Origin of the sequence: Specibacter sp. NPDC078692 (assembly GCF_040686835.1) — a bacterium.
GTDB lineage: Bacteria > Actinomycetota > Actinomycetes > Actinomycetales > Micrococcaceae > Specibacter.
This window is the reverse complement of sequence record NZ_JBFBLV010000034.1, coordinates 1-42600: the sequence shown is the minus strand read 5'-3', so window position 1 is coordinate 42600 and position 42600 is coordinate 1. Positions and strand designations below refer to the sequence as shown.

General features: G+C 62.5%; 33 protein-coding genes and 1 pseudogene. 12 read left to right on the top strand and 22 right to left on the bottom strand.

All coding sequences use genetic code 11. The features are described from left to right. Positions 1 to 404 precede the first annotated feature (404 nt). The 3 genes from tyrS to AB0O97_RS17675 all read right to left on the bottom strand — a co-directional run bounded on the left by tyrS (position 405) and on the right by AB0O97_RS17675 (position 4704). Positions 405 to 1715, bottom strand: a complete 1311-nt coding sequence (tyrS, locus tag AB0O97_RS17685) for a tyrosine--tRNA ligase (RefSeq protein ID WP_363884422.1) — start codon at positions 1713 to 1715, stop codon at positions 405 to 407. A gap of 104 nt (positions 1716 to 1819) precedes the next feature. After that, positions 1820 to 4060, bottom strand: a complete 2241-nt coding sequence (locus AB0O97_RS17680) for a UvrD-helicase domain-containing protein (RefSeq protein ID WP_363884420.1) — start codon at positions 4058 to 4060, stop codon at positions 1820 to 1822. Between the two features lie 119 nt (positions 4061 to 4179). Further along, entirely contained in the window at positions 4180 to 4704 is a 525-nt protein-coding gene (locus AB0O97_RS17675; RefSeq protein ID WP_363838071.1) for an adenine phosphoribosyltransferase, read from the bottom strand. A gap of 126 nt (positions 4705 to 4830) precedes the next feature. Here AB0O97_RS17675 and AB0O97_RS17670 point away from each other — a divergent pair, with 126 nt between their 5' ends. Further along, on the top strand, positions 4831 to 5490 hold the full coding sequence (locus AB0O97_RS17670; protein WP_363884418.1) for a GNAT family protein: 660 nt from the start codon (positions 4831 to 4833) through the stop codon (positions 5488 to 5490). On the opposite strand, the gene AB0O97_RS17665 is transcribed toward AB0O97_RS17670, so the two are convergent. Then, positions 5429 to 6094 carry a DNA-3-methyladenine glycosylase gene (locus AB0O97_RS17665; protein WP_363884417.1) on the bottom strand — a complete coding sequence of 222 codons (666 nt, stop codon included), beginning with the start codon at positions 6092 to 6094 and terminating at the stop codon, positions 5429 to 5431. The two genes, AB0O97_RS17670 and AB0O97_RS17665, sit on opposite strands and share 62 nt — an antisense overlap. 74 nt (positions 6095 to 6168) lie before the next feature. On the opposite strand from AB0O97_RS17665, the gene AB0O97_RS17660 reads away from it, so the two are divergent. From AB0O97_RS17660 to AB0O97_RS17650, 3 genes are all read left to right on the top strand, one after another. Next, complete coding sequence (locus AB0O97_RS17660) at positions 6169 to 7173, top strand: NADPH:quinone reductase (protein WP_363884416.1); 1005 nt, start codon at positions 6169 to 6171, stop codon at positions 7171 to 7173. A gap of 82 nt (positions 7174 to 7255) precedes the next feature. Continuing rightward, positions 7256 to 8188 carry an AlkA N-terminal domain-containing protein gene (locus AB0O97_RS17655; RefSeq protein WP_363884414.1) on the top strand — a complete coding sequence of 311 codons (933 nt, stop codon included), beginning with the start codon at positions 7256 to 7258 and terminating at the stop codon, positions 8186 to 8188. A gap of 283 nt (positions 8189 to 8471) precedes the next feature. Further along, positions 8472 to 8702, top strand: coding sequence for a hypothetical protein (locus tag AB0O97_RS17650; RefSeq protein WP_363884412.1), 231 nt, complete (start codon positions 8472 to 8474; stop codon positions 8700 to 8702). A gap of 77 nt (positions 8703 to 8779) precedes the next feature. Here the strand turns inward: AB0O97_RS17650 and AB0O97_RS17645 are convergent, their stop codons facing one another. Further along, positions 8780 to 11341, bottom strand: a complete 2562-nt coding sequence (locus AB0O97_RS17645) for an HNH endonuclease (protein WP_363884410.1) — start codon at positions 11339 to 11341, stop codon at positions 8780 to 8782. 336 nt (positions 11342 to 11677) lie between these two features. Between AB0O97_RS17645 and AB0O97_RS17640 the strand changes: the two genes are divergently transcribed. Then, on the top strand, positions 11678 to 11890 hold the full coding sequence (locus AB0O97_RS17640; protein ID WP_363884409.1) for a GrpB family protein: 213 nt from the start codon (positions 11678 to 11680) through the stop codon (positions 11888 to 11890). A gap of 238 nt (positions 11891 to 12128) precedes the next feature. Here AB0O97_RS17640 and AB0O97_RS17635 read toward each other — a convergent pair whose 3' ends face one another. The 9 genes from AB0O97_RS17635 to argC form a co-directional block, all read right to left on the bottom strand. Beyond that, entirely contained in the window at positions 12129 to 12863 is a 735-nt protein-coding gene (locus AB0O97_RS17635) for a maleylpyruvate isomerase family mycothiol-dependent enzyme (protein ID WP_363836366.1), read from the bottom strand. Positions 12864 to 12947: 84 nt separating this feature from the next. Next, the gene (gene argH, locus AB0O97_RS17630) at positions 12948 to 14372 is read right to left on the bottom strand and encodes an argininosuccinate lyase (protein WP_363884407.1); all 1425 of its coding nucleotides are present in this window, start codon (positions 14370 to 14372) and stop codon (positions 12948 to 12950) included. Positions 14373 to 14374: 2 nt separating this feature from the next. Next, positions 14375 to 15580: an argininosuccinate synthase gene (locus AB0O97_RS17625; protein ID WP_363884405.1), complete on the bottom strand. Its 1206-nt coding sequence runs from the start codon at positions 15578 to 15580 to the stop codon at positions 14375 to 14377. 143 nt (positions 15581 to 15723) lie between these two features. Next, complete coding sequence (locus tag AB0O97_RS17620) at positions 15724 to 16257, bottom strand: arginine repressor (RefSeq protein ID WP_363884403.1); 534 nt, start codon at positions 16255 to 16257, stop codon at positions 15724 to 15726. A 2-nt stretch (positions 16258 to 16259) separates the two neighbouring features. Continuing rightward, a complete protein-coding gene (gene argF, locus AB0O97_RS17615) occupies positions 16260 to 17225 on the bottom strand; it encodes an ornithine carbamoyltransferase (RefSeq protein ID WP_363884401.1) in 966 nt (321 codons plus the stop codon). Beyond that, on the bottom strand, positions 17225 to 18511 hold the full coding sequence (locus AB0O97_RS17610) for an acetylornithine transaminase (protein WP_363884400.1): 1287 nt from the start codon (positions 18509 to 18511) through the stop codon (positions 17225 to 17227). Before AB0O97_RS17610 ends, argF begins: the two co-directional genes overlap by 1 nt. Next, complete coding sequence (gene argB, locus AB0O97_RS17605; RefSeq protein ID WP_363884425.1) at positions 18512 to 19408, bottom strand: acetylglutamate kinase; 897 nt, start codon at positions 19406 to 19408, stop codon at positions 18512 to 18514. A 207-nt stretch (positions 19409 to 19615) separates the two neighbouring features. Continuing rightward, a complete protein-coding gene (gene argJ / locus AB0O97_RS17600; RefSeq protein ID WP_363884398.1) occupies positions 19616 to 20785 on the bottom strand; it encodes a bifunctional glutamate N-acetyltransferase/amino-acid acetyltransferase ArgJ in 1170 nt (389 codons plus the stop codon). Continuing rightward, on the bottom strand, positions 20782 to 21828 hold the full coding sequence (gene argC, locus AB0O97_RS17595) for an N-acetyl-gamma-glutamyl-phosphate reductase (protein ID WP_363884397.1): 1047 nt from the start codon (positions 21826 to 21828) through the stop codon (positions 20782 to 20784). Before argC ends, argJ begins: the two co-directional genes overlap by 4 nt. Before the next feature lie 141 nt (positions 21829 to 21969). On the opposite strand from argC, the gene AB0O97_RS17590 reads away from it, so the two are divergent. Next, positions 21970 to 22944, top strand: a complete 975-nt coding sequence (locus tag AB0O97_RS17590; protein WP_363884396.1) for a quinone oxidoreductase — start codon at positions 21970 to 21972, stop codon at positions 22942 to 22944. A 135-nt stretch (positions 22945 to 23079) separates the two neighbouring features. Here AB0O97_RS17590 and pulA read toward each other — a convergent pair whose 3' ends face one another. Together pulA and soxR are read right to left on the bottom strand one after the other, a co-directional pair. Beyond that, positions 23080 to 29136 (bottom strand): pullulanase-type alpha-1,6-glucosidase, encoded by a 6057-nt coding sequence (gene pulA / locus AB0O97_RS17585; RefSeq protein WP_363884394.1) that lies wholly within the window; start codon positions 29134 to 29136, stop codon positions 23080 to 23082. 682 nt (positions 29137 to 29818) lie between these two features. Further along, positions 29819 to 30304 (bottom strand): redox-sensitive transcriptional activator SoxR, encoded by a 486-nt coding sequence (gene soxR, locus AB0O97_RS17580; RefSeq protein WP_363884393.1) that lies wholly within the window; start codon positions 30302 to 30304, stop codon positions 29819 to 29821. An 87-nt stretch (positions 30305 to 30391) separates the two neighbouring features. On the opposite strand from soxR, the gene AB0O97_RS17575 reads away from it, so the two are divergent. From AB0O97_RS17575 to AB0O97_RS17560, 4 genes are all read left to right on the top strand, one after another. Beyond that, positions 30392 to 30622, top strand: a complete 231-nt coding sequence (locus AB0O97_RS17575; protein ID WP_363836387.1) for a hypothetical protein — start codon at positions 30392 to 30394, stop codon at positions 30620 to 30622. Positions 30623 to 30658: 36 nt separating this feature from the next. Beyond that, complete coding sequence (locus AB0O97_RS17570; protein WP_363836388.1) at positions 30659 to 31357, top strand: hypothetical protein; 699 nt, start codon at positions 30659 to 30661, stop codon at positions 31355 to 31357. Positions 31358 to 31541: 184 nt separating this feature from the next. Next, positions 31542 to 35426 (top strand): Pls/PosA family non-ribosomal peptide synthetase, encoded by a 3885-nt coding sequence (locus tag AB0O97_RS17565; protein ID WP_363884424.1) that lies wholly within the window; start codon positions 31542 to 31544, stop codon positions 35424 to 35426. Continuing rightward, positions 35419 to 36834 (top strand): M1 family metallopeptidase, encoded by a 1416-nt coding sequence (locus AB0O97_RS17560; protein ID WP_363884391.1) that lies wholly within the window; start codon positions 35419 to 35421, stop codon positions 36832 to 36834. Before AB0O97_RS17565 ends, AB0O97_RS17560 begins: the two co-directional genes overlap by 8 nt. On the opposite strand, the gene AB0O97_RS17555 is transcribed toward AB0O97_RS17560, so the two are convergent. Further along, complete coding sequence (locus AB0O97_RS17555; RefSeq protein WP_363836392.1) at positions 36831 to 37538, bottom strand: 4'-phosphopantetheinyl transferase superfamily protein; 708 nt, start codon at positions 37536 to 37538, stop codon at positions 36831 to 36833. The genes AB0O97_RS17560 and AB0O97_RS17555 overlap by 4 nt on opposite strands. A gap of 55 nt (positions 37539 to 37593) precedes the next feature. Between AB0O97_RS17555 and ppk2 the strand changes: the two genes are divergently transcribed. Both ppk2 and AB0O97_RS17545 read left to right on the top strand, forming a co-directional pair. Beyond that, entirely contained in the window at positions 37594 to 38478 is an 885-nt protein-coding gene (gene ppk2 / locus AB0O97_RS17550) for a polyphosphate kinase 2 (RefSeq protein ID WP_363884389.1), read from the top strand. A 126-nt stretch (positions 38479 to 38604) separates the two neighbouring features. Next, positions 38605 to 39069: a hypothetical protein gene (locus AB0O97_RS17545; protein ID WP_363884387.1), complete on the top strand. Its 465-nt coding sequence runs from the start codon at positions 38605 to 38607 to the stop codon at positions 39067 to 39069. 75 nt (positions 39070 to 39144) lie between these two features. On the opposite strand, the gene AB0O97_RS17540 is transcribed toward AB0O97_RS17545, so the two are convergent. From AB0O97_RS17540 to AB0O97_RS17520, 5 genes and pseudogenes are all read right to left on the bottom strand, one after another. Continuing rightward, positions 39145 to 40152 carry a DUF1648 domain-containing protein gene (locus tag AB0O97_RS17540; protein WP_363884385.1) on the bottom strand — a complete coding sequence of 336 codons (1008 nt, stop codon included), beginning with the start codon at positions 40150 to 40152 and terminating at the stop codon, positions 39145 to 39147. Next, entirely contained in the window at positions 40149 to 40505 is a 357-nt protein-coding gene (locus AB0O97_RS17535) for a GntR family transcriptional regulator (protein ID WP_363836398.1), read from the bottom strand. The genes AB0O97_RS17540 and AB0O97_RS17535 overlap by 4 nt, the downstream gene beginning before the upstream one ends. Positions 40506 to 40635: 130 nt before the next feature. Further along, the gene (locus AB0O97_RS17530; RefSeq protein WP_363884384.1) at positions 40636 to 41604 is read right to left on the bottom strand and encodes an alpha/beta fold hydrolase; all 969 of its coding nucleotides are present in this window, start codon (positions 41602 to 41604) and stop codon (positions 40636 to 40638) included. Between the two features lie 9 nt (positions 41605 to 41613). After that, positions 41614 to 42177, bottom strand: a complete 564-nt coding sequence (locus AB0O97_RS17525) for a CGNR zinc finger domain-containing protein (protein ID WP_363836401.1) — start codon at positions 42175 to 42177, stop codon at positions 41614 to 41616. Between the two features lie 324 nt (positions 42178 to 42501). Continuing rightward, positions 42502 to 42600 (bottom strand): annotated as a pseudogene (locus tag AB0O97_RS17520) (site-2 protease family protein); the annotation flags it as partial.

Below are 42600 nucleotides of genomic sequence, written 5' to 3'. Positions count from 1 at the left end.
CACAGGGGCGGCAACACACAACCAAATAACCAATTCAATATAAATAAATTGGTATCAATAAAACTTGGCACACTATTGAGTTCTCAAACAACAACTGCATTCGAGTAATTACTAATCAATATTTCATCATTAGTTTTCATCGACGCGATGTTAATACTTTATTTCATTTGCATTCATTTTGTCCACTCCGCAGCATGTGCGGCTGGTCACTCCATGAATTACTCAAATCAATAGTTCAATTCAGAAATATCAGATTTGGTTGACTACGAGATGGGAGCCTTGCTTCGTTCGAAGCGGCTCAACCTTGCGTAAGCAACAGATAGAACAATACACAGAGACCTGCCCCCACGCAAATCGGGGGGCGGGTCTCTAGGCAAACTCTCAGCTTGGGCGGACAGTTGTGATCAGCCGTTCAGTTCAACCATCGACAGTGTTCGCTTGCCGCGGCGCACCAAGAGGTATTTGCCGTGCAATGCCTGGTCTGTGCCGAGAACTGCGTCGAGATCGGTGACCTTCTCGTTGTTCACATACGCGCCACCCTCCCCCACTGTGCGGCGAGCTTCTGAATTTGTCTTGGACAATCCTGAAGCGACCAGCAGTTCCACAATGCTCAAGCCAGCGGCAGGTGCAGACGAGCGAGGCAGTTCGCGGGTTGCTGATTCCAAGGTGGGCTGGTCCAGTTCGGCAAGATCGCCCTGACCAAAGAGTGCAGCTGAGGCGGCAATAACCTTGAGCGTGGCATCCACACCGTGGACCAGTGAGGTTACCTGGAATGCCAAAGTCCGTTGGCCTTCGCGCGCCTGCGGCTTTTCGGCAACCGACGCTCCGATGGCGGCAATCTCTTCACGAGATAGGAAGGTAAACACCTTCAAGCGGTCCACCACATCAGCATCAGCGGTGTTGAGCCAGAACTGGTACATGTCAAAGGGGCTGCACATGGAAGGGTCCAGCCAAATGGCATTACCCTCGCTCTTACCGAACTTGGTGCCGTCGGAGTTGGTGATCAACGGGGTGCCCAAGGCGTGCACCGAGGTACCTTCAACCTTACGGATCAGATCGGTGCCGCTGGTCAGGTTGCCCCACTGATCGGAACCACCCTGCTGCAGCACGCAACCGTACTGGCGGTACAGTTCCAAGAAGTCCATGCCCTGCAGGATCTGGTAGCTGAATTCGGCGTAGCTGATGCCTTCATCCGAGTTCAGACGTGAGGCAACAATATCCTTCTTGATCATGGTGCCGACCCGGAAGTACTTGCCAATGTCGCGCAGGAAATCGATGGCGCTCATGGGCGCCGTCCAATCCAGGTTGTTGACCATGCGCGCGGCATTCTCACCCTCGAAGGACAGGAAACGCTGGACTTGTCCCTGCAGGTAACCTACCCACTCGGTGACTGTTTCCTTGGAGTTCATGGTGCGCTCCGCCGTCGGACGCGGGTCCCCCACAAGGCCGGTTGAGCCGCCTACCAAGCCCAGCGGCTTATGGCCGGCGAGCTGCATACGGCGCATGGTCAGCAGCTGGACGAGGTTACCCAGGTGCAGGCTTGGGGCGGTGGGGTCGAAGCCGCAATAGTACGTGATCGGTTCGCCGGCGAGCAGTTCCTCAAGGGCTGCTTCATCGGTGGAGACCTGGACCAGGCCTCTCCACTTGAGCTCCTGCCAAACATTGGCGAAGCTGGAGTCGTTCTCGGGGGCGCGGAGTTCAGTTTGCAAAGACACACCACAAAATTACCAGCACGACGGCGTTTTTGCGCCATCGTGCCCCTCGGCGCCTTGTGCTGTGACCGCCTCTTGGACGGCCACAGCAAAAAACCCGAGAACCTTTACTTTTCGATCCCCGCCGGAAGCGGTTCCGAGGTGATCAGGCGCAGCCGCTGAGTGGGGCGGGTCATGGCCACGTACAGATCACCAACACGGCCATGGGCACCCGCCAGCAGCGCCGCCGGTTCCACAATGATCACGCCATCGAACTCCAGGCCCTTGGCCTCGTGTGGGTCAATCACCACAATGTCCTGATCCAGCGAACCGGCCCCGTGTCCGATCCTTGAACCGTAGACGGCACGCAAGGCGGCCGTGGTTTCGGCCACCATGGATGGCGGAGCAATAACGGCCACCAGTCCCCCTCCCACAGCGGCAGTCTCCTCCGGCATGACGGCGACTACTTGGGCTACCACCTCGGCAGCGGCGACGTGGTCAACAAGGGGTTCCCATTCGCCGTCGCGCACTGCCTTGGGAGCAGAGACCACCTGACCGGCAGCATTGGCCATGCGTACGGCAGCCTCAGCGATTTGCATGGGCGTGCGGTAATTGACCGTCAGCTCCTCAACATTCCAGCGTTCCCCCAAGAACGGGGTCAGTGCCTGCTGCCAGGACGTGGCACCGGAGACGGAGCTGGTCTGGGCAATATCACCCACGATCGTGAAAGATTTCACCGGGCAGCGGCGGATCAGCACGCGCCACTGCATCGGGGACAGCTCCTGCGCCTCGTCGATCACCACGTGCCCGTAGGCCCAAGTGCGGTCCGTCAGAGCGCGCTCGGCGCTGGTCTGGGATGCGGCCTGAACTTCGTTATAGTCCGCAAGTTGCTCAGCCGTCAACATGCCATCAACGCCGGAGTCCTCCAGCAGCTGGTTCACGTTGGAGATGGCCTTCTCAGCATTGACCAAATTCCGTTTCCGCTGGGATTCGGCTGTGGCCTGGGCACGGCCGCCGGTGGCGTCCATTTCACCCAAGAGCTCGGCGGCTTCATCCAGCAGCGGCACATCCGATTCGCTCCAAGGCGAGCCGGGGCTGCGCAGGAGCAGGCTGCGCTCAGCCTCGCTGAGGTTGGGCGTGACAGCGCGCAAGATTTCCTGCTTGCTGAACATGTCATCAATGAGTTGTTCGGCTGTCATGGGCATCCAGCACAGGTTGAGCATGACGCGCACATCGCGTGATGAACGGACGTCCTCGGCCAGATAGGACCGGTCGGCGTTGTTGCCAGCACCAGCGGACTCAATGTGCTCGCGCAACTGCTCGGTGAGCTCACGCAGCAGAGTTTTGACGAAGCCAACGCGCGCCTCATTGTGCGGCAGCCCGGTAGCCTGTGCCCGTTCCCTGGCGCGACGCACCTGGCGGACGGTAAGAATCAAACGGGTGCCTTCGACGTCGAGCCTGACATCTCCTTGCGGGAGACGCTGCCGGTTGGCTACAGCGTTCGCCACCACGCGGGCCATGTCGATCCGGCCCTTGAGCTCAGCTGCTTCAGCCGATTCCGGAGCCATGGCCTGCACGCCCGGGAACAAGTTCCCCACGCTGGCCATGACCACACCGGTCTCGCCGAGGGAAGGCAGCACGCGCTCAATGTATTTCATGAAGGCGTTGGAGGGGCCCACCAACAGCACGCCGGAGGACTGCAGGCGTTCGCGATGTGTGTAGAGCAGGTATGCGGCGCGGTGCAGGGCAACGGCGGTCTTTCCCGTTCCGGGCCCACCCTGGACCACCAGCGCACCGCTGAGAGGTGAGCGGATAATCCTGTCCTGCTCGGCCTGGATGGTGCCGACAATGTCATTCATGCGGCCCGTGCGCTTGGAATTCAGCGCTGCTAGCAGGGCCCCTTCACCCTGGACATGTTCGCCGTGCACCAGCATGGTGTGATCCAGGACGTCGTCTTCGATGGCTTTGACGTTGCGCCCCTTCAACAGCAAATGACGACGGCGGCGCACCCCCATACGCTCAAAGGCGGTGGCCTGATAGAAGGTGCCCGCCTCGGGGGCACGCCAATCGATTAGCAGCTGGCGCAGGTCTTCAGAGAGCAGGCCGATCCGGCCAATGTACCGGGCCTGGCCGTCGTCAAGGTCGAGCCGGCCAAACACCAACCTGTCGTCGACCGCGTTCAGCTGCGCCAGTCGGTTCTCGTAGAGCGTGGCAAAGGCGTCACGTTCGGACCGGTTCTGGTGCGTACCCATGGACTTCGCCCGGCGCACCTGCGCTAGCTGCTCAACCTTTTCGGCGCGGAGTTCATCTAGGCGTCCGTAAAGCCCATCAACATAGTTGCGTTCGTGGGCCAACTCGTCGTCATACATGCAAGGCTCCTGATAACTAAGGCATCCCGCCAAAAGGCGGACCGTCTATTCTATCCCGCCTGCGGGGCGGGCGCTTCCAGGCTTAATCTCGGCCTGAAATTCAGCCTTATATTTCAGCCCTAAACGTGGAGCAGTGACACCACGTCGTAGGGAGCCAGATTGGCCCGACCCGGCAAAGCATCAATTTCAAGGACAACTCCGACGCCGGCCACCACGGCTCCCGTGCGCTCCAGCAGTGCCGCTGCGGCACCCAGCGTCCCTCCCGTGGCGAGCACATCATCAAGAATTAACACACGCGTGCCAACTGGGACGTCTTCTTGGTGCAGTTCCAGGGTCGCCTCGCCATACTCCAGCGCGTAGCTCTCGGCGTACACCTCGCGGGGCAATTTTCCGGCCTTGCGGATGGTGATCACACCGGTTCCCGTGGCGTATGCAGCAGCCGCAGCCAAGAGGAAGCCGCGCGCCTCAACTCCGGCAACGGCGTCGAACTTTCCGGCGAAGGAAGTCACGATCGCATCGACCACCTGTTTCAGGGCGGGCCCATCAGCAAATACCGGGGTTAAATCTTTGAAAACAATGCCCGGCGAGGGGTAGTTGGGAACTGTGGCACACAACTGCTCAATGACCGCGGAAACATGCGGAATTTCGCTGACTTCGGGGATGCTCAAATGGGGCACTTCGGGGGCGCTTAATGTCTCGTTCACCCTTCAACGGTACAGGCACTTGTGAGTGGGCTTTTCGGATGGCCAAAAAGGTGCTTATATATTCCCGTGCAACACAACATTTCACTTCCCGGACATGGCGTCCGGCTTGTGCCGCTCAGGCGTCGTCACGCGGCAGATTTGTTCCCCTATATCGATGCAGATATGTGGGCGGGCATGGCCTCGGAAATGCCCACCTCCAAGCGTGCGTTGGAGCGGCTTTTGGCGACCCGAATCGCCGATCCCGCTGTCATCGCCTTCGCCGTTATCGACGAGGACACCGGCACCGTCGCCGGGACCACCAGCTTGTACGACTACGTGCCGGAGCAGTCACGGGTAGAACTCGGCATGACGTTTTTTGGCCGCAACTATTGGGGCCGCAACGTCAATGCCTCTTCGAAGTTGGCGCTGCTGGCCTTCGCCTTTGAGGTCCTTGCCGTGCAGCGCGTGACTCTACGCTGCGATGTCCGCAACACCCGCAGCGCCGCCGCCATTGTCAAGCTCGGCGCCACCTTGGAAGGGGTGCTGCGCAGCTACCGCCGCGGTCACGACGGCTTGCGCGTTGACAGCAGCGTCTACTCGCTATTGGCCCATGAATGGCCGCAATCGCGCTCCGGTCTGGTGCACCGCCTGACCCCCGCGGATCTGCAGCCGGAGGTGGCAGAGCTTATTGAATTCTCGGAGCAGCTGACCCGGGCCGACGCGGAGCACGCACCACTCCCGGCCTGAACTTCGACACGGTGGGCTCGCCGTTGAGCCAGAAACGCCACGGGTACGCCGCCGTGCCGCCGGGTCCGCTGATGCCAACCCGCGGCCCCGACTTGATGTTGTTGGCCGGGGTCTCAGGCAGCATCACGGTGACGGGTCCGGCGAGGGCGAATAGGCCGTTGTGCTCCCCCTTGAACCCCATGGCTTTGGCCAGTCGAGCAGGACCTTGCGCCAGCTCGGCGTCGCGCTTAGCAGTGGGACGGCGCGAACGGGCCAGCTCCAGCCCTTCCACAATCTCCCCGGCGCGCAGCAGGCACCCAGAGGAGAACCCTTCCGGGCGGCACACCAGATTCGCACTGAAATGCATTCCGTAACTGAAGTACACGTAGAGGTGCCCGGGCGGACCAAACATGGTGGCATTGCGCTCGGTCCGGCCGCCGTAACTGTGCGATCCTGGGTCCGGATCCTCTGACAACCGCGGCCCCAAGTAGGCCTCCACCTCCGTCAGACGTACGACGACGGCACCTTCCGGACTCTCGTGCCTCACCAAGGCGCCCAACAAGTAGGGCGCAACCTCGGGGGCAGGGTTCTCCAGCAGCTCCAGGATGTTAGTGGGCGCGTTCATCTTTCCAATTTAGCAGGGCGCCTGTTCCGCCCTTGCCCAGCCCTGCGGGCCTCCGTTGGGAGTAGACTCCACCCATGAGGCCACCATTCATGAAGGCCGCGTATTTCACCGAACTGGGCGGCCCCGGCGTCATCCACTATGGTGACCAGCCGCTGCCCGGGCCTGCGCCCGGCACCGTCCTGGTCCGGGTGGCCGCCTCCGCGGTCAACCATGTCGACACTTTTGTCCGCAGCGGTGCGTACGCCACGGAGCTGCACTTCCCGCAAATAATTGGCCGGGACCTGGTGGGGACCGCGGAACTCATTGGCCCGGGCGCGGCCGGGCGTTTCTCCCCCGGCGACGCAGTGTGGTCGAATTCGATGGGCTTTGGCGGGCGGCCGGGTGCTGCTGCACAATTCATTGCCGTTCCGGCCGAGCGGCTCTACGTTTTGCCGGCCGGCGTGGACCCTGTTCAAGCGGCGGCTGTGCTCCACTCCGGCGCCACCGCCTATTTGGCGCTGCACCGGCACGGGCAAGTGCAGCCGGGGGAAACCGTGTTCATCGGCGGTGCGGGTGGAGGTGTCGGCTCTGCCGCCGTCAGCCAAGCAGTCAGTGCAGGTGCCTTGGTCGTCGCCTCCTCCAGCGCAGCCGATCTCGACTACTGCCGCGGGCTGGGCGCCAGCGCCGTGCTTGACTTCCGCTCTCCGGACTTCGCAGATGAACTACGTGACACCGTGGGCCGGGTCTCCGGCGGTCGTGGCGTGGACGTCCACCCGGAGACGTCCGGACGGCACCAGCTTGATCTCGCCGTGGACGTGTTGGGGCTGCGCGGACGAATCGTCCTCATGTCGGGCATGTCGGCGACAGCAACCATCCGGCTGGGCAGACTGTACCCGCACGATATAAGCATCCGTGGATTCGCGATCAGCAACGCAACGGTAACCGACCTTGCGGAGGCCGCGGCAACGGTGAACAAGCTCCTCGCTGACGAGGCACTCGCGGCACGCAGCATCACCACCCTGCCCCTGCAGGATGCGGCCCGTGCACACTCCGCGATGGAGGCAGGCACCGTCCACGGCAAGATTGTGTTGCTGCCCTGACTCTGGTGCTGCCAGCTTCCGGCTGCGGTCAGCACGCTTGGCTGTGCTGCGCGGAGCGCAGGCCCCGTGGAAGAATGCAGGCATGGCCGTAGACCTTGAATTCCATCCCCCCTTTGAGCCCGGCATCTTCGATTTTTTGGCGGCTCGTGCGGTGCCCGGTGTTGAAGACGCCACTGCCACCAGTTATGCGCGGACGCTGCAACTTTCCGCCGGGCACGGCTGGTTCAGCCTTGAGTGGGATGGCGGCTCTCTCGCACTCACCCACCGCGTCGAGGACGCTGCCGACGCCGACGAGCTCGTCGCCAAGGTGCGCCATCTGTTCAATCTGGACCATGATCCCAGCCCAGCCGATGCCGCACTGGGCGCGCTGCCGCTGCTATCGGATCGTGTTGCCGAGCTGCCGGGCATCCGGCTGCCGGGCTCCGTCGATCCGGCGGAGATCCTGATCCGGGCCATGGTGGGACAACAAATAACCGTGGCCGCCGCCCGCACGGCACTGACCCAGCTTCTGGTGCTGTGCACCCCCTCACGGCTGCCGCACGGTTCCCTGGCCCACATCTTTCCCCAACCTGCCGAAATCGCCGCCGGTGGACGGGACATCCTGCGGGGGCCGCAGCGGCGCATTGATGCCATCGTGTCCGTCGCCGGCATGCTGGCCGATGGTTCCCTGCGCATCAGTGCCGCGGATACGTACCAGTCGCTGGCCGAGAAGCTGCTGCCCATTCCCGGGATCGGCCCCTGGACAGTGGGCTATGTTGCCATGCGGGTACTGGGTGACCGCGACATCTTCTTGCCGGGCGATGCCGCCGTCCGAAATGGCTACGGGCTGCTCCGCGGCGACACCTTGGCCCAGGCCCGGGCCATCAAGGCACCGGAGTTAGGCCGCATGGCGGAAACCTTGAGCCCCTGGCGGTCATACGCCACCTTGCATCTATGGCGTGTTGCAGGGGAAAAACCACTGCCCGCTGCCGGACACGGCGTCCGTTCAAAAGCCTCTTCTAAGTTCAAACCATGACGCTCACGTTTACGGCCATGAATGGCGCAGACCATGACGATCTGGTGTCCTTTCTGCAGATCAACACCTTTCCATAACATTCCGGCTCCGCCAGCCATGTGGAATCCATGCGCCGCAGAGTGCGCTCGGGCCGGTTTCGGAACGATGAGTCACAGGCTTTCTGGATTAATGACGGCGACAGTCGGCGGGGCCTGGTCGTTTTGGAAGATTTCCACGACGATGCCAGGCATCCTGCGCTATGCGGGCCAACCTTTGAGGGCCAAACCAGGGGGACAACTTTGCCGTGCGCAAGATCTTCCTCCATGCGGGTTCACCCTTCCTCCATGCGGGTTCACCCTTCCTCCATGCGGGTTCACCCTTCCTCCGTGCGGGGTTCATTAAGGAAGCCCATTATCGACAGGCGTGGCCGGATGCGGGCGGCGATCCGCTGGCCGCAGTCGCCTACGCCATCCTGCGTTCCAACTGGGAATTCGGGTCCACCACAACCCTCGATTGGAACGAGTTCACCTTGTAGTGCCGCATTCAATCGTGGGTTCCGGAGGTGGAGGCTGTCCAGGAGTCCGAGGACTGTGAGCTTGAGCCGACCAGCGCTTAGGCGCTGGGTGGGACCGGGGCGTCGGGGACCTCTGGTGTGGCGAGTGCCTTGGCCAGACGCTTCTTCAACCACTTCGGGTAGGCCGGGCGCTGGGGCCCAGTACATTCAGGAGCCCGATACGTCCCGCTCGGTGACACCCACCCCACACGCCCATCACTGCACAACCTGGGCGTCCAACCACGCAACCGGATCCTGTCCCGCCACGGCTCCGCCCAACGCCGATACTTCCCCCGCCGGTCTTTGTCATCCTTGAAGTGCTTCAACCGATGATGACGTTTGCAGGCCGGACGAAGGTTAACCAGAGTCGACCTTCCGCCAGATTCAAAACTTTTCACATGATCAAGGTCGGTATCCATCACCGGCTCCGTGCAATTCGGGAAATAACAGCCACCGGCCAACGCTTGCAACACCGAACGCTCCGAGTTCCGCAACGTGTACCGCTCCGGCTCCAACGGCAATCCCTCACCGGTGATCGGATCCGTCAGCACCCGCAAAAACGTACTCGATCCGGCCAACAACCTCCGGGCAATACTCAACGGCACCGGCCCGGCAGTACTATCGTCAAGCTCCGCGGGTTCATCCGTAATGCCCAGCAACCCCAAGAATGAAACCTTCAGCAACCCCAACACCTTGGGCATCGGCGGATCCGCCAACACCGGATGCTCACCCAGACGAGTCAATTGCTCCAAATACGCTTCCTGCTCCAACAACTCCCACGCCGGCTTCTCCGTCACCCCGTCAACCACACCATTCACAAAACCAGACCCATCCCCTAGCACAAACCCCTCTACCGGCACATCCCCACCAACAAACGACCCACCACGGCCACGGAACCCGCCGACGCCAGAGCCACCGGGGCCGGCGGGGCCGCTGCAGCCCGGGTCTCCAGCCTCAGGGCCACCGCTACCAGGACCACCGGGGCCGCCGGGCACAACCGTCCCCTCCAACAGCACATCTCCGTCATCCGCAGCAGCAACGACCCCAGTGCCCCCACACCCAGGCACAACACCTCCCCCGGTCACGACACCGGAGGCAGCACCATCCCCTACACCGTCACCACATCCCGTATCGCTACCAGCAGTGGTACCCCTGGTCGCAGCCAGGCCCCCACCGGCTGCAAGCTGGCCCTCACCGACTCCATGCTGGACCTGAGTGAACGGCTGAGCATGCGCCCATGGCGGCTCAACATCAATCAAAGACACCCCAAACGCGGAATTCTCCCCAAACGGCGCAAACCCCATACCCTGCCCCGGGACACCCAAACCATCCACACCAGCACCAGCACCTGTGTCGTCACCCTGAGGGGCATACTGGCCAGCATCATGGCCCGCAGCCTGTCCTGCTTTCCAGCCGTCTTTCCGGCTGGCTCCGCCACTAGAACCGGCATCCCCGACATTCCCGGTCGGGTCGTTGAACGCATCACCTGACGGAATACCCTGATCGCTGTCACTGCATCCGGCACTGCCCCACCACGCCGTCCCGCTACTCTCGGCACCCCAGCCACAACCGCCGCCGCTAGTGCCGTTGCTGCCGCCGCTCTTCGCACCGCTGCCGCTGGCGTTGCTGCCGCTGGAGTTGTTGTGGGTGCTGTTCGAGGTGGTGTACCGGGCATTGTCCGGCAGCTCCTGACCCATCAAAAGAATCGCAGCGACATCAGCCCGAAGTTGATCCAACGTCCGGTACTCACGACAATCCTCACCGGTCCCCCGCGCAACAGCATCCCGCTGCCGCTCCAACGCATCAGCCTTGATAGCCCGCGCCGCCCGCGTGCAATGCACCATAATCGCGTTCGCCGCAATCGTAGGAATATGCAACTCCAACCAATTCATCCCATCCTTGCCAGGATCGTTGGTGATCTTCCGGCCCCGAAACGCCTGCTTCGTCCGCGCCTCCAACGAATCCGGAAACATCAACTCCCGCGCCCGACGCGCCTTCGAAGCAAACCGCGACGCTGTGGCACCCTCCGCCAACACCAACAAGCGCCCCTCCAACACCACCGCATCATCCGCGGTGACACCCGGTGTTTCGCCCAAGGTGCCCAATTCGTTCAGGATCGTGACCGCATGCCGCCAGGAAAGCACACCTGCCCGCAACGCCGCCCGCGTCCGCGGATGAGACTGCAGCTCCACCGCATGCGCACCCAACGCCGCCGCCGTACGTTCCGGAATGCCCAACGCCAACGCGATCTCCGCCACGCACCCCGTCTCAGCCACCCCGGCCTGGTACCGGCTCAATTCTGTCGCCGCGGACTCCACCGCCACAGCACCCAGAACCCGGTCCACCAGCCCCGCCTTGCACGCCGCCAACGAGTTCTCCAACACCCGCACGACTTCCAGCGCCAACACCCCCTCCGCCACCACGGATCGTGCGACCGATGCCCGCGTCACAGGCTCCGGACCAGACAGTGGATACAACGCATGATCATCCAATCCGGCCAAGGCTTCATTGTCAGACCCAAAGCGTTCAATGAGAGGAAGAGCAATCCCAGCCAGCAATCCCGCCAAATCCTGTGCGGCGGAACCACCCGGATCACCGGGGAACGACTCCCAATTGCTCATACGTCAAGACTACTCTCACCGTTATATAACCGCAATGGATTCTAGAAATAATCTTCGATTTATAATTCCAGTGTGAAGGCCTAAGTGGAGTTCTGCTCCGTTCCGCTTTTGTGCCTCGAATGATTTCCGGGGCCGCAAACCCACCTGTCGGGGTGATGGCCGGATAGGCCCATGAATCGTGAATCAGATGAGCACTTGGACGCCGTCTTGATCGGTGGGGTGAAGTACGCCCCATCGTCATCATTGATTACGACTCCGCCTGGCCTTCCCGCTTTGAGGCACTCGCGCTGGTTATCAAGGAGGCCATAGGGGACGTTGTGCTGTCGGTCGCACACAGTGGATGAACGGCGGTCCCCCGGGTTGGCGGCGAAGCCGATTATCGACATTCTGGTGACGGTCGATGACGTCGCAAATGAAGATTCGTACGTGAGCAAACTCGAGTCGATGGGTTTCGTGGTCCGTGTCCGGGAGCTCGGCCACCGCATGATGAGGACCCCGCGTCCTATAAGCGAGGACGAAAAAGAGTCTTGCTCAGCAAGAGTGGACTGACATGAATTACTACGCGGAAGCGAAGACAGCTGTCACCGCCGAGATTCGTACCCGGGCCCGCATGTGGCGCACCGGTCAGAAAGCGACAGGAAACCGAGAATTTCAGTGAACGCAAAGGAGAGAGCACGCGAAGCGAGGCGGGCGCTTAACGCAAGAACCGCCGTCGTCCATCAAGGACAACGGCGGCACTGGGCCCGGCCGCACGGGCAAGGAGGGAAAACCAACAAAAACGGGCAGGCTATTTCGCGGCGAACGCCGATGGCCACGGCAGCAGCACTGGCAACTCGACGGAATCGGCGGCGGCCTCGGCGCGCAGGGAGCCCATGGTGGGCGTGCGCCCGGACAGCCAGGCGGCGATGTCCGTCAGCATGCCCTGGATCGAGACGGCAGTTTCGCCGGACCCCATGGTCATCGGCGGCAGCGCCAGCGGCAAAAGCTTCAGGTGGATGTCCGCCGGCACGCGGGCGGTGAGGAATTCAATCAGGTACAGGCAGAATTCCTTGGACCAGGTCTCCGGCCCGCGACCCAACTGTAGGTCGGCCAGGTGGATGACGAGCTCACGCCAATAGGCCAACGCCACGCCGCGGACATCCCCGCTGCGGTAGCTGACAGGCAACGTCCACTGCGACTCGTCCAGCCCGCCCAGAACGGCCAGTGCCCGCGTGAACGCACTGGAAATGTACTCCCGGTGCTCAGCGGCCGTGTGGCCCGCGTTCATCTCGATGGCCTGCGTGCGCCCGCCGGTCCCGCCGTCGTAAAATTCCACAAGCTCCCCGCGCAGGGCGTACTCGATCTGCCGCGCGACAGCATTGGAAACGTGCGCAATGTGGGCCAAAACGTGCCCCCGGGTCCAACCGGGCAAATCAGTGGCAACCAGGACGTCGGCGTCCGTGAGAGTCGCCAATTTTCCGCTCACATTGCCCGCCGCAGTTGCGAGGCGCTCCATAAGCTGCGCATTCGAAATATCAGTCATGCACCCCAGCATAGACGGCAAATGCCCGCATCTTTCGAAGGATGCGGGCATTTGCCGTTGTGGCTCAAAGAAGTACGACGCCGGTCAGGCCAGGAAGGTGCGAACCTCGCCCAGCTGCCCCTCAAGGGCCGCCAGCTGCGCCAGTACTGCGGACGGTGCGGTGCCGCCCTGCGCGTTCCGGCTGTTGAGCGAGCCTTCCGTGCTCAGCACCGTACGAACCTCGGGCGTCAGGTGCGCCGAAATGCCGGCGTACTCCTCATCCGTCAGATCCCACAGTTCCACGCCGCGAGCCTCGGCCACCTTGACGGCTGCACCCGAGAGCTCGTGGGCATCGCGGAACGGCACGCCCTGGCGGACCAGCCATTCGGCAATGTCGGTAGCCAGGGCGAAGCCCTGCGGAGCCAGTGCTTCCATGCGTTCGGTGTTGAACACCAGTGTCGCCATCATGCCGGAGACGGCGGGCAGCAGCAGTTCAAGGGTGTCGGCCGCGTCAAAGACGGGCTCCTTGTCCTCCTGCAAATCCCTGTTGTACGCCAACGGCAAACCCTTGAGCGTAGCCAACAGACCGGTCAGATCGCCAATCAGGCGCCCGGCCTTGCCGCGGGCCAGCTCCGCCACATCGGGGTTCTTCTTCTGCGGCATGATCGAGGATCCCGTGGAGTAGGAATCATGCAAGGTCACAAAGGAGAACTCCTTCGTGGCCCACAAAATAACTTCCTCGGAAACGCGGGACAGGTCAACGCCGATCATGGCGGCAACCCACGCGAACTCGGCGAAGACATCCCGTGAAGCGGTGCCGTCAATCGAGTTCCAGACGGCAGAGTCGAAGCCCAGATCGGCTGCGACAGCGTTCGGGTCCAGGCCCAGTGAGGATCCGGCAAGGGCACCGGAGCCGTACGGGGACACAGCCGCGCGCTTGTCCCAGTCGACCAATCGCTGCACATCGCGCAGCAACGCCCAGGCGTGAGCCAGCAGGTGATGGCTGAGCAGGATCGGCTGTGCGTGCTGCAAGTGTGTACGCCCGGGCATGGCCACACCGTGGTGCGCCTTTGCCTGCTCCACCAGAGCGTCAATAACGGAGAGCACTCCGGCGGCGATGATCCGGGCATGTTCGCGCAGGTACATGCGGCCCAGCGTGGCCACCTGATCGTTGCGTGACCGGCCGGCTCGGAGCTTGCCGCCCAAAGCCGTTCCCGCACGCTCAATCAAGCCGCGTTCAAGGGAGCCGTGCACGTCCTCGTCGGACTCGGACGGGCCGTAGGCACCTGACTTCACATCAGCTTCGAGCTGATCCAGAGCAGCCAACATGCCTTCGAGCTCGGCAGCATCCAAGAGGCCCGCCGTATTCAAAACACGGGCGTGCGCCTTGGAACCGGCAATGTCATACAGCGCCAGGCGCCAGTCAAAGTGCGTTGACTTGCTCAGCGCAGCGAGGGCATCTGCGGGGCCGCCCTGAAAGCGGCCACCCCACAGCGCGCCCTCGTTGGTCCCGTGGCTGACTTCAGCCACGACTACAGTCCCAGTACGCGCTGGTCGCGCTGTGAAGCAACCTTGGAGGACATGCCCCACAGCTCGATGAAGCCCTTGGCCTGCGACTGGTCGAACGTGTCACCGGTGTCGTAGGTGGCCAGATCGAAGTCGTACAGGGAGGTCTCTGAGCGGCGACCGTTGACGATGGCCTGGCCACCGTGCAAGGTCATGCGGATGTCGCCGTTGACGTGCTGCTGAGTGTCCTCGATGAAAGCATCCAGTGAACGCTTCAGCGGGGAGAACCACTGGCCGTCGTAGACCAGCTCGGCCCAACGCTGGCTGATGGTTGCCTTGAAACGGGCCTGCTCGCGCTCGATCGTGATGTCTTCGAGGTGCTTGTGAGCCGTAATCAGGGCCATAGCGCCCGGTGCTTCGTAGATTTCGCGGCTCTTGATGCCGACCAAGCGGTCCTCAACAACGTCGATTCGGCCAACACCCTGGGCGCCTGCGCGGCGGTTCAGTTCCTGGATGGCCTGCAGCGGGGTGACCTTCACGCCGTCAATGGCAACGGGGACACCCTTGCTGAAGGAGATGATGACTTCATCCTGTGCCGGTGGGAATTCCGGGGTGGCCGTGTAGTCGTAGATGTCCTTGGTGGGGGCGTTCCAGATGTCTTCGAGGTAACCGGTTTCGACGGCGCGTCCCCAGACGTTCTGGTCGATCGAGTACGGGTTCTTTTTGGTGGTCTCGATCGGCAGGTTGTTCTGCTCTGCGTAAACAATCGCCTTATCGCGCGTCAGGGCGAGGTCGCGGACAGGTGCAATGCACTTCAGGTCCGGGCCGAGGGTCTGGATGCCGACCTCGAAGCGGACCTGGTCGTTGCCCTTGCCGGTGCAGCCGTGGGCAACGGTGGTGGCGCCGAATTCGCGGGCGGCCTTGACCAGGTGCTTGACGATCACGGGGCGGGAGATGGCCGAAACCAAGGGGTAGTGACCCTGGTAGAGGGCGTTGGCCTTCAACGTCGGCATGGCGTATTCGTTGGCAAACTCGTCACGAGCATCGGCAACGTACGCTTCGACGGCGCCGCAACCCAGTGCGCGCTGGCGGATGTCCTCCAAGGACTCTCCGCCCTGTCCTACATCAACGGCCACGGCGATAACTTCTGCGCCGGTTGCTTCACCGATCCAGCCGATGGCAACCGAGGTGTCAAGGCCACCGGAGTAGGCCAATACAATGCGTTCAGTCACTTGTTTCTCTCCCTATTGTCAATACTCGTGCAGAGTATTTTTCACGTTGCTCTCCAGCATAATGCATGATTATGCATTCTTACTAAAAGATATTCATCATGTCCAAAAAGTACGACGTCGGACACCTCGCCTACCAGCTCAGGCTACGCCCCGGCGCTTGATTCAGCAGCAAATTGCAAGAAGCGTTCGGCCACGTCGGCCCCACCTTGGGCATCCCTGCTGATGACCATGACGGTGTCATCCCCGGCAATGGTGCCAAGGATGGCAGGCATGACCGAATGATCAATGGCCAAAGCCAAGAAGTTTGCTGCTCCGGGCGGTGTGCGGAGCACGGCGATGTTGGCTGAGCCTTCGGCCGTGACCAGCAATTCACCGCACAGGCGGATCAGGCGGGTATCCAACAGCTCCTGAGAGGAGGCCGCATGAACACTGCGATCCCCACCCTCTTTGGGCAGGGCGTAAATCAATCCGCCGTCCTTGCCGCGCACTCGTACTGCCCGTAATTCCACCAGGTCCCGTGACAGCGTCGCTTGGCCAACCACCAACCCGTCGGCAGCCAGCAGCGTGGCCAGCTCCGCCTGGGAGCGGACGGCGCGGCTGGTCAACAGGGCCGCAACCCGTGCCTGCCGTGCCGTCTTGGTGGCCGGCATTGCCGCCGGAATGGAGGGCTTGGCCATGACTAAGCTCCGGCCCCGGTGGCTGCATCGGCTGCGGAGTTCTCCACCAGCCACACCATGAGCGCCTTCTGGGCGTGCAGACGGTTCTCGGCCTCGTCCCAGACCACCGACTGTGGGCCGTCGATCACGGAGGCGGAGATCTCGTAGCCGCGGTAGGCGGGCAAGCAGTGCAGCACGATCGCGTCGGGGGCCGCTTGGGCGAGGGCGTCGTCGTCGAGCGCGTACTCGGTGAAGAGCTCCATGCGCGCAGCCTTCTCCTCCTCCTGGCCCATGGACACCCAGGTGTCGGTGACCAGGACGTCGGCCCCGGCAACAGCCTGCGCAACATCGGTGGTGATGAGCACCGAACCGCCGGTCTGGGCGGCACGTTCCTGCGCGGCGGCCACCACAGCCTCGCCCGGCAGGTACCCGGCGGGCCCGGTGATGCGCACGTGCATGCCGGCGGTGACCCCGGCCAGCAGGTAGGAGTTGGCCATGTTGTTGGCGCTGTCCCCCATGTAGGTCATGGTCAGCCCGGCCAGCTCGCCCTTGTGCTCCTTGATGGTGAGCAGATCCGCAAGCAGCTGGCACGGGTGGTAGTCATCGGAGAGGGCGTTGATGACGGGCACCTTGGAATTGGCGGCCATCTCCTCCAAACCGGCCTGGCTGTAGGTGCGCCAGACGATGGTGGCGACCATGCGCTCGAGCACCTTGGCGGTGTCGGAGACTGATTCCTTGTGGCCGATCTGTGCTTCGCCCGGGTTGATGATCAGCGGGTTGCCGCCCAGCGCGGCGACGCCGGCGGCGAAGGAGACGCGGGTTCGGGTGGAGGTTTTATCGAAAATGACAGCTACGGTTTGGGCGCCCTGACCATCACCGGCGAAAGTGCTCTTGGAAAAGGGCTGCTTCTTCAGCTGTGCGGCAAGGTCCAGAACCTCGGCCTGCTCGGCGGGGCTCAGATCGGTATCTACGAGAAAGTGGCGGGTCATCAGGAGCTCTTTTCCGTGGTGGTTGCGGCTGTGTGGGCGGCCGTTGCGGTGGCTAGTAATCCGGGCAGTGCCGCCAGGAAGGATTGCGCTTGTGCGACCGTCAGATTCAGCGGCGGCGCGAGGCGGATCGTGTTGGGTCGCGGAGCATTGACAATGAAGCCTGCCTCCAACGCTGCGCTGACAACACCGGCAGCCACTGGCTCTGTTAGGTCAAAGCCGATCAGGAGGCCGAAAGCGCGGACGTCAGTGACGCCGTCGAGCTTGGCCAGGCCGGAGGCGAAAACCTCGCTGACGGCGCGCACATTAGCCAGCACATCCTGGGATTCGAGCACGTGCAATGTTGCCAGCGCAGCAGCCGTGGCCACCGGATTTCCGCCAAAGGTGGTCCCGTGTTGGCCGGCACTGAGCAGGTGGGACGGGCCCTCGCCGAAGGTGACAATGGCACCGATCGGGAAGCCACCACCGAGCCCCTTGGCCAGGGTCATGGCGTCGGGGAGAACGCCGGCGGTAATCCCGGCGAACCAGCTACCAGTGCGTCCAATGCCTGTCTGGACCTCATCGAGGATCAGCAGCGCCCCGTGTTCGCGGGTCAGTTCGCGGGCAGCTTGCAGGTACTCCGGTGAGAGCGGACGGACGCCCGCCTCGCCCTGGACGGGTTCGATGATCAGGGCGGCAACGGAGCTATCCATGGCTTCGCGCAGGGCGTCAATGTCATTGAAGGCGATGTGGCGGACACCGGCCGGCATGGGCTCGAACGGCTCGCGGTAAGCGGCCTTGGCTGTCATGGCCAGCGCGCCCATGGTGCGGCCGTGGAAGGCACCTTCGAGCGCCAAAATGGTGGGGCGTTCCTTGCCGCCGTGGGAGCGGGCCAGCTTGAACGCTGCTTCATTGGCTTCGGTGCCGGAGTTGGCGAAGAATACCTTGGAGCCGGCCGGTGCCTGACTGAGTTCCAGCAATTTCTCGGCCAGAGCAATTTGGGTGGGGCTCGTGAAAAAATTTGAAACGTGGCCCAAGGTGGAGAGCTGGCTGGCGACCACCGAGGTGACGAAGGGGTGGGCGTGGCCCAGCGCGTTCACGGCAATGCCGCCGAGCAGGTCCAGATATTCCTTGCCGTCGGCGTCCCATACGAGGGCCCCGGCCCCACGGACCAGGACACGCTGCGGGCTACCGAAAACACCCATCAGCGAGTCCTTGTAGCGGGCCAGCCACTGCTCGCTGGTGCCAGTGCCAGCCACGGCAGTGGCGTTGGCGTTGGAGAGCTCGGTTGAATCGTTCTGCTCAGTCATTTACTTCTCATCCTCATCCGGGAAAATTTGGGTTCCATTGCCCTCAAACGTCATCAGTTCCAGCAGTACAGAGTGGGCGCTGCGGCCGTCGACAACGGCGGCACGGGCCACACCGCCGTCGACCGCGGCCAGGCAGGCACCCATCTTGGGGATCATGCCCGCTTCCAGGGACGGCAGCATCTCGCGCAGGGCGCTGGCGCCGAGTTCGCTGAGCAGCGAGGACTTGTCCGGCCAATTCGCATAGAGACCTTCGACGTCGGTCAGGATCACCAGGCGTGATGCCTCCAACGCCACGGCCAGGGCGGCTGCGGCGGTGTCGGCATTGACGTTCAGGACGGTGGAGGCGTCCCCCACCTCGGGTGCCACAGTGGAGATGACAGGGATCCGGCCAGCCTCCAACAGGTCAAGAATGGCGCCGGGGTTCACTCCCACCACTTCACCAACGAGGCCCAGATCCACGGGCAGCCCGTCCACTACGGTTCCGGTGCGCTCGGCTTGCAGCAGGGCGCCGTCCTCACCGGAAAGTCCGACGGCGTACGCCCCGTGTTCGTTGATCAGGCCCACCAGCTCTCGGCCCACCTGGCCGGTCAGGACCATGCGGACAACGTCCATGGCTTCCGGCGTGGTGACGCGCAGGCCGCCCTTGAACTCGCTCTTGATGTCCAGGCGCTTGAGCATGGCGTTGATTTGCGGCCCGCCGCCGTGCACCACGACGGGCTTGATGCCCACATGGTGCATGAACACGATGTCTTCGGCGAAGGCGCGTCGGAGTTCGTCGTTGATCATGGCGTTGCCGCCGTACTTGACCACCACCACCGTGCCCGAAAACTGCTGAATCCACGGCAGCGCCTCAATCAGCGTGCCAGCTTTGCCTTGGGCGGTTTCCACCGAAGTCATCATGTTTTCCTTATTCCTGTTAATTTGTGCTGAGGCGTTCCAACTCGTCGTGGCGCCCACGGCGACCGCGAAAGCCAGGCGGCTGGGCCAGCATTTTTGTAGCCCGGCGTAAAGGAGACGCCAAAGGCCGTCCACGGCCGAAGCGGCGGATAGCCGGGCGGAAAATGTTGGATAGCCGCCGGGGCCAACCACGGCCACCCGACGGCGTTACGAGGAGTAGGCGCTGTTTTCTTCGACGTACGCGTGGGTCAAGTCGTTCGTCCAGATGGTTGCCGAGGCATCGCCTGCGCTGAGGTCAATCTCGACGGTGACTTCACGGGGTGTGAGGTCTACGAGATCACGGGAATCGCCAATTCCGCCGTTGCGGCAGATCTGAATTCCGTTAATGCTCACGTTGAGTTTGTCCGGGTCGAAGACGGCGTCGGTGGTACCCACCGACGCCAGGACGCGGCCCCAGTTGGGGTCGTTGCCAAAAATGGCTGCCTTGAAGAGGTTGGAGCGGGCCACGGAGCGGGACACCACTTCGGCGTCACGTTCGTTGTCTGCGTTGATGGTGGTGATGGCGATGTCGTGGCTGGCACCCTCGGCGTCTGCAATGAGGGCACGGGCCAGTTTGGCGCAGACTTCCGTGAGGCCGGTGGTGAATTCGTCCATGTCTGGGAACGCTTCGGAAGCGCCGGACGCCATGAGCAGGACGGTGTCATTGGTGGACATGCAACCATCAGAATCCGCGCGGTTAAAGCTGACACGGACGGCGTCGCGCAGTGCGGCGTCGAGCCCTTCAGCTTCCACAACGGCGTCGGTGGTGATGACGACCAGCATGGTGGCCAGTCCGGGAGCCAGCATACCGGCCCCCTTGGCCATGCCACCAATGCTGTAGCTGAGGCCGTCGGCGTTGGGCGGGGAAGTCCACGCCGCCTGCTTGTTAACGGTATCGGTGGTCATGATCGCGGTGGCCGCGGCAGCTCCGCCGTCGTCCGTCAGAGCGGCAGCCGCCGCCTCAACACCGGGGAGGATCTTATCCATGGGCAGCTGTTCGCCAATGAGGCCCGTGGAGCAGACCGCGATGTCGGTAGCGGAGAGGCCTAGGACTTCGGCTACCTTTTCGGCTGTGGAGTGCGTGTTCTGGAAGCCCTCGGTGCCGGTGCAGGCGTTGGCGCCGCCGGAGTTCAGGACCACCGCGTCCACACGGCCGTCACTGAGAACCTGGCGGGACCAGTGGATGGGCGCCGCGGCGACCCGGTTGCTGGTGAAGACGGCGGCGGCGGTGTGCGCCGGGCCATCGTTAATGACCAGGGCCAGATCCGGATTGCCGGAGGTCTTCAGGCCAGCCGTGACGCCTGCGGCGCGGAAGCCTTGGGGGGTTGTCACACTCATGGTGCTACTCCTTGAAAGGAAAGGCCTGTGGTTTCAGGCAGGCCGAGGGCAATGTTCATTGACTGTACCGCTCCGCCGGCCGTCCCCTTGGTGAGGTTGTCGATGGCGCAGCAGACGATCACGCGATTGACGTGAGCGTCGTAGGCGATTTGGATGGCTGCGTAGTTGGATCCCAGGACCGATTTAGTGGAAGGCCATTGACCTTCCGGCAGCAGCTGCACGAACGGTTCTTCGGCGTAGGCTTCCTCCCAGATGTCGCGCAAAGCGACGGCGGGGTCCTCCATCGCGGCAAATTCGGCCGAAAGCTTGGCCGTGGCCGTGGTGAGGATGCCGCGGCTCATGGGCGCCAGGGTGGGAGTGAAGGAAACCTTGACATCCAGCCCGGAGGCGTTGGAGAGCCCCTGCTCAATTTCGGGGGTGTGGCGGTGTCCGCCACCCACACCGTACGGGCTCATAGAACCCATCACTTCGGAACCGATCAAGTTGACCTTGGCTGCTTTGCCCGCCCCGGAAGTTCCGGAGGCGGCCACAATGACCACGTCATCCGGCAGCAATGCGCCGGCTGCGAAGCCTGGCATGAGGGCCAGCAGTGAACTGGTGGGGTAGCAGCCGGGAACGGCTATGCGCTTGGAGGCCTTGAGGCGTTCGCGGTGACCGGGCAGTTCGGGCAGGCCGTAGGGCCAGGTGCCAGCGTGCTCGGAGCCGTAAAACTTTTCCCACGCTGTGGCATCTTCCAGACGGTGGTCGGCTCCGGCGTCGATCACCAAGGTCTCGGCCGGGAGCTGGGCTGCAATGGCGGCCGAGGCCCCGTGCGGAAGTGCCAGGAAAACGACGTCGTGCCCGGAAAGATTCTCCACGGTGGTGTCGACCAGAACTCGGTCAGCAAAAGCGTGCAGGTGCGGGGCCAGAGTACCCAGCCGCTCGCCTGCGTTGCTGTGGGCGGTGATGGCTCCGACAGCTACATTGGGGTGGCCGGCCAAAAGGCGCAGCACCTCTCCCCCGGCATATCCGCTAGCGCCTGAGACTGCTACTGAAATTGTCATACGTCGACTATACAGCAGAATTATTCATTGGTGCCGATATTTATGCACGCGGGCAGGGATTTTCTGCAGGCATCCGCCCTATGATGATCATGAGGGCCTAGCCCTAGTCTTTTACACAAGCCACGCGATTTGGAGTTCACCATGACCGAGCAGTGCAATGCAATTGTCGCCGCCGCCAAGGGCGGTCCCGACGTTCTACAACTGACACAGGTCGCCATGCCCGTGGCCGGTCCGGGCGAATTGTTGGTCAAAATTGCCGCCGTGGGCGTGAACTTCATCGAAACCTACCAGCGCGACGGCACCTACCCCGTGCAGTTCCCCTTCACGCCCGGTGCCGAGGCTGCCGGCAAGGTGGTTGCCGTGGGACCCGGCGTGAGCGCCTTTGCCGTGGGCGACCGCGTTGCTACCGCCGAGGGCATCGGCTGTTACGCCGAGTACGCAATTTTCCCGGTCGATAAGGCATTGCCGGTGCCGTCCAGCGTGCCGCTCGATGTGGCCGCAGCCCTCCCCCTGCAGGGCATGACGGCGCATTACCTGATGAATTCCACCTACCATGTTGAGCCCGGCCAGACTGTGCTGCTGCACGCCGGCGCCGGTGGTGTGGGCTTGCTGCTGACGCAAATGCTGAAGGAGCGCGGCGCCCGCGTCATCACCACGGTTTCCACGGAGGAGAAGGAGGAGCTCGCCCGCGTTGCCGGCGCCGACGAGGTGCTGCGCTACGAAGGTTTCGCCGCCGCCGTGCGCGAGCTCACCGATGGTGTGGGTGTGGATGTGGTGTACGACGGCGTTGGGAAGGACACCTTCGACGGTTCCCTTGCGTCGCTGCGCACCCGAGGGACGCTCGTCTTGTTCGGCGGGGCCTCGGGCCAGGTGCCACCCTTTGACATCCAGCGCCTGAATGCTGGCGGCTCGCTGAGCCTTGTCCGCCCCACGCTGCGCGACTACCTGCTCAACGCCAAGGAGCGACTGTGGCGTTCCACCGAGGTGTTCGACGCCGCTGCGCACGGTAAATTGGCGGCCCGGATCGGCGCCCGTTTCCCACTGTCCGAGGCCGGTGCCGCGCACACCGCATTGCAGGGTCGTCAGACCACGGGCAAGGTCATCCTGGAGCCGTAACCGAATGGCGGGGCCGTGGTGCGGGGCCCGATAACAAGGCCGCACAATAATTAAAGCCTTCGGGCGGGCACGGAATGGTTTCCGTGCCCGCCCGAAGGCTTTTGTTGCTGCCGTTGCAGCGCTATTTTTCTGCGGTTAGTGGCCCGCCTTCCGTCTACGAGCCACAGTGAACACCGTCATCCCGGCCAGCAGCATCAGGACGGCGATTCCAGCCAGCATCGTGTTTCTGGCACCGGTGCTGGCGAGATCGTCTTTGGCCGCCGCGGTTGAGCTGCCAGTCGCTACAGGGCTGGCGGGCGTCACCGACGGAGGGACTGTCGTGGGAGTGCCCGTTGGCGGTGTTCCTGTTGGCGGTGTGCCTGTTGGGGGCGTGTCAGTCGCCGGGGCACTCGGGTCGGTGCCAGGGTCGGGGTTCCCGGGTTCGGATGGCTCCACGTCCGCCGGGTTCACAAGAACGGCGACGGTGCGTGCGGGGACGCTCACGGTTCCGCTCGTGGCATCCCAACCCGTCTGCTTGACGACGGGGTCGAGCCCGTTCAACTGCACCGACGAGAGTGCGTAGTCCCGGCCCGCGAGGTTGCCAACTGTCTGGCTGACGGTTTCAGTGCTGGCATTGAATACTACGAGTGCGCCATCAAGTGCGGGATCCGCGTCCGCACCGACAAGGTCGTCAATGCTCATCACGATGACTCCGGGTGTTGCCTGTGTTCCGCTGCCCGGGAACGACACCTTTTGCGAGATGAGTTCGGCCGAGCCCAATCGCAGCAGCTCGATCGAGGAACGCAGCCGCAACAAATCGAGCGCGCCTGCTTCCGCAGCCGAGATGTCGGCAGGTTGGGGCTTGTTGGCAGAATTCTCCAACAAGGGCTTCATCGCTGCCCAATGATCTCCGTTGTCTGCCTTCGGCGGCAAGCCCGAGCCAAAGGTTGACTCCTTGCCTGTCCAGTCGATGCGGTTGAACCAGTCACCGGAGTTGTAGCTGTTGCGGTCCAATGACTTGGAACGCAACAGCTCCGTTCCGGCATGCCAGAACGACGGCGTCTGGGACAATGTTGCGGTCGCGAGCGACAGGGTATTCATACGCACACGGTCGGCCATCGTCGTATCGGCGGGCAGCTTGAGCATGCCGATGTCGAAGAGGGTCTCGTTGTCGTGGGCGTCAACGTAGCTGATGATTTCATCGGGCTGGCTGGCGTAGCCGGCCGGCGAACCCCGGTAATCGAGTTCGGACCCCTTCGCCACGGTGCCGTCGGATGTGGTCAGACTGTACTCGGCGAGATTTCCGGCCAGGCCAAGCTTGACCAGGTCGCTCTGGTGCTTGAGTTCGGCAAGTGCCTGTTCCTGTGTTCCGTTGATCTCGGAACCGTTGGGATCCGTGGCAAGGCCGGTTCCGAATCCTTGTTGGAACTTGGTCTCACCTGCCACCGGGCTGCCACCATGAACGGCATCGCGCAGCCGGTCACTGAACGTGCCAATCGATGTTCCAGCCAATTGGCCCTGGCTGGCCTGCTCGAAGAGTGCATTGTCGGCTACCTCTCCGAAGTTCCAGCCTTCGCCGTACAGCAGGACGGATTTGCCATCGACCCCGTCTTTCTCGAGGGTCAGCTCGTCGAGGGCCGCACGCACTGCCAGCATGTTCGCCTTGGAGTGGTGCCCCATGAGGTCGAAGCGGAAACCGTCGACCTTGTATTCACGGGCCCAGAGAACCACCGAATCGACCATGAGCTTTTCGGCGGCCTTGTGCTCAGTTGCCACGTTCTCGCAACAGGTGGAGGTTTCAACCTTGCCCTCGGCGTTGAGCCGCTGGTAGTAGCCGGGAACCAGCTTGTCCAGCACCGAGGTGCCGGCCTGTCCGGATGCCGCAGTGTGGTTGTACACCTGGTCAAGCACAACCTGCAGGCCGGTTGCGTGCAGGGCACCGACCATTTCACGGAATTCGGCGACGCGGGCCCCGCCCTCCGGGTCAACGGCGTAGGAACCTTCAGGAGCCTGGAAATGGAACGGGTCGTAGCCCCAGTTGTAGCCGTCTTGATCGGCGACGGCACCGGTGCAGGCCTGCTGTTCTTCGGATCCGGCACCGAACGAGGCGAGGTCGCAGTCCGGAGTCTTCTGGGCTGCGCGGTTCTCCTCAATCGTGGCAAGGTCAAAGGTGGGCAGGAGGTGCACAGTGTTGATGCCTGCTGCTGCAAGTTCCCGGAGCTGGGCAGTTCCGGCGCTGTCGCGGGTGAAGGCGCGGTAGGTGCCGCGCTCCTCTTCCGGCACGGTGGTGTCGCCAATCGAGAAGTCACGCACGTGTAGCTCGTAGATGGACCGGTCAACTTGCTTTTCGATGACCGGCGCGGCCGTCGTGGCCCACTGTTCGGGCGCCCAGGCAGGCGAATCGAGGTCGACGGCGATCGAACGGGACGAGTTCGTCGTCAGGGCGATCGAGTATGGGTCCGTTACCTGGTTTGTTTCGATCTTGCCCGTCGAATGGGCGTAGACGTTGACCTCCCAAAGATAAGGGGCGTTCTCCGCGATCCCTGTGGGTGCGGCCGTCCATGTCCCGGCGGCGGCATCCCAAGTTGCGGCTGTGCGTACCGGCTCTCCCGAGCCGTCCGTGGGCCATGTCAGCAGTGTTGCCTGCTGGGCGGTGGGCGCCCACAAGGTAAAGCTGGGGCTATCTGCATTCCACTTGATTCCAAGTGTGCGCCCGGCTAGGGACCCGGCGTACAGACTGTCCAGGACTCCTGGGAGCTGCACGCCGGTGTAGGCGCTCAGTGCACCGTCAGTTGTCTGGGCGATTTGCAGCTGTCCCTTCAGGAGTCCTGCCGTTTTCACCCGATCCAAGGCTGCAGGGCGCAGCACGATGTAACCGGTCTTCAGTGCCGGAAATGTTGCCAGCTGCTCAGCCGTGAATCCTGCGGAATCGTGTTTGAGGTCAACGGCGTCGCCACCGGAGACGGCTCCATCTGCAACTTTCAGTGCGGCAGATGCCGAGTGGAACAGCTGCCAGGACGCATCCGTAGGATTGGCCGAGCCGAGCAGTGCTGCCGGCCAGGCGAGGGTGTTTTCATCGACCCACTTGGCCTGCAGCGTGCCGAGACCAGCGAGCGGCGGATCGGCAACGTCGATCTCGAGGATGTGCGTTGCTAGGGTGTAGCGGAAGTTGATTTGCTTGCCGGTGCTGGCAGAGAACGCAAGGTTCTCGCCGCCGGGAGTGCCGCCAACGCCGTAGTTTTCGTCCCAGCCAAGGCCGTGCGTGGTTTTGACGGAGTAGTTGCCAGCTGCGAGCCTGTCGGTCGAGAACTCGTACACGCCGTCGCCGTCGCTGTCGTGCATGGAGGTTGCAAAGCAGGCCGGCTTCCAGTCTTCGCTGCAGCCGAGCTGCGCCTGAAAATCACCGGCAAGCGTGACGATTGGTGCCTGCGAACTGTTTTGGGCGACCTTCGTGACGGGATTCCAATAGAAGGTGACCGGTCCGCCGTCGTGCGTGTAGCTCAGGTTTTTCGCCTCACCGCTGGAGTCGCCGCCGGCGCCGTAGGCGAGATCCCAGCTGCCGTTGATGGCGACCTTGTACTCGTAGGTCCCTGCCGGCAGCTCGAAGGCGCCGGTGTATATGCCGTCCTCGTTCTTGGTGAGCTTTGCCGTTTCACAGGCCGGCTGCCAATCGGCGGCACAGCCCATGGCAACGTTGTGACTGCCGGGCACTGAGACCATATTGATCTCGGGCTCAGGGGCCTCGACCTCCTCTGTGGTCACGGCGAATCCTGCGGAGCCATACGTTGAGGCGGCGCTGTGGTTGCCTGCGGCATCCGTCGTCACCGCGCGGTACTCAACCAGCGTGCCGGCCGGAAGTGATTCGCTGTCGTGGAACACCCGCGGCGAAGTGCTTTCCGCGGTGCCGAGCGGCTGCCATTCCGCTCCACCCACAACGCGGTAAGCAAAGCTCGTCTCGGCCCAGGAGTCCGGCTCGATGCTTGCGCTCACTGCGGTGCTTCCGGTGAGTGCAGCACCCGCGGCCGGGAGCGTCAGTGTGATCTCGGTGGCGGCTGCGGGTGCCGTGACGCCCTTCTCGGCGCGGTACACAACAGCACTCATGGCGGGCACGGTGATGGTGGTGGCACCTGCGGCATCGCTGGAGACGGCCGACGTCGTTCCGTAGAGCGGGGCGAAGTCGGCGCCCTGGGTCAGCGTGGCCAGCTCAACGGACTTTTCCTCGGTGGCGTTGTTCAAGGCAACGAGGTATTCGACCTTTTCTTCACGATCAACGCGGGAGAACGCATAAATGCCTGCGCCGTCCTCTGCATAACGCTGGATCTGTGCGCCCTGTGCCAAGGCGGGGTGGTCGGCACGCAGCTTGGCCAATGCCGCAATGTGTTTGTAGAGGGGCGCCTCCGTGTCGAAGCGGTCGGCGGTGCCAATGGTTGCGCCTGTGACGAGCTTCTGCTCTGCATATTCGGCCACCTGCGTGCCGAAGAGGCTCTGGCGCGAGTTCTTGTCTTTTCCGTCGCCCTCGCCGGCGAAGCCCTGCTCGTCGCCGTAGTAGATGACCGGTTGGCCGCGGGTGAGGTAGAGCAGCTCGTGGGCGAGTTCGTCACGTTCCAGGGGGTTGGCGGTGTTGTTCGCGAAGTAGCCGATCCGGCCCATGTCGTGGTTGCCGAGGAAGGTCGGCAGCGCACTCGGTGAGCTCGTCGTCGTCGTGAAATAGTCGTCCCCGGCAAACAGCGTTTGCAGTCCGCGCGCGGAGTTGCCGGTGGCATAGCCCACCGCTCCGTCCTGGAAGGCAAAGTCGAGAACCGAGTTCATGTCAGTCTTGCGCACGTACGGGGACAGGATCTTCTGGTCGGCGCTGTAAACCTCGCCAAACATGAAGAAGTCCTCCTTGCCCTGTTCGTGGGCGTAGTCGAGCACGCCGGTAGTCCACTTCTGCCAGAATTCAAGGTTGACGTGCTTGACGGTGTCGATGCGGAAACCGTCGATGCCGAAATCAACCCAGTCCTGGAACACCTCGACAAAACCGTCGACCACCTTCGGGTGTTCGGTCATGAGGTCGTCGAGACCGCTGAAATCGCCGTACGTTTCGGACTCACCCGACCAGATGGAGTCGCCTCGGTTGTGGTACAGCGTCGTGTCGTTCAGCCACGCCGGAACCTTGAGGTTTTTGTCCGCGTCCTGGACTTTCGGCGTGTACGGGAAGCTGGTGGCCGCGTCGAGATCGGGGAAGGTGTCAGTGCCGGCGAAGTCTGCGGGGTCGAAGGGCACTCCGGCCGCGTCCTTGTAGGGCGCATCTTTCTTTTCCTGGTAGGTGTACTGGTTTTGTTCGTTGGCGATGACATCGGCCGTGTGGTTGGTGATGATGTCGAAGTAGACCTTGATGCCCTTGGCGTGCGCCTCGTCGATGAGTGCGGAGAGTTCGTCGTTCGTGCCAAGGTGTGGGTCGATTTGGGTAAAGTCAGTCACCCAGTAGCCGTGGTAGCCGGCCGAGGCGTCCGCCCCTTCGCCCTGCACGGGCTGGTTCTTGAAGCTCGGCGTCAGCCAGATGGCGGTGGTGCCCAGACCTTCGATGTAGTCGAGCCTGTTGCGCAGGCCGGCGATGTCGCCGCCGTTGTAGAAGCCCTTGTCGCTCGGATCGTAACCACTTTCCAGGCGGCCGCCAGCGATGCCTGCCTCGTCGTTTGAGGTGTCGCCATTATCGAAACGGTCTGTCATCACAAAGTAGAAATTTTCGTCGGAACCGGCTTGGCGGACGGGAGCCTCGATAAGCGCATCGTCCGCGTCACTGTAGTCTCCGCGCAGCTCAAGCGGCTGCACACCAATTCGTTTGGTGGTGTCATCAAAAGTGACCCGGATCCGACTCTCCCCCGCAAGCGCCAGCGGAATGTTCTCCCCGCCGTGCCCGTAGGCCTCATCCCATGACTTGTTCACGGCGACCTTGTAGTTGAAGGAACCTCCCGGCAGCGTGAAGTCCGCTGCATAAACGCCGGCGGTGCCGGTCTCTGTCAGTAAAGTCTCCGGGCAATCCACTGCCCAGTCAGCAGCGCAACCAAGTTCGTCCTGCAAGTCACCCACCAAGGTGAACACGCGGCCGTCCGCCGCATCGGCTCCAGTGGCTGTGGCAATGGTAAATGCAGGCGCCAGCAAGGCTGCCGCCGCCAAAGCGCCCGAGATCGCCAGGGCAAGCGATCGTCGGGCGCGCAAATATTCTGTCATCTTTGACTCCAATGGTGATGTGGCGCACAGGGCGCAAGGCAATGCCTGTGACGCTAGCAGCGCTGGAACCGCAATTGCAAGCGTTTCCATTAAATCACCTGAAATTGCCTAACCAATCGGACAATTATGTTAATTCATGACTGGAAGCGTTTACAAAATAGTGGCATTGAGATAGGAATACTTCGATGGTTCCCTTGCGACGCTGCGCACCCGGGGATGTTGGCCCGGCTCGGCGGGGCTCCCCACTGGCCAGGGTCACCAGTATCACTGCTGGTACGCCTGACCTCGGGGACCCTCACCACAGACAAGGTCGTCCTGGGGCTGTAAAACGCTTGGTCCGCGACGGCTTCCTGCTCAATCCGCAGGTACGCGCGGGGTGCAGCGCCTCAACCCGGCGCACCTCTTCAACACATTCAACAAAGGTGAGTTCAACAGGATAGGCGCGCAAAAACAAAGGCGCGTGGAATGGTCACCTGGCACCTGAACCCAGGGTGACCACTTTTCCCGGCCGCTCCACTGATCGCTCCATTGATTTCGGTTAGTGGGGACCCAGCTCTGAGGTGATTGGCCGCAACGACGACTCCGGCGAATGTCTGCACAACGCTTGGCCGAGCAACGAAAACCTTGCACGGGACATCCTCCCGTGCAGACTCACCACTTCAATATCGGCCGGGGTCGGCGTTCAGCCGCCCGAAGCCTCTCCGTCGTTGTCTTTCAAGCTCTTTCGAATCCAGCGCGAACCCGGGCCTTCGGATGCGGCCTCGTCCTGCGGATTGAAGAGGTGGCATTTCTTGAGGGAGAGGCAGCCGCAGCCGATGCAGTCATCGAGGGATCCTTGAAGTTTTTCCAGCTGGCGGATTCGTCGTGCGACCAGTTGCGCCCAATGGGTGCTGAGCTGATGCCAATCATCCTGGGTCGGGGCCTTGTCGGCAGGGAGTTCGGCCAGTGCCTCTGCAAGCTCGGCCAGGGTGAGGCCCACTCGTTGTCCGGCGGCAATGACTGCCAAGCGACGCAAGGTGTAGCGGCGAAAGAGGCGCTTGTTGCCGGCGGTTCGTTCGGAGGTGATGAGGTTGCGGGATTCGTAATACCTCACGGTGGGTACCGACAGCCCTGACCTGCTGGCAATTTCACCGATGGGCAGCAGGCTCTTGGATGCGGTGGCTGTCATGTGCCCATGCTTGCATACGGCCAGCTTGACCTCAAGCTAGCTTTAGCTAGTTCCATGGTGCATACGCCGTCGAACCCAAGGAACACCATGACCGCTGCACTCTTCTACACCGAACAACGTGAAGCCCCCGATAGTGGGGATCCAGGCCAAACTGCAGCGCACCTTCCAAACCCCGCCCGAGAACGTCGCCAACGACTGCGACTCCTGAGGAAACAGCTCCGCAAGGAAAGGGACCCGAGCCGCACAGCGGGCATCCCCCGTCCACACGAATCACCCCAGTACCTGTTGGCCGGAAGTTTTGGCTCCAGAATCATCTGAGCGACAAAGACATCGAACCCACTTCCAAGAGAAAGCATGTCAAGAATGAAAATCATCGACGTAGCCATCACCGTCCGCGACCTCACCAAAGCGGTACAATTCTACCGCGACATCCTGCTGCTGCCGGTCAAAGCGACTCCGGCCAGCGCGGAGGTCACCATTGGCTCAAGCCGACTGACACTTACCACCGGGGATGGATTTGACGGCGCCCATCACCTCGCCTTCGGAATCCTGCCGTCAGAGTTTGACATGGCCCACGAATGGCTGGCCTGTCGCGTCCCCCTCCTCCAGGCCGACGGTTCGGAGATCATCCTCGGTTCGGATGAGTGGAAGTCCCGATCCCTGTATTTTTTGGGCCCGGAAGACATCATCTTGGAGTTCATCGCCCGCGACGCTGATGCGTCCACGATCTCCAGCAAGGGCAAAAACCCACGCATGTTATCCATTAGTGAAGTTGGAATTGGCGTGGAAAACGTGCTGGACACCGTGGCGACGCTGTCCGAAGAGATGGCCATCCCCAACTTTTACGATCTCTCCAGCACCTTCGCCTCAATGGGAAGCCACGATGGTCTCCTGATCGTTGTGCAGCAGGACCGGTTCTGGTTCCCCAACAAAGTATCCAAGCCGGCCCGCGGGCCCCTCACCGTTCAGACCGAATCAAGTGATCAGATCGAATCACCGGCGAGGAAATCTCGGGTGAATCTCAGCTCCAGCATCTCGATCGTCAGCGCATAGACGTTGACGCGGGGTCCTGGCAGGAGCGACATGGCGTAACTTTTCGCCTTCTATTCAACTGTTGTTCATCTTGATGGTGCACGGTAAGGCAGTGAACCCTGCCTCATTGAATATCCCCGCAACTCCCGCCATTGAAGCCTCCGTTGAACCTTCCGTACAACCGGCAGCCGAATTCGCCGCCCAAATGCCCGGCAGTGAGTTGGCTCCAGATCCCCGGACGCTGTGGAACATAGTGCAGGAGTCGGCGCGGCTCCACCCCGATGCCACAGCCTTGGACGACGGCGTCAAAGCCCTCAGTTACGACGAGCTCGTGAAGGCGGTGCACCTGCGGGCCGCCGAATTGACCCGGGCAGGTCTGGGCAGCGGCGACCGAATTGGCGTGCGCATCCCCTCGGGCACCTCCACGCTCTACCTGGCCATTTTGGCCATCATCTCGATCGGGGCCGCCTACGTGCCCGTCGATGCCGACGATCCGGAGGAACGCGCCGCCCTGGTCTTTGGCGAAGCCCAGGTAGCTGCAGTTCTGGGCGATCCGTTGACCGGCAAGGAACTGCAGCTCTTCGGCGAACGCCCTGCACCGTTCCCACATCCTCGCGAACCACTTCCCACGGACGACGCCTGGATCATCTTCACCTCCGGTTCCACCGGCACTCCGAAGGGCGTGGCCGTCAGCAACCGCTCCGCGGCCGCCTTCGTCGATGCCGAGGCCAGCATCTTCCTACAGTCCGAGCCTATTGGCCCCGATGACCGGGTCCTTGCCGGCCTATCCGTGGCCTTCGATGCCTCCTGTGAAGAGATGTGGCTGGCCTGGCGCTACGGCGCCGCCTTGGTTCCTGCGCCGCGATCGTTGGTCCGTTCCGGCATGGACCTGGGACCGTGGTTGATCTCCCATGGCATCACCGTCGTCTCCACCGTGCCCACGCTGGCCGCCCTTTGGCCTGCGGAAGCCTTGGAGTCCGTCCGCCTGCTCATTTTTGGCGGCGAAGCCTGCCCGCCGGAACTCGCCACCCGCCTGGCTGTCAAGGGCCGCGAGGTCTGGAACACGTACGGCCCCACCGAGGCGACTGTTGTTGCCTGCGCCGCCCCCTTGGGCGGAGAAGGCCCGGTCCGCATTGGTTTGCCGCTCAACGGCTGGGACCTGGCCGTGGTGAATGCCGCCGGCGAGCCCGTCGCCGAGGGCGAAGTGGGCGAATTGATCATTGCCGGAGTAGGGCTGGCACGTTATCTCGACCCTGCCAAGGATGCCGAGAAATATGCGCCCATGCCCGCCTTTGGCTGGGACCGTGCCTACCGTAGCGGCGACTTGGTGCGGTTGGAAAGCGAGGGCCTGATCTTCATGGGCCGCGCCGACGACCAGGTCAAGCTGGGCGGACGGCGCATTGAGCTGGGCGAGATCGATGCAGCTCTGCAGGCGTTGCCCGGCATTTCTGGCGCAGCAGCCGCGGTACAGGACACGGCAGGCGGCAGCCAGCTGCTGGTGGGTTATCTGGTCCCGGCAGCAGCAACGATCGCACCCGATGCCGCCGCGCTGCGTGCCGTCCTTGCCGAGTCACTCCCGGCAGCCCTGATTCCGCTGCTCACCTTCACCGATTCCCTGCCCACAAAAATCAGTGGAAAAGTGGACCGCAAGGCCCTGCCCTGGCCGCTGGAACAAGCCACGGACGACGGCGAATCCCTCACCGATACGCTCGGTCCGGAGGCCCAGTGGGTGCTGGATCAATGGCAGGCTGTGTTGGGCGGAGCCCCTGCCTCCCTCGATACCGACTTCTTTGCCAGCGGCGGCGGCAGCCTCGCCGCCGCCCAGCTGGTCTCGGCGCTGCGGCAGCGCTACCCGCGCATTACCGTGGCCGACGTGTATTCACACCCACGGATCGGCGCCCTGCTGGAATTAGCACTGGGCTCCGTGCCGAGCGGGGGCCCGATCGAACTCGTGAACCGCACCGTGGGCCGTACCCAGCGAAAATCCCAGGTGTTCCAAACACTCATGGGTGTTCCCCTGCATGTTTTGGTGGGTATGCGCTGGCTCACCTACCTGATGGCATTAAACAACTTCGCGGCCTGGCAGGGCCTGCTGCCTGGGGCTCCCACGGCTTCCTGGTGGTGGGTGGCGGCCTCCTGGGTGGTCTTTGTTTCACCCTGGGGGCGCATGGGGATCTCGGTGGCGGCCGCCCGCATCCTGCTCCGTGGAGTAGGGCCGGGCAGCTACCCCAGAGCCGGCAAGGTGCACCTGCGGCTGTGGCTGGCCGAACAAATTGCCGACATGACTGGCGCCGTTACGCTGGCCAGTGCCCCGTGGGTGCCGTATTACGCCCGTGCCCTCGGCGTTAAGATGGGCCGGAACGTGGACCTGCATTCAGTGCCGCCGGTCACCGGGTTGCTGCGCCTGGCGGAGGGCTGCTCGGTTGAACCCGAAGTGGATCTGTCCGGCTGGTGGATCGACGGTGACTGGGTCCACATTGGTGAGATCTCCATCGGAGCTGGCGCCGTGGTTGGCGCCCGCAGCACGCTCATGCCGGGTGCCCGCATCGGCGCAGGCGCGCACGTTGCACCGGGATCCGCCGTCCGCGGCAAGGTCAAGCCCGGCGTCACGGTCTCCGGCTCCCCGGCCGAGCGGACAGGTAAGGCCAAGTACTCGTGGCCCGAGCTGCCCACACCAGCCACCTGGCGGCGCGAACTGCCGTTTGCCGGCGCTTCAGCATTCCTGTCCTTAATTCCGTTTGCTGCAGCTGCCGTCGCCGTTTGGATTGTGCTGGTGGCCGTCAACGGACAGCAGTCACTTTCATCGGCGGTCCCCACGCTGCTCTGGTCGGTGCCGCTGGCCGCCATTGCCTGGTTCCTGAGCCTGCTGGTGCTGATTCTGCTCACCGTGCGACTGCTTGGTCTGGGCTTGCGTGAAGGTCATTACCCCGTCCGCAGCAGGATCGGCTGGCAGGTCTGGGCCACCGAGCGTGTCTTGGATATGGCTCGGGATCTCCTGTTCCCGATTTATTCGAGCCTGTTCACACCCGTATGGCTCCGGCTATTGGGTGCCAAAGTGGGTAAGAACGTTGAGGCCTCGACAGTCCTTCTGCTGCCGAAGATGACCACCATTGGTGCTGGTGCATTCCTGGCCGATGACACCATGATTGCCTCCTACGAGTTGGGTGGCGGCTACATTCACATTGCCCCAGCCAAGGTGGGCAAGCGTTCCTTCCTGGGCAACTCGGGCATGGCGGCAGCCGGGCGCACCTTGCCCCGCAACTCGCTGGTGGCCGTGCTTTCGGCAGCCCCGTCCAAGGCCAAGGCCGGAACCTCATGGCTGGGCAGCCCTCCGGTTCGCCTGCGCCGCACCAATGTGGAGACCGATAAGTCCCTGACCTTCAATCCCCCACTGCGGCTCAAAATTGCCCGCGCTCTGTGGGAATGCTGCCGGATTGTGCCCATGATTCTTTCCGTGGCCATCGCAGCGGCAGTGCTTGTGGCCCTCGATGCGCTCGCTCAGGCCAGCAGCTACTGGGTGCCCGCCGCAGTCAGTGGCATTGTGCTCATGGTGGCTGGCGCCGTCGCAGCCGGCAGTTCGGTGACCGCAAAATGGCTCATGGTGGGCCGCATCAAGGCCGGTGAGCACCCGCTATGGAGCTCCTTCATCTGGCGCAATGAAGTAGTGGACACCTTCATTGAAATGGTCAGCGCGCCGTGGTTTGGTCGCGCTGCCGTAGGCACCCCCGCCATGGTGTGGTGGTTGCGTGCACTCGGCGCCAAAATTGGGCACGGCACCTGGTGTGAAAGCTACTGGTTGCCCGAGGCTGATCTGGTCACTCTCGGCGAAAGCTCCACGATCAACCGCGGCTGTGTCATCCAAACCCACCTCTTCCATGACCGGGTCATGGCCATCGATACCGTTACGCTAGAAGCGGGAGCCACCATGGGTCCGCACGGTGTGATCCTGCCAGCAGCAAGTATCGGCACCAGCGGCACCGTGGGCCCGGCTTCCCTTGTCATGCGCGGTGAATCCGTTCCTGCCAGCAGCTACTGGATGGGCAACCCCATCAGCCCCTGGAAGGGACCGGAGTTCTCGGACCGTGCCTAAGCCTTCAATCGATGTGGACACCCAGCACAGCATGAGATTTCTCCACCGCACCCGCACCCTTGATATTGCAGATGCGAATACCGCTGCAGCTCCGGACCCGTACATCCCTCTGCACGGCAGCACCCACTACGCGGTGGAACACTACGATCTGCAGCTTCAAGTCCGGCTGGCGGGGAACCAGTTGCAGGGCCGGGCCACCCTCACGGCCCACGCCTTGGTACCGCTGACCCAGGTGGAGCTTGACCTGACCGGCTTAGGCATGGACAAGGCTTCCGTGAACGGTACCCGGATACTCAAGTATTCCCAGCCGCAGGGCAAACTGGTGCTGCAGTTACCTGTTCCCCTCGACGCCGGTGCCAAGTTCACCATGGACATCCGCTACAGCGGTTTTCCCGCCCCTGACGACGGTGAGTGGGGCGAGGTGGGGTGGGAAGAATTGGACGACGGCGTATTGGTCGCCGGCCAGCCCACCGGCGCACCGACGTGGTTCCCATGCAACGACCGGCCCGATGACAAGGCCAGTTACCGCTTTAGCGTCACCACCGATGCCGATTACACGGCCGTGTGCAATGGGTCGCTCGTTTCTCACACCCGAAAATCCAGCCGCGAAACCTGGGTTTATGAACAAACGGCCCCCATGGCCACCTATCTGGCCACCGTGCAGATCGGCGCGTACCAGCTGCTGGCACTGCCGGCGACTCCTAGCCAAACACAGCTGCCCATCACGGTAGCCGTGCCCAAAAAGCTCCAATCCAAGGCGGCCACCGCACTATCCCGTCAGCGGGAAATGGTGGATGTTTTCATCCAAGCCTTCGGCCCTTATCCCTTTGACGCCTACACCGTAGTGGTCACTGAGGATGCGCTTGAGATCCCGCTCGAGGCACAGTCGTTGTCCATTCTGGGCAGCAATCACATGAATAGGACCTGGGAAGCACAGAGACTCATTGCCCATGAGCTCTCACACCAGTGGTTCGGCAACTCGCTGACCTTGGCATCGTGGCGCGACATTTGGCTCCACGAAGGCTTCGCCTGCTACGCGGAATGGCTCTGGTCTGAAGAGAGCGGATCGATGACAGTGGCCGAACGTGCAACACAGGCTCACGCCAAGCTCACTACCGATCCGGTCGCTTTGACAGTCGGTGACCCGGGTCCTGAAATGATGTTTGATGACGCGGTGTACAAGCGCGGGGCCCTCGCCTTGGCGGCCATCCGGCTGAGGGCCGGGGATGCCAACTTCTTCGCCCTACTGCAGCGCTGGGTAGCCGAGAACCGCCACAGTTCCGTGTCCACGGCCGCATTTGTGGCCCTAGCCGATGAGGTCTGCGCCAATGTTTCGGGATTCTCGGCAGCGGACATTCTCACCCCGTGGCTTTTCACAAAGCCACTGCCGCCGATGCCCGGGCACTAAAGACTGCTGCGCACTGCCACGGCAGCAGCGAACCCTTCCGGCAAGCCGACATCCTCGGGCACCAGCTCCCACACCTCGGTGTTCACCCCGCCTTCCCCGAGCTCAGGTTCCGGGAAGGCGGGGATGTGGGCCGGCTCAGTGCGCAATCCCAGACCGGAACATTTGGCCAAGGCTTCCTTGCGCGCCCAGACACTGGCCCGCCACGCCTCCCGCGCTGCAGGGGCGACCCGGGCCAACGTGGACTTTTCCGCAGGACTGAGCGCTACGTCGTCGAACCCGGCAAAGCCCACCTGGGCAATGTGCTGGACATCAACTCCTAGAGACACGCCTGCGGCAGGCAACGTGGCCACCAACGCCCAGCCATGGCTGCGCGACAAACTGATCGACAGCGCCGCTGCTGCTTTACCGCGCAGCAAGTAGCCAGGCCGGCCATGGCTGGGCACAGGATTCGGTCCACATTCGGGGCAGGCATAAGCGATCATGAGGTCGTGCGGAGCGACGGCCAACACCTCGGCGGCCATGAGCCGCTGCACCACACGCCCGGCCAGAAAGTCACGGCGCGTGGTCGGTTGCACGATGGCTTCGGCGCGAGCCAGTTCAGCCTCATCCAGCAACCCGAACAAGCCCGAATCCACGGCTGCCAGCTCGAAGCCTCGCACCCTAATCTGGCTACGCATGAGACCGGCGCCACTGTGTGCGTTCACCCTAATTCCATCCTCTGTTCACCTTGGGTATTTCCTGTCACTTTAGGCTCGAGTCATGACTGAACCTGCTCCGAACTTCACTGGTTTTACCGTTATAGACAACGACGACGACGATCCCGTCTTGTTAGCCCCTGACGGATCTCCCGTGGATACGTGGCGCGACGGTTACCCCTATGACTCCCGGATGGAACGGGACGTCTACGATGCCCAAAAACGGTTGCTACAAATTGAACTATTGAAGTTGCAGCAATGGATCAAGGCTACCGGGCGCAGGGTGGTGATTCTGTTCGAAGGACGCGATGCCGCCGGCAAGGGTGGGACCATTAAGCGCTTCACCGAACATTTGAACCCTCGCGGAACCCGTGTGGTGGCACTGGAGAAGCCCAGTGCGCGCGAGTCAACCCAGTGGTACTTCCAGCGGTATGTGGCCCATCTGCCCAGTGCCGGGGAGATGGTGTTGTTTGATCGCTCTTGGTACAACCGCACGGGCGTGGAGCGCGTCATGGGCTTTTGCACCAAGGAACAATATGACGAGTTCATCCGCCAAGCACCGCAGTTTGAACGCATGCTGGTCAATGACGGCATGACGGTCATTAAATTCTGGTTCTCGGTCACGCAGGCCGAGCAACGCACGCGTTTCATCATCCGTCAGGTAGACCCCGTGCGGCAGTGGAAGCTCTCCCCCATGGACCTGGCCTCGCTGGATAAATGGGACGGCTACACTGCGGCCAAGGAGCGCATGTTCAAACGGACGGATACGCGGCATGCCCCGTGGACCGTAGTGAAATCCAATGACAAGAAGCGGGCACGGCTCGAGGCCATGCGTCATGTGCTGAACTTGTTTGACTACACCGGCAAGGACCATGAACTGGTGGGTGTGCCGGACCCGCTCATTGTGGGCCCGGCCTCAGATGTTGTGGGCGAGGGCGAGGAGTTCTAGCCTCCGACCCTCCGTCTCTCACGCCGGCACGGCTCGAGGCCGACTCCGTCCACGGGTTATGCTGTGCAGGCAACCGACACTTGAAAAAGTGCCTACGGCGATGCACATCGAAACCTGGGGGTTCACATGGAATTGGATTGGGTCGACAAGTCACAGAAGTCCGGACGCCAAGCGATCCCGATTGTCTTGGCTGTGTTCGTTGGTCTCTGCGGCATCTATTTGCCTCTCACAGATGCTACGTATGTGCCCGCCTATATCGCAGCCGCTAGTTTCGCCGTAGCTAGTCCCTTGGCCCTCATCGTGGCAGCACCCAAAGGTTTGCTGAAGCGAAACCGGGCCTTCCGTTGGCTATCCATTGCCAGCGTGTTCTTCGCAGCATGCGCCGTTGTGACCAGTGGACTGTTGATGTCCCTCGGGAGCCCCCAAGGAGCAGCTGGTGACATTGGCGGCTTTGGGATGTGGTTGCTGTCGACCATTGCCCTAGTGACTGTCACGAGTTGTGCCGTCAAGGTGTGGCGGGTGGAGTGTGCAGCACCCCCAACAACGTTGCGTGGCCTTCAGCGCCAGGCCCGGCGGGAAAACCGCGGCTAGCCCTTCTTAGCGCGGAGTTCTCGGGCCGGCGGCGAACTATCTCCGCTCCCGGCCGGCCCGTCACCCAAGCTGTGTCTAAACAGTCTGGGCGGCTCCGGCGTGGTGAGTGCCGCCGTCGTCCATCCGGTCACGCAAGGCGAGCAGGAGGCTAGCGGCCGTCTCAGGATCGCCAACGGTGACGGCAAACTGCTTGTCGGCCGTGGTGGTGATGATGAGGCCAGGGCCAGCGCCCATAACGACGGCGGAGCGGCCGGCCATGACCCGGTAGCCCCAGCCACCCCATTCGGAGGGGCGGATCTCGGTGACCTCGACGGCGGCAATGTCCTCGAGGCGGATGCGCTTGAGCGGGATGCGGCCCAGGGTGGAGACGATGCGCAGGCTGCGCCAGTCGACGGTCACCTGCATGTGCGCGATGAGTGCCACGACGACTGTGCTGGCGAGCATGGTGCCGCCGCCCATCCAGACGGCGGACAGATCGCCTTCGGTGAAGGCGGGGATGAACATGATTGCGGTGACGGCGAGCAGCGCAACCGGCAACCACAGCAGCACTTTTGAGGTGATGGTTCTTGACCAGGCGCCAGATTCGTTGGCGCCAAGCTGGAGTCGCGTTTCGTGCATTGTGGTAGTGAATTTCGGTTTCGGGGCGATGAAGTAAGGCAAGGCTCCGAAGAGGAATGAGACGATGAGTGCCGCGAGCCACCAACCGAGCACTGCCTTCTCGGCGCTGCCGGCTTGCAGTGTGAGGCCGGCTGAGATGAGCCATGTGCCGGCACCCATTCCGGAGACCATGCCGGCGAATCCCAGGATGCCCCGCAATAGGGCCGGGCGCAGGCTGGAAATGACTGCCGCGATGAGGCCGATCACTGCCGGGATTCCTGTCAAGAGCAAACCAAGAGTGAGGGCCGCCCCCGTGGACATGAAGCCATCGGGTTCGCCGGTGCCCGACCAATGCGAGGCCAGTTCCGCCGGCAGCCTGTCGTGCCATGCTAGCCACGTTGCACCCACGGCGCCCAGCGGTATCAGTCCCACCAATCCAGCGGCGATGCGCCGGGTGGCGCTGGTCCTTTGCTGTACTTCGGTCATGCTTTTGCAACTCCCCCAATAATGCGCACAAGGTCCTGCTGGGTCATCCCCAGTTTCCGTGCTTCAGCCAATAATTGTTGTGCCATTTCCGTGAGACGAAGCAATCCGGGACCGGCGTCCAGGGACACAAACGCGCCGCGCCCTTGGCGCATCTCAATGATGCCTTCGTCGCGCAACTGCTTGTAGGCGCGCAGCACTGTGTGCATATTGATGTGCAAGGCAGTGGCCAGGTCACGGGCCGGTGGCAGGCGCTCACCCGGCACTAGGCTTCCATCGACCACGCCGGTACGCACCTGAACAGCTATCTGATCGGCCAGCGAGAGTGTCGAGGCCGCGTCAACACGAAATAACATGTTTGCAATACTAGTAGAACAATGCGAACGCTTCAAACTGGCTGGGGGTTGTCTGCGGCGGTGTCTTGGCCATTTTTCTCACGAGGCCAATTTCACGAGCCCTGTCAGCAACGTGAGCCGCCACTGGACGTCACCTTTGCGATGCCGCTTCTTCGAGTCCGGCCTTGATCTCTTCGACGGCGGCGATGAGTGCAGCGACAGATTGCGGGCCACCGTGGCCCTCCTCCTCCACAATTGTTAGCTTGCTGGTGCTCCACTGTTGGTGAAGTTTCCACGGCGTGATGGCGGGTCCGCTGACGTCGCGTCGGCCATGAATGAGATGACCCGGAATCCCGTTGAGCTGATGGATTCGAGGAATGATCTCCTTTTCGCCAGTAGGAAATGCATCGCTCGACCAATAGTGCGTGACCAGGAGCGCGAAGGTCATGCGCAAACGTTCGTCGTTGAACATGGGCCCCGGCTGCCAGTAGGAGCTAAATGAAATGTGCCACGCCTCCCAGCGATCCCAATCCATCGCGGCCACCCGAGCGTCCTCCCGGTCCTTGCCGGCTAGCCTGCGCGCGTAAGCTTCCACCACGCGCTCCCCCGGCAGCGCTCCTGAAGCCGCGGCGAACTCATGCCAGGCCTCCGGGAAAATCCGGCCCACACCTTCGGTAATCCAATCAACCTCATCACGGTTCGTAGTGGTGACGGCCATGAGAGCAATGCCCAGGACGCGGTCAGGATGTTCCAGCGCATAGGCCAAGGCTAGGGTACTTCCCCAAGAAATACCTGTCACAATCCACTGTTCGATGTCCAGATGCGCACGCACCGCTTCGATGTCTTGGATCAGCGTCGCCGTAGTGTTGTCCACCAAATGAAGCAGATCGTCCTGAACGGTGGGCGTGCTTTTTCCGCAACCACGCTGGTCGACGCCGATGGTACGGAACTTTGCCGCATCGTGGCGCCTGCGGTACCCGCCCTTGCCTAGGGATCCACCGGGCCCGCCGTGCAGATAGAGGACGGGCACACCCTCGGGGTTTCCGCTGGATTCCCAGTAGATCTTGGCGTTGTCGCGGGGCAGCCAGCCGTACTCGCTGGGCAGGTTCTCTTCAGCCATCTCCCCACACTATGCTCCAGGAGCCCAACGTGCTGCGGAAGACCCGGAGCGGGCCCGGTGCCGACGCACTGCAGCGCGGTTATTGCAGCGCACTGAACAATATTGCTGACGCCCGTTTCGAGTTACATCAACAACCACAGCGGTACACGGGTCCCCCGGCGCCTGCCCGGCCGCGCAGCGCGACAGGCGATTCATGCCCCGGGTACTCAGATGCAGGGCCGTCCCCACACTGATGACCGCATGCAAAACATGAGGCAAGGTCTGACTCTCATCCCGGTAATGCAGGTGCCAGCCTTCACCATCGTGGTCGGTCAGGCGGGGATAGGCGCTCGCGGCGGCCATGTGAGCGTTGAGTAATGCTGCCCGTGCCGAATCATCAGGGGCATCAACCACGTTCAGCCAGTCATCAATCACCTTGCGGACCAATGCATGGTCATCATGCCTTTGCGTGAAACTCATGGTCATGCCGAAATCACGTGTCCGCTCGAAAATGCCAGTACGATCCGCGGGGAAGTCATTGGCGAGCGATCCAGCGAGCAGAACCGCATACTCGCCGTAAGGGTTGAGATGCATAAGACCATTACAACTTAGTGGAATGCATGACCCTATCTACTGCACTCAATGACCCCACGTCCACCACCAACTCGTCCCAGCACCACCACGTGTGGGAGCTTGAATCGAGCCACTCGACCTCTCAGGGACAGGTGAACTATATGAAATGCGCTGCCGGCTGCGGAACCCGCCAGATCGAGCTTGTTGCCCTTCATCCGCAGCAGTCTTTACTCGTACATACCACCACAAGCAAACGCTGAAGCACCCGCACGTGCTGCGAACGCCATCCGGATTGAAAAATGCGCCCGTCCCCCATAAATGCGCCCGTTCTACGGGGCGCATTTATGGGCCAAAGCCGATCATGTACCGAGTGACCCGGACCTTGAACAGCTTGGCAGGCAACAAGTGCCCCACCTCGTGCAGCGCGATGGAAAGGGCAATGCC

What these genes read in the sequence shown, in the direction of transcription:
- AB0O97_RS17680 (WP_363884420.1), bottom strand. Translation starts at nt 4,060, where the DNA reads ATGTATGACGACGAGTTGGCCCACGAACGCAACTATGTTGATGGGCTT.
- AB0O97_RS17665 (WP_363884417.1), bottom strand. Translation starts at nt 6,094, where the DNA reads ATGAACGCGCCCACTAACATCCTGGAGCTGCTGGAGAACCCTGCCCCC.
- AB0O97_RS17660 (WP_363884416.1), top strand. Translation starts at nt 6,169, where the DNA reads ATGAGGCCACCATTCATGAAGGCCGCGTATTTCACCGAACTGGGCGGC.
- AB0O97_RS17655 (WP_363884414.1), top strand. Translation starts at nt 7,256, where the DNA reads ATGGCCGTAGACCTTGAATTCCATCCCCCCTTTGAGCCCGGCATCTTC.
- AB0O97_RS17645 (WP_363884410.1), bottom strand. Translation starts at nt 11,341, where the DNA reads ATGAGCAATTGGGAGTCGTTCCCCGGTGATCCGGGTGGTTCCGCCGCA.
- AB0O97_RS17635 (WP_363836366.1), bottom strand. Translation starts at nt 12,863, where the DNA reads ATGACTGATATTTCGAATGCGCAGCTTATGGAGCGCCTCGCAACTGCG.
- AB0O97_RS17620 (WP_363884403.1), bottom strand. Translation starts at nt 16,257, where the DNA reads ATGGCCAAGCCCTCCATTCCGGCGGCAATGCCGGCCACCAAGACGGCA.
- argF (WP_363884401.1), bottom strand. Translation starts at nt 17,225, where the DNA reads ATGACCCGCCACTTTCTCGTAGATACCGATCTGAGCCCCGCCGAGCAG.
- AB0O97_RS17610 (WP_363884400.1), bottom strand. Translation starts at nt 18,511, where the DNA reads ATGACTGAGCAGAACGATTCAACCGAGCTCTCCAACGCCAACGCCACT.
- argB (WP_363884425.1), bottom strand. Translation starts at nt 19,408, where the DNA reads ATGACTTCGGTGGAAACCGCCCAAGGCAAAGCTGGCACGCTGATTGAG.
- argJ (WP_363884398.1), bottom strand. Translation starts at nt 20,785, where the DNA reads ATGAGTGTGACAACCCCCCAAGGCTTCCGCGCCGCAGGCGTCACGGCT.
- argC (WP_363884397.1), bottom strand. Translation starts at nt 21,828, where the DNA reads ATGACAATTTCAGTAGCAGTCTCAGGCGCTAGCGGATATGCCGGGGGA.
- AB0O97_RS17590 (WP_363884396.1), top strand. Translation starts at nt 21,970, where the DNA reads ATGACCGAGCAGTGCAATGCAATTGTCGCCGCCGCCAAGGGCGGTCCC.
- pulA (WP_363884394.1), bottom strand. Translation starts at nt 29,136, where the DNA reads ATGACAGAATATTTGCGCGCCCGACGATCGCTTGCCCTGGCGATCTCG.
- soxR (WP_363884393.1), bottom strand. Translation starts at nt 30,304, where the DNA reads ATGACAGCCACCGCATCCAAGAGCCTGCTGCCCATCGGTGAAATTGCC.
- AB0O97_RS17575 (WP_363836387.1), top strand. Translation starts at nt 30,392, where the DNA reads ATGACCGCTGCACTCTTCTACACCGAACAACGTGAAGCCCCCGATAGT.
- AB0O97_RS17570 (WP_363836388.1), top strand. Translation starts at nt 30,659, where the DNA reads ATGTCAAGAATGAAAATCATCGACGTAGCCATCACCGTCCGCGACCTC.
- AB0O97_RS17565 (WP_363884424.1), top strand. Translation starts at nt 31,542, where the DNA reads ATGCCCGGCAGTGAGTTGGCTCCAGATCCCCGGACGCTGTGGAACATA.
- ppk2 (WP_363884389.1), top strand. Translation starts at nt 37,594, where the DNA reads ATGACTGAACCTGCTCCGAACTTCACTGGTTTTACCGTTATAGACAAC.
- AB0O97_RS17545 (WP_363884387.1), top strand. Translation starts at nt 38,605, where the DNA reads ATGGAATTGGATTGGGTCGACAAGTCACAGAAGTCCGGACGCCAAGCG.
- AB0O97_RS17540 (WP_363884385.1), bottom strand. Translation starts at nt 40,152, where the DNA reads ATGACCGAAGTACAGCAAAGGACCAGCGCCACCCGGCGCATCGCCGCT.
- AB0O97_RS17535 (WP_363836398.1), bottom strand. Translation starts at nt 40,505, where the DNA reads ATGTTATTTCGTGTTGACGCGGCCTCGACACTCTCGCTGGCCGATCAG.
- AB0O97_RS17530 (WP_363884384.1), bottom strand. Translation starts at nt 41,604, where the DNA reads ATGGCTGAAGAGAACCTGCCCAGCGAGTACGGCTGGCTGCCCCGCGAC.
- AB0O97_RS17525 (WP_363836401.1), bottom strand. Translation starts at nt 42,177, where the DNA reads ATGCATCTCAACCCTTACGGCGAGTATGCGGTTCTGCTCGCTGGATCG.